This is a genomic window from Caulobacter sp. FG7 (genome assembly GCF_057808875.1).
The window spans coordinates 55,717-109,669 of sequence record NZ_JBMDIW010000015.1 but is presented as its reverse complement, the minus strand read 5'-3'; the positions used below and the strand labels follow the sequence as shown (position 1 = coordinate 109,669).

56 protein-coding genes and 1 pseudogene (2 of these 57 running past the window's edge) are annotated in these 53,953 nt (G+C 69.6%); 29 read left to right on the top strand and 28 right to left on the bottom strand.

All coding sequences use genetic code 11. The features are described from left to right. Window positions 1-762, bottom strand: the 5' portion of a protein-coding gene (ftsY, locus tag ACODR1_RS14180) for a signal recognition particle-docking protein FtsY (protein WP_334348233.1). The gene continues 180 nt to the left of window position 1, outside the view; 762 of the gene's 942 nt are visible here — the first part of the coding sequence; the start codon lies at window positions 760-762; its stop codon lies off the left edge, out of view. A gap of 115 nt (window positions 763-877) precedes the next feature. Between ftsY and ACODR1_RS14175 the strand changes: the two genes are divergently transcribed. Further along, window positions 878-1,507, top strand: coding sequence for a trimeric intracellular cation channel family protein (locus ACODR1_RS14175; protein WP_488881017.1), 630 nt, complete (start codon window positions 878-880; stop codon window positions 1,505-1,507). A 34-nt stretch (window positions 1,508-1,541) separates the two neighbouring features. On the opposite strand, the gene ACODR1_RS14170 is transcribed toward ACODR1_RS14175, so the two are convergent. Continuing rightward, window positions 1,542-1,976, bottom strand: a complete 435-nt coding sequence (locus tag ACODR1_RS14170) for a GFA family protein (protein WP_488881016.1) — start codon at window positions 1,974-1,976, stop codon at window positions 1,542-1,544. A 167-nt stretch (window positions 1,977-2,143) separates the two neighbouring features. On the opposite strand from ACODR1_RS14170, the gene ACODR1_RS14165 reads away from it, so the two are divergent. Further along, window positions 2,144-2,554, top strand: coding sequence for a thermonuclease family protein (locus ACODR1_RS14165; protein ID WP_488881015.1), 411 nt, complete (start codon window positions 2,144-2,146; stop codon window positions 2,552-2,554). Between the two features lie 3 nt (window positions 2,555-2,557). Here ACODR1_RS14165 and ACODR1_RS14160 read toward each other — a convergent pair whose 3' ends face one another. The 4 genes from ACODR1_RS14160 to dapF are packed head-to-tail and all read right to left on the bottom strand — an operon-like array spanning window position 2,558 to window position 6,547. Next, a complete protein-coding gene (locus tag ACODR1_RS14160) occupies window positions 2,558-3,544 on the bottom strand; it encodes an endonuclease/exonuclease/phosphatase family protein (RefSeq protein ID WP_488881014.1) in 987 nt (328 codons plus the stop codon). Then, window positions 3,541-4,872: a tRNA (N(6)-L-threonylcarbamoyladenosine(37)-C(2))-methylthiotransferase MtaB gene (mtaB, locus tag ACODR1_RS14155; protein ID WP_488881013.1), complete on the bottom strand. Its 1,332-nt coding sequence runs from the start codon at window positions 4,870-4,872 to the stop codon at window positions 3,541-3,543. Before mtaB ends, ACODR1_RS14160 begins: the two co-directional genes overlap by 4 nt. Continuing rightward, window positions 4,869-5,780 (bottom strand): SDR family NAD(P)-dependent oxidoreductase, encoded by a 912-nt coding sequence (locus tag ACODR1_RS14150; protein ID WP_488881012.1) that lies wholly within the window; start codon window positions 5,778-5,780, stop codon window positions 4,869-4,871. Before ACODR1_RS14150 ends, mtaB begins: the two co-directional genes overlap by 4 nt. Then, a complete protein-coding gene (gene dapF, locus ACODR1_RS14145) occupies window positions 5,693-6,547 on the bottom strand; it encodes a diaminopimelate epimerase (RefSeq protein ID WP_488881011.1) in 855 nt (284 codons plus the stop codon). The genes ACODR1_RS14150 and dapF overlap by 88 nt, the downstream gene beginning before the upstream one ends. A 67-nt stretch (window positions 6,548-6,614) precedes the next feature. Here dapF and ACODR1_RS14140 point away from each other — a divergent pair, with 67 nt between their 5' ends. From ACODR1_RS14140 to ACODR1_RS14115, 6 genes are all read left to right on the top strand, one after another. Next, entirely contained in the window at window positions 6,615-7,067 is a 453-nt protein-coding gene (locus ACODR1_RS14140) for a hypothetical protein (RefSeq protein ID WP_488881010.1), read from the top strand. Continuing rightward, window positions 7,064-7,840, top strand: coding sequence for a potassium channel family protein (locus ACODR1_RS14135; protein WP_488881009.1), 777 nt, complete (start codon window positions 7,064-7,066; stop codon window positions 7,838-7,840). Before ACODR1_RS14140 ends, ACODR1_RS14135 begins: the two co-directional genes overlap by 4 nt. A gap of 61 nt (window positions 7,841-7,901) precedes the next feature. Then, window positions 7,902-10,052: a prolyl oligopeptidase family serine peptidase gene (locus ACODR1_RS14130; protein WP_488881008.1), complete on the top strand. Its 2,151-nt coding sequence runs from the start codon at window positions 7,902-7,904 to the stop codon at window positions 10,050-10,052. Beyond that, window positions 10,053-12,197 carry a prolyl oligopeptidase family serine peptidase gene (locus ACODR1_RS14125; protein WP_488881007.1) on the top strand — a complete coding sequence of 715 codons (2,145 nt, stop codon included), beginning with the start codon at window positions 10,053-10,055 and terminating at the stop codon, window positions 12,195-12,197. A gap of 92 nt (window positions 12,198-12,289) precedes the next feature. Continuing rightward, complete coding sequence (locus ACODR1_RS14120; protein WP_488881006.1) at window positions 12,290-13,375, top strand: GNAT family N-acetyltransferase; 1,086 nt, start codon at window positions 12,290-12,292, stop codon at window positions 13,373-13,375. 55 nt (window positions 13,376-13,430) lie between these two features. Beyond that, window positions 13,431-13,799, top strand: a complete 369-nt coding sequence (locus tag ACODR1_RS14115; RefSeq protein ID WP_488881005.1) for a hypothetical protein — start codon at window positions 13,431-13,433, stop codon at window positions 13,797-13,799. Window positions 13,800-13,803: 4 nt separating this feature from the next. Here ACODR1_RS14115 and ACODR1_RS14110 read toward each other — a convergent pair whose 3' ends face one another. Beyond that, window positions 13,804-14,337: an SRPBCC family protein gene (locus ACODR1_RS14110; RefSeq protein ID WP_488881004.1), complete on the bottom strand. Its 534-nt coding sequence runs from the start codon at window positions 14,335-14,337 to the stop codon at window positions 13,804-13,806. A 183-nt stretch (window positions 14,338-14,520) separates the two neighbouring features. Further along, window positions 14,521-15,372: a glutamate racemase gene (locus ACODR1_RS14105; RefSeq protein WP_488881003.1), complete on the bottom strand. Its 852-nt coding sequence runs from the start codon at window positions 15,370-15,372 to the stop codon at window positions 14,521-14,523. A gap of 133 nt (window positions 15,373-15,505) precedes the next feature. Here ACODR1_RS14105 and ACODR1_RS14100 point away from each other — a divergent pair, with 133 nt between their 5' ends. Further along, complete coding sequence (locus ACODR1_RS14100; RefSeq protein ID WP_488881002.1) at window positions 15,506-17,632, top strand: M3 family metallopeptidase; 2,127 nt, start codon at window positions 15,506-15,508, stop codon at window positions 17,630-17,632. Between the two features lie 211 nt (window positions 17,633-17,843). Here the strand turns inward: ACODR1_RS14100 and ACODR1_RS14095 are convergent, their stop codons facing one another. Further along, window positions 17,844-19,640 (bottom strand): methyl-accepting chemotaxis protein, encoded by a 1,797-nt coding sequence (locus tag ACODR1_RS14095; RefSeq protein WP_488881001.1) that lies wholly within the window; start codon window positions 19,638-19,640, stop codon window positions 17,844-17,846. Window positions 19,641-20,020: 380 nt separating this feature from the next. Between ACODR1_RS14095 and ACODR1_RS14090 the strand changes: the two genes are divergently transcribed. Then, window positions 20,021-20,131: a hypothetical protein gene (locus ACODR1_RS14090; RefSeq protein ID WP_240621626.1), complete on the top strand. Its 111-nt coding sequence runs from the start codon at window positions 20,021-20,023 to the stop codon at window positions 20,129-20,131. Between the two features lie 22 nt (window positions 20,132-20,153). On the opposite strand, the gene dut is transcribed toward ACODR1_RS14090, so the two are convergent. Both dut and coaBC read right to left on the bottom strand, forming a co-directional pair. After that, the gene (dut, locus tag ACODR1_RS14085) at window positions 20,154-20,615 is read right to left on the bottom strand and encodes a dUTP diphosphatase (RefSeq protein WP_488881000.1); all 462 of its coding nucleotides are present in this window, start codon (window positions 20,613-20,615) and stop codon (window positions 20,154-20,156) included. Next, window positions 20,612-21,808: a bifunctional phosphopantothenoylcysteine decarboxylase/phosphopantothenate--cysteine ligase CoaBC gene (coaBC, locus tag ACODR1_RS14080; protein WP_488881044.1), complete on the bottom strand. Its 1,197-nt coding sequence runs from the start codon at window positions 21,806-21,808 to the stop codon at window positions 20,612-20,614. Before coaBC ends, dut begins: the two co-directional genes overlap by 4 nt. A 175-nt stretch (window positions 21,809-21,983) precedes the next feature. Between coaBC and ACODR1_RS14075 the strand changes: the two genes are divergently transcribed. The 4 genes from ACODR1_RS14075 to ACODR1_RS14060 all read left to right on the top strand — a co-directional run bounded on the left by ACODR1_RS14075 (window position 21,984) and on the right by ACODR1_RS14060 (window position 24,521). Next, window positions 21,984-22,562, top strand: coding sequence for a hypothetical protein (locus ACODR1_RS14075; protein ID WP_488880999.1), 579 nt, complete (start codon window positions 21,984-21,986; stop codon window positions 22,560-22,562). A 26-nt stretch (window positions 22,563-22,588) separates the two neighbouring features. Continuing rightward, window positions 22,589-22,933 carry a DUF5076 domain-containing protein gene (locus tag ACODR1_RS14070; RefSeq protein ID WP_488880998.1) on the top strand — a complete coding sequence of 115 codons (345 nt, stop codon included), beginning with the start codon at window positions 22,589-22,591 and terminating at the stop codon, window positions 22,931-22,933. 193 nt (window positions 22,934-23,126) lie between these two features. Beyond that, window positions 23,127-24,170 (top strand): proline iminopeptidase-family hydrolase, encoded by a 1,044-nt coding sequence (locus tag ACODR1_RS14065; RefSeq protein ID WP_488880997.1) that lies wholly within the window; start codon window positions 23,127-23,129, stop codon window positions 24,168-24,170. A gap of 9 nt (window positions 24,171-24,179) precedes the next feature. After that, on the top strand, window positions 24,180-24,521 hold the full coding sequence (locus tag ACODR1_RS14060; RefSeq protein ID WP_488880996.1) for a hypothetical protein: 342 nt from the start codon (window positions 24,180-24,182) through the stop codon (window positions 24,519-24,521). Between the two features lie 76 nt (window positions 24,522-24,597). Here ACODR1_RS14060 and ACODR1_RS14055 read toward each other — a convergent pair whose 3' ends face one another. Next, window positions 24,598-25,629, bottom strand: a complete 1,032-nt coding sequence (locus tag ACODR1_RS14055; protein WP_488880995.1) for a hypothetical protein — start codon at window positions 25,627-25,629, stop codon at window positions 24,598-24,600. An 11-nt stretch (window positions 25,630-25,640) separates the two neighbouring features. Further along, complete coding sequence (locus ACODR1_RS14050) at window positions 25,641-26,519, bottom strand: HpcH/HpaI aldolase/citrate lyase family protein (protein WP_488880994.1); 879 nt, start codon at window positions 26,517-26,519, stop codon at window positions 25,641-25,643. A 121-nt stretch (window positions 26,520-26,640) separates the two neighbouring features. Here ACODR1_RS14050 and ACODR1_RS14045 point away from each other — a divergent pair, with 121 nt between their 5' ends. Beyond that, window positions 26,641-27,036 carry a DUF2237 family protein gene (locus tag ACODR1_RS14045; protein ID WP_488880993.1) on the top strand — a complete coding sequence of 132 codons (396 nt, stop codon included), beginning with the start codon at window positions 26,641-26,643 and terminating at the stop codon, window positions 27,034-27,036. 26 nt (window positions 27,037-27,062) lie between these two features. Further along, complete coding sequence (locus ACODR1_RS14040; RefSeq protein WP_488880992.1) at window positions 27,063-28,424, top strand: sensor histidine kinase; 1,362 nt, start codon at window positions 27,063-27,065, stop codon at window positions 28,422-28,424. Between the two features lie 2 nt (window positions 28,425-28,426). On the opposite strand, the gene ACODR1_RS14035 is transcribed toward ACODR1_RS14040, so the two are convergent. Next, on the bottom strand, window positions 28,427-28,927 hold the full coding sequence (locus ACODR1_RS14035; protein ID WP_488880991.1) for a hypothetical protein: 501 nt from the start codon (window positions 28,925-28,927) through the stop codon (window positions 28,427-28,429). Window positions 28,928-28,976: 49 nt separating this feature from the next. Further along, complete coding sequence (locus ACODR1_RS14030; RefSeq protein ID WP_488880990.1) at window positions 28,977-29,843, bottom strand: LysR family transcriptional regulator; 867 nt, start codon at window positions 29,841-29,843, stop codon at window positions 28,977-28,979. A 102-nt stretch (window positions 29,844-29,945) separates the two neighbouring features. On the opposite strand from ACODR1_RS14030, the gene bla reads away from it, so the two are divergent. Together bla and ACODR1_RS14020 are read left to right on the top strand one after the other, a co-directional pair. After that, a complete protein-coding gene (bla, locus tag ACODR1_RS14025; protein ID WP_488880989.1) occupies window positions 29,946-30,854 on the top strand; it encodes a subclass B3 metallo-beta-lactamase in 909 nt (302 codons plus the stop codon). A 67-nt stretch (window positions 30,855-30,921) separates the two neighbouring features. Further along, window positions 30,922-31,026: pseudogene (locus tag ACODR1_RS14020) on the top strand (hypothetical protein); the annotation flags it as partial. A 33-nt stretch (window positions 31,027-31,059) separates the two neighbouring features. Here ACODR1_RS14020 and ACODR1_RS14015 read toward each other — a convergent pair. The 3 genes from ACODR1_RS14015 to thpR form a co-directional block, all read right to left on the bottom strand. After that, window positions 31,060-32,448 (bottom strand): FAD-containing oxidoreductase, encoded by a 1,389-nt coding sequence (locus ACODR1_RS14015; protein ID WP_488880988.1) that lies wholly within the window; start codon window positions 32,446-32,448, stop codon window positions 31,060-31,062. A 2-nt stretch (window positions 32,449-32,450) separates the two neighbouring features. After that, window positions 32,451-32,915, bottom strand: a complete 465-nt coding sequence (locus tag ACODR1_RS14010) for a DUF4126 family protein (RefSeq protein ID WP_488880987.1) — start codon at window positions 32,913-32,915, stop codon at window positions 32,451-32,453. Between the two features lie 97 nt (window positions 32,916-33,012). Next, complete coding sequence (gene thpR, locus ACODR1_RS14005; protein ID WP_488880986.1) at window positions 33,013-33,552, bottom strand: RNA 2',3'-cyclic phosphodiesterase; 540 nt, start codon at window positions 33,550-33,552, stop codon at window positions 33,013-33,015. 134 nt (window positions 33,553-33,686) lie between these two features. Here thpR and ACODR1_RS14000 point away from each other — a divergent pair, with 134 nt between their 5' ends. Further along, window positions 33,687-35,042: a glycoside hydrolase family 27 protein gene (locus ACODR1_RS14000; protein WP_488880985.1), complete on the top strand. Its 1,356-nt coding sequence runs from the start codon at window positions 33,687-33,689 to the stop codon at window positions 35,040-35,042. Between the two features lie 142 nt (window positions 35,043-35,184). Here the strand turns inward: ACODR1_RS14000 and rimM are convergent, their stop codons facing one another. From rimM to ffh, 3 genes are all read right to left on the bottom strand, one after another. After that, window positions 35,185-35,736, bottom strand: a complete 552-nt coding sequence (rimM, locus tag ACODR1_RS13995) for a ribosome maturation factor RimM (protein ID WP_488880984.1) — start codon at window positions 35,734-35,736, stop codon at window positions 35,185-35,187. Window positions 35,737-35,930: 194 nt separating this feature from the next. Then, a complete protein-coding gene (gene rpsP, locus ACODR1_RS13990) occupies window positions 35,931-36,419 on the bottom strand; it encodes a 30S ribosomal protein S16 (RefSeq protein ID WP_488880983.1) in 489 nt (162 codons plus the stop codon). A gap of 24 nt (window positions 36,420-36,443) precedes the next feature. Continuing rightward, window positions 36,444-37,967, bottom strand: coding sequence for a signal recognition particle protein (gene ffh / locus ACODR1_RS13985; RefSeq protein ID WP_488880982.1), 1,524 nt, complete (start codon window positions 37,965-37,967; stop codon window positions 36,444-36,446). Window positions 37,968-38,553: 586 nt separating this feature from the next. On the opposite strand from ffh, the gene ACODR1_RS13980 reads away from it, so the two are divergent. Beyond that, a complete protein-coding gene (locus ACODR1_RS13980; RefSeq protein WP_488880981.1) occupies window positions 38,554-39,351 on the top strand; it encodes a MipA/OmpV family protein in 798 nt (265 codons plus the stop codon). A gap of 134 nt (window positions 39,352-39,485) precedes the next feature. Here ACODR1_RS13980 and ACODR1_RS13975 read toward each other — a convergent pair whose 3' ends face one another. Further along, window positions 39,486-40,466 carry a TraB/GumN family protein gene (locus tag ACODR1_RS13975; RefSeq protein ID WP_488880980.1) on the bottom strand — a complete coding sequence of 327 codons (981 nt, stop codon included), beginning with the start codon at window positions 40,464-40,466 and terminating at the stop codon, window positions 39,486-39,488. Window positions 40,467-40,594: 128 nt separating this feature from the next. Here ACODR1_RS13975 and ACODR1_RS13970 point away from each other — a divergent pair, with 128 nt between their 5' ends. Beyond that, on the top strand, window positions 40,595-42,394 hold the full coding sequence (locus ACODR1_RS13970) for a DUF885 domain-containing protein (protein WP_488880979.1): 1,800 nt from the start codon (window positions 40,595-40,597) through the stop codon (window positions 42,392-42,394). A 149-nt stretch (window positions 42,395-42,543) separates the two neighbouring features. On the opposite strand, the gene ACODR1_RS13965 is transcribed toward ACODR1_RS13970, so the two are convergent. Next, window positions 42,544-43,059, bottom strand: a complete 516-nt coding sequence (locus tag ACODR1_RS13965) for a surface-adhesin E family protein (RefSeq protein ID WP_488880978.1) — start codon at window positions 43,057-43,059, stop codon at window positions 42,544-42,546. A gap of 96 nt (window positions 43,060-43,155) precedes the next feature. On the opposite strand from ACODR1_RS13965, the gene ACODR1_RS13960 reads away from it, so the two are divergent. Both ACODR1_RS13960 and ACODR1_RS13955 read left to right on the top strand, forming a co-directional pair. Further along, complete coding sequence (locus tag ACODR1_RS13960) at window positions 43,156-43,611, top strand: hypothetical protein (protein ID WP_488880977.1); 456 nt, start codon at window positions 43,156-43,158, stop codon at window positions 43,609-43,611. A 12-nt stretch (window positions 43,612-43,623) separates the two neighbouring features. Then, the gene (locus ACODR1_RS13955; RefSeq protein ID WP_488880976.1) at window positions 43,624-44,052 is read left to right on the top strand and encodes a putative signal transducing protein; all 429 of its coding nucleotides are present in this window, start codon (window positions 43,624-43,626) and stop codon (window positions 44,050-44,052) included. Between the two features lie 150 nt (window positions 44,053-44,202). Here ACODR1_RS13955 and ACODR1_RS13950 read toward each other — a convergent pair whose 3' ends face one another. After that, window positions 44,203-45,108, bottom strand: coding sequence for a DMT family transporter (locus ACODR1_RS13950; RefSeq protein ID WP_488880975.1), 906 nt, complete (start codon window positions 45,106-45,108; stop codon window positions 44,203-44,205). A 295-nt stretch (window positions 45,109-45,403) separates the two neighbouring features. Between ACODR1_RS13950 and ACODR1_RS13945 the strand changes: the two genes are divergently transcribed. From ACODR1_RS13945 to ACODR1_RS13925, 5 genes are all read left to right on the top strand, one after another. After that, the gene (locus tag ACODR1_RS13945) at window positions 45,404-46,003 is read left to right on the top strand and encodes a Spy/CpxP family protein refolding chaperone (RefSeq protein ID WP_488880974.1); all 600 of its coding nucleotides are present in this window, start codon (window positions 45,404-45,406) and stop codon (window positions 46,001-46,003) included. 49 nt (window positions 46,004-46,052) lie between these two features. Next, a complete protein-coding gene (gene ccmC, locus ACODR1_RS13940; RefSeq protein ID WP_488880973.1) occupies window positions 46,053-46,802 on the top strand; it encodes a heme ABC transporter permease CcmC in 750 nt (249 codons plus the stop codon). A 7-nt stretch (window positions 46,803-46,809) separates the two neighbouring features. Next, window positions 46,810-46,971 (top strand): heme exporter protein CcmD, encoded by a 162-nt coding sequence (ccmD, locus tag ACODR1_RS13935; RefSeq protein ID WP_488880972.1) that lies wholly within the window; start codon window positions 46,810-46,812, stop codon window positions 46,969-46,971. Next, window positions 46,968-47,480, top strand: coding sequence for a DsbE family thiol:disulfide interchange protein (locus ACODR1_RS13930; RefSeq protein ID WP_488880971.1), 513 nt, complete (start codon window positions 46,968-46,970; stop codon window positions 47,478-47,480). Before ccmD ends, ACODR1_RS13930 begins: the two co-directional genes overlap by 4 nt. A 78-nt stretch (window positions 47,481-47,558) precedes the next feature. Beyond that, the gene (locus ACODR1_RS13925; RefSeq protein WP_488880970.1) at window positions 47,559-47,837 is read left to right on the top strand and encodes a hypothetical protein; all 279 of its coding nucleotides are present in this window, start codon (window positions 47,559-47,561) and stop codon (window positions 47,835-47,837) included. Window positions 47,838-48,016: 179 nt separating this feature from the next. On the opposite strand, the gene ACODR1_RS13920 is transcribed toward ACODR1_RS13925, so the two are convergent. The 4 genes from ACODR1_RS13920 to hslV form a co-directional block, all read right to left on the bottom strand. Further along, window positions 48,017-50,527, bottom strand: coding sequence for an FtsK/SpoIIIE family DNA translocase (locus ACODR1_RS13920; RefSeq protein WP_488880969.1), 2,511 nt, complete (start codon window positions 50,525-50,527; stop codon window positions 48,017-48,019). A gap of 358 nt (window positions 50,528-50,885) precedes the next feature. Next, window positions 50,886-52,181, bottom strand: coding sequence for an ATP-dependent protease ATPase subunit HslU (hslU, locus tag ACODR1_RS13915; RefSeq protein WP_488880968.1), 1,296 nt, complete (start codon window positions 52,179-52,181; stop codon window positions 50,886-50,888). Then, entirely contained in the window at window positions 52,178-53,017 is an 840-nt protein-coding gene (locus tag ACODR1_RS13910) for a DUF4440 domain-containing protein (protein WP_488880967.1), read from the bottom strand. Before ACODR1_RS13910 ends, hslU begins: the two co-directional genes overlap by 4 nt. 126 nt (window positions 53,018-53,143) lie before the next feature. Then, window positions 53,144-53,743: an ATP-dependent protease subunit HslV gene (hslV, locus tag ACODR1_RS13905; protein ID WP_161934963.1), complete on the bottom strand. Its 600-nt coding sequence runs from the start codon at window positions 53,741-53,743 to the stop codon at window positions 53,144-53,146. 5 nt (window positions 53,744-53,748) lie between these two features. On the opposite strand from hslV, the gene ACODR1_RS13900 reads away from it, so the two are divergent. Further along, on the top strand, window positions 53,749-53,953 hold the start of the coding sequence (locus ACODR1_RS13900) for a HesA/MoeB/ThiF family protein (protein WP_488880966.1). It continues 533 nt past the right edge of the window; only the first 205 of its 738 coding nucleotides appear in the window; its start codon is at window positions 53,749-53,751; the stop codon falls past the right edge of the window.

Here is a 53,953-nt window from a genome sequence, read left to right as displayed (position 1 = left end):
GACGCTGTTGCCGAACACCTTTTCCTGGGCCAGGGCGTTGCGGCCGACGGTGGCGTCGAGCACCAGCAGGGTCTCGTGCGGGTAGTCGGGATCGACCTTCTTGACCACGCGGATGACCTTCAGGAGCTCGTCCATCAGGCCCTGCTTGTTCTGCAGGCGGCCGGCGGTGTCGATCAGCACCACGTCATAGGCCTCGGCCTTGGCGCGTTCGACGGCCTCGAAGGCCAGGGCGGCGGCGTCGCTGCCTGTGGGCTTGGACATGAAGTCGGCGCCGGCCCGGTCGGCCCACACCTTCAGCTGCTCGACGGCGGCGGCGCGGAAGGTGTCGCCGGCGGCGATCAGGACGCGGGCGCCCTTTTCGGTCAGGTCGGCGGCGATCTTGCCCAGCGTCGTGGTCTTGCCCGAGCCGTTGACGCCGATGAACAGCACGACATAGGGGCGCGGACCATCCAGCGGGTCGAAGCGGCCTTCGCGGTCGGCCAGCTCGGCGGTAATCAGTTCGGCCAGGGCTTCCTTGACCTCGCGGTCGCTCGAGGCCTTGCCGAAGCGGGCCTTGCCGAAGGCGTCGGTGATGCGGGCGGCGATCTGCGGACCAAGGTCCGCCTCGATCAGCATCTCCTCCAGCGCGTCCAGCTGTTCCTGGTCCAGCGGCTTCTTGGTGAAGGCGCCGGTCACCTGCTCGGTCATCGCCTGGGACGACCGGGTGAGGCCGGCCGTGAGACGCTGGAACCAGCCTTGTTTCTGCGAGGGCTTTTCGCTCATCCGCGCTCCTGTAGCGAGGTGGTGAGAAAAGTGAAGAAGAGATTCACGATTCAGGGTTAGCGCCACGGAAGCGTGAACGGTTGCGCTTGGCCCCGGAGCATGGCGTCTAGAGACGATGGAACCCTTGGCCGCCGCCCTGTTCTGGCTCGACTACGCCGCCGCCGCCGTGTTCGGCGCGACCGGCGCGCTGGCGGCCGCGCGGCGCAAGCACGACATCATCACCTTCGGCTTCTTCGCGGCGATCACCGGTGTGGGCGGCGGCACGCTGCGCGACCTCCTGATCGGCGCGCCGGTGTTCTGGATCCAGCGGCCGGGCTACATCCTGGCCTGCCTGGCCGCCGCCCTGGTGATCTGGCTGCTGGGCCAGCGCGGCTGGCGGTTCCGGGCCCTGCTGTGGCTCGACGCCCTGGGCATGGCGGCCTACGCCGTGGTCGGCACGGCCAAGGCCCTGAGCCTGGGCGTGCATCCCTTCACCTCGGTCATCATGGGGGTGTTGACGACGGCCTTCGGCGGGGTGGTGCGCGACGTGCTGGCCGAGGAGCCGAACCTCCTGCTGCGCCGCGAGATCTACATCACCGCCGCCTTGCTGGGCGCGGCCGTGTTCGCGATCCTGCAATGGTGGCGCGTGCCGTTCTGGCCGGCCGGGATCGCGGGCTTCACGGCGGCCTTCTGCCTGCGGGCGGGGGCCATCAAGTTCGGCTGGAGCCTGCCAGGGTTCATGGGCGGGGAAGAGAAGAGCCAGTAGCTCCTCCCTCGCGAAGCGGGGGAGGAGAAGGAAATCACGTATCGAAGTCTGGATGCTGCCGGCTGACGACCGGGCTCACCGATCCGCCCATCGGCGGCCGTACCGGCATGTCGGCCAGGTGTTCCATCCATACCGGTCGGCTGTCGATCGCCAGCTGCACGACGGGCTCCACGGCCGACGGATCGTCGAAGGCGAAGAAGGCCAAGTCTATCTTGTCGGCGCTCCATTCGAAGGTCAGCGGCGTGCCGCAGGCGGCGCAGAAGCCGCGGCGGATCGCGTCCGAGCTCTGGAAGGTCGCGCGTTCGCCCCGGGTCCAGGCCAGGTCGGCCTGGTTCACGGTCACCAGGGCCCCGAACGGACCGCCGAACGCCTTCTGGCACATGCGGCAATGGCAGATCGAGGCGCGGCCGGGCTCGCCCTCCACCCGGAACCGTACCGCGCCGCATTGGCAGCCGCCGCTCAAGCCCATGATCCCCTCCACAGCCAAGGCGGCAACTGAGGTCAGATCCTGCGTGACAGCAAGCCACGACGCGGTGTTGAACAGACGCGGTAATGCGTTCGAGTTAGTAAATCGTGAGAAAATACAACTGCTTCGATAGGGCGTACCGATTCCTCTCGCGCAAGGCGGAGGGATCGATGAAGGGCTGGGGACTGGTTCTGGCGGCGGCGCTCCTGGCGGCGCCGGCCGTGGCGTCGGCCGATCCGTGCGAAGGCGCCCTGCCCGCGCCCGGCGCGCGCTTCGACGGCCCGGTCCGCTACGTCGGTGACGGCGACAGCCTGTGCGTCGGCAGGAGCAGCGATCCGTCGACCTGGATCGAGGTGCGGATCTCCGACTTCTATGCGCCCGAACTGCATTCGGCCGGCGGCCGGGCGGCCAAGACCATGCTCGAGGACGTGGTCTGGCGGCAGTACCTGCAATGCCGGGCGATCAAGCATTCCTACGACCGGGTGGTGGCCCGCTGCACCATCGACGGGGCTTCGGTGGGCGACCTGCTGAGGGCGCGCGGCGGGGTCGAGGGCGGCAACGGCCGGGGCGGCCGTCGCTAGCCGCTACGTCTTCGGCGTCAGCTGGAAGGTCACGCGATAGCCGTCGTGGTCCGACAGCACCGGCTCATTGGCGCCATCGAAGGTGGCCTCGACGCGGGTGGGCGTGACGTCGACCTTCTCGCCGTCGAGGAAGCCGATCAGGTCCTGGGTGTCGAGCCAGGGCGCGTCGCCGTCGTAGGAGATCTGGGTGTCGCAAGCGCCGGGCAGGTTGTGGCACCAGCGGCTGACCACCTCGAACGGATAGTCGGCCATCACGTAGTCGAAACGGTCGGGCGCATGCATGACGTTGAAGTCGCCGCCGACGATCAGCGGCGCGCCGGGCGTGCGGTCGGCGGCCATGAAGCGCTTGAACTCGTCGGCCTGCAGGTGGTGGGCCATCCGGTTGCGTGAACGGGGCACCCGCGAGGCGCCCTTGGAATTGAGGTGGGTGTCGGCCACCTCGACCGGTGTCGGCAGGCCCGGCACGTTCAGGCTGACCAGCATCACGCCCTTGTTGGCCAGGCAGTCCAGGCCAGCGCAGTAGTGATAGGCGTGGGACTTCACGTCCTCGATCGGATGGTTGCTCAGCACCCACAGGCCGCTGGAACCCCACTTGCCCAGGCCCTCGCCCCGCCAGCGATAGGCCACGCGACGATAATCCGGCTTCTCGCCCTTGGCCCACAGGCTTGTGTCGCGCTGCTTCCGCTTGGGGCCGCGCGCCACGTAGGGATAGCCGGAGCGGTCGATCAGCTCGCCGATCTCCTTGCGGAACCCCTCCTGGATCAGGACCACGTCGGGCTCGGTCCCGGCGGCGCGCATCTTGGCCAGTTCGTCGCCGATCTTCTTCAGCGCCTCGCCGCGACCCTTCTTCACCGGCCAGGGCAGGCCGGCGACGTTGTAGGTCATGACGCTGAAGCTGACCGAAGCCCCATCCGCCTGCGTCTCGTCGGCCCACGCCGCCACGGGGGCGGCGAGCAGGCAAGCGATGGCGGCTGCGAGCAGGCGCCTCAAGCGGCTCGCTCGGCGATCACGCGCGTTCCGTCATGGCCGGTGACGCGGAAAGCCACGATCTCGCCGGCCGGCGCCTCGCCGGTGAAGGCAATCTCGGTGAAATCCTCGGCCCGGGCCAGGCCGTCGCGCTCGACCAGGCCCGGCAGCACGCGGCCGATCTGCGATTGTAGGTGGCGTTCAAGGCCACGCTGGCCGGCTTCGCGCAGGCGCCGGGCGCGGTCCTTGATGACAGGGCCCTTCACCGGCGGCATTCGCGCGGCCGGCGTGCCGGGGCGGGCGCTGTAGGGGAAGACGTGCAGGAAGGCCAGGCCCGCCTCCTCGACGAGGCGGACGGTGTTTTCGAACGCCTCCTCACTCTCGGTCGGGAAGCCGGCGATCAGGTCGGCGCCGAAGGCCACATCCGGCCGCACGGCGCGCACGCTGGCCACCAGGTTCAGGGCGTCGGTGCGATTGTGCCGGCGCTTCATGCGCTTGAGGATCAGGTCGTCGCCGGCCTGCAGGGACAGGTGCAGGTACGGCATCAGCCGGGGCTCTTCGGCGAACAGCTTCAGGAGGTCCGGATCGATCTCGGCCGCGTCGATGGACGACAGCCGCAGGCGCGGCAGGTCGGGGACCATGCGCAGGATGCGGCCCACCAGCTGCCCCAGGGTCGGCTCGCCCGGCAGGTCGGCGCCCCAGGAGGTGACGTCGACGCCGGTCAGCACGACCTCGCGATAGCCCTCGGCGGCCAGCTTGCGCACCTGCTCCACGACCTCGCCGGCCGGGGCCGAGCGCGAGTTTCCGCGGCCATAGGGGATGATGCAGAAGGTGCAGCGGTGATCGCAGCCGTTCTGCACCTCGACATAGGCGCGGGCGCGGTCCTTCAGGCCGTCGATCAGGTGACCGGCGGTCTCCTTGACCGACATGATGTCGTTGACCCGGACGCGGGTCGTGGTCTCGACCAGGGCCCCGGGGGCGGCCTTCTCGGCGTTGCCGAGCACCAGGTCGACTTCCGGCATGGCGGCGAAGGCCGCCGGGTCGATCTGGGCGGCGCAGCCGGTGACGATGATCCGCGCGTCCGGACGCTCGCGGCGGGCCTTGCGGATCGCCTGGCGCGCCTGACGCACGGCCTCGTTGGTCACCGCGCAGGTGTTGAACACCACGGCGTCCGAAAGGCCGTCGGCGGCGGCGCGGGCGCGCATGGCCTCGCTCTCGTAGGCGTTCAGGCGGCAGCCGAAGGTGACGACGTCGACGCCGTTGGCGCCGGGCATGGTCACGGCCGGACCGCCCTCCTCGCCGACTTCCGGCTTGGGCGTCGGGGTCGCCTTGATGACGGTATAGACGGTCATGACCCGACGAACGCCGCGAAGGCGTCCTTCCAGTCGTCGTGCCAGCGCGACAGAGCCGGGCGGTTCTCGATGACGTCGCCCATCGCCCAGGCCATGCGCTTTTCGTCCAGCGCGCGCGGCACGTCGTTGTCCGGGCACAGGATGTAGAAGTCGCCGGCGGCGATGCGGGCCAGCATGAAGTGGACGACCTGCTCGCTCGTCCAGGCCGCGTCGGGCTTGCCGCCCGGGCCGCGCTTGGTCATGCCGGTGAAGGTATAGCCGGGGATCAGCAGGTGGGCGCTGACCTGGCAGTCGACGATCTCGCGCAGGGTGTGGGCGAGGCCCTCGGTGAGCGCCTTCACCGCCGACTTGGAGACGTTATAGGCCGTGTCGCCCGGCGGCTGGGTGATGCCCTGCTTGGAGCCGGTGTTGATGATCAGGCCCGGACGGCCGCTCTCGGCCATCTCCTCGCCGAACACCTGGACGCCGTTGATCACGCCCCACAGGTTGACGTCGAGGATGCGCTTCCAGGCGTCGTCGCCCGAGAAGGCGTCGCCGCCCCCGCCCACGCCGGCGTTGTTCATCAGCACATCGACGGCGCCGAAGCGTTCGACGGCGACATTGCGCAGGGCCTCGACGGCGGCGCGGTCGGCCACGTCGGTCGGCACGGCCAGGGCGCCGATGGCTTCGGCTTCTGCCTTGAGCTTGCGGCCGGTGACGTCGGCCATGACGACGTTGAGGCCCAGTTCGACGAAGGCCTTGGCGGCGGCCAGGCCGATGCCGTCGGCCGCGCCGGTGACGACGGCGGTCCTGCCGGGCACGAGGGCGGGGTGCAACTCGCTCATGCGCTGACGGTCTCGGGCAGCTTGCCGGTGAACTCCAGGGCCACCGGGCCGGTCATGATCACGTGGCCGTCGGCTTCGCGCCATTCGATGACCAGCGGGCCGCTCTCGAACTCGACGGTGGCGACCCGATCGGTCAGGCCGCGACGCACGGCGGCGACCTGGGCGGCGCAGGCGCCGGTGCCGCAGGCGGCGGTCAGGCCCGCGCCGCGTTCCCAGACCTTCAGCTTGATGTGGTCGCGCGAGACGACGTGGGCGAAGCCGACATTGACGCCTTCGGGGAACAACGGATGGTGCTCGACCAGGCTGCCGGTCTTTTCGGCGAACTCGTCGCTGACCGGGGCGTCGACGAAGAACACCACATGCGGATTGCCCATCGAGACGCAGACCGGGGTGTGCACCCACGGGGCGTCGATCGGGCCGACCTGCAGCTCGACCCGGGCGGTGTCCATTTCCTCGGCCAGCGGGATCTGCTCCCACGACAGGCGCGGCTCGCCCATGTCGACGGTGACGCGCTTGTCGCCGGCCATCACGCCCGACAGGCGCCCGGCGCTGGTGTCGAAGGCCACGGCGTCCTTGCCGCCCGACTGCATCAGCAGCCAGGCCACGCAACGGGTGGCGTTGCCGCAGGCGCCGGCCGGCTCGCCGTCGGCGTTCCAGAAGCGCACATAGGCCGAGGCGCCCTCGGCCTTGGGCGGATCGATGGCCACCACCTGGTCGCAGCCGATCCCGCCCTGGCCGCGTTTGGCGATCGCGCGGATCTCCTCGGAGGAGGGTTCGAACGGCTGGGTGAGGGTCTCGATGACGACGAAGTCGTTGCCGAGCCCGTTCATCTTCAGGAAGGTGCGGCTCATGGGCGGCTATATAGTCGAAAACTCCGTCCAGCGGCAGGGGATGCGGCGATCGGCCGGAGGGACGGGCTTGAGGTGTAATTTCGAGATCACGCAAGGGGTGGAGTTCAGCGGCGCGTTCGGCTGGCTGGACGTCCACAACAACTATGCCCTGGCGGCGGCCGAGGCGATGGCCGGACAGGTGATCCTGCGGTTCGCGGCCAACCCCTATCGTCCCGCCGGCCGGCCGATGGCCTTCGAGGTCGTCTTCGAGGAAGCAAGCCTGTTCGAGACCGACCTGCCGGCCGACCTTTCGAACCTCTGCATCGAGGAGGTCGGTTTTCTGGCCCCGGATGATCGGGATTACGGCCCGATCCTGGATCGCGGCCGGGCGAGTGACGGCGATCACCTGGCTTTCAAGTGGCAGATCGAGGCGCTGGAAGGCGTGGTGCGGATCGCGGCGGAAGCGGCCGAAGTTCGCGTGACGATCGGTCCTCCGGCGGAAGACGTTCGCCCCGTCCATCCCAAGAGGTGGTTTGCTTGACCGAAGACCTTCGCCTGCGGGCCCGGCTGCGAGCGCTCTATCACGGCGCCTCGCCGACGGCGGTGCGGTTCCGCTATGCCGTGATCCTGATCGACCTGTTGATCATCGGCTTCTTCGTCGCCGCGCCGCTGATGCAGCACCACGGGGTGACCTTCTACCTGCTCGACTATGGGGTCGCGACGTTCCTGGCCGTCGACCTCGTGGCCCGGGCCATCGCCCATGGCGACATGAAGAGCTGGCTGAAGAAGCCGATCACCTGGATCGACCTCTTCGTGCTGGCCACCATGCTGTTCCCGGCCTGGCTCTACAACTTCGGCTTCCTGCGGGTGCTGCGGCTGTGGACCCTGGTGCGCAGCGAGTTCTTCTGGCGCACCGTGGCGCGGCGCTACGACGACACCCGCATCGAGGACATCACCAAGGCCGCCTCGTCGCTGCTGACCTTCGTCTTCGTGGTGACGGGCTTCGTCTATTCGACCTTCGCCGGCCGGCACGACGGCATCGCCGGCTATGTGGACGCCCTCTATTTCACCGTCACCAGCCTGACGACCACGGGCTATGGCGACGTCACCCTGCCGGGCGTGTGGGGCAAGCTGCTGTCGATGGCGGTGATGATCGGCGGGGTGTCGCTGTTCATCGGCCTGATCCAGTCGATCCTGCGACCGCACAAGGTGACCTTCCCCTGCCCCGACTGCGGCTTGCGCAAGCACGATCCCGACGCCGTGCACTGCAAGGCCTGCGGCAAGATGCTGTGCATTCCGGACGACGGGGCCTAACGCGCGGCCGAGGTCAAAAATGGCCTAGCCAGCGACGGGAATGGCATTAACGTCCCCCGCCATGCTGACGCTCCGCTCCGTTTCGCCCGCCGCCCTGGCCCTCGCCCTCCTCGCCGCAGGCCCCGCCCGCGCCCAGGAGGATCCCCACCTGGCGCTGGAAGGCGTCGAGACGCCGTCGTCGCTGGACTGGGTCAAGGCCGAGAACGCCAAGACCCTGCCCGTCCTGACGGGCGACAAGCGCTACCAGGGCCTGCACGACGCGGCCCTGAAGGTGCTGGCCGCCAAGGACCGCATCGCCGCCCCGACCTTCGTCGGCGCCAGCGTGTTCAACTTCTGGCAGGACGCCGACCACGTGCGCGGCGTCTGGCGGCGCACCAGCCTGGAGAGCTACCGCTCGGCCGATCCCAAGTGGGAGACGGTGATCGACCTGGACGCCCTGGCCAAGGCGGAGGGCAAGAACTGGATCTGGAAGGGCGCCGACTGCCGTCCCAAGACCCACGACCGGTGCCTGGTGAGCCTGTCGAACGGCGGCAAGGACGCCGTCGAGGTGCGCGAGTTCGATCTTGCGACCAAGAGCTTCGTGAAGGGCGGCTTCTTCCTGCCCGAGAGCAAGCAGACCATCGACTGGCTGGACGCCGACACCCTGATCCTGACCCGCGACTGGGGCGCGGGCACCACCACCGACAGCGGCTACGGCATGGTGGTCAAGACCCTCAAGCGCGGCCAGTCGCTGGACCAGGCCGTCGAGGTGTTCCGCGGCGAGAAGGCCGACGTCAGCGCCCGTCCGCACGTGCTGCGCGACGCCAAGGGCAATCGGGTGGTGCTGATCGAGCGCGCCACCGACTTCTTCCACACCAAGACCTTCCTGCTCGACGACGCCGGCAAGGCGACGCTGCTGCCGATCCCCGAGCGCTCGTCGATCCGCGGCATGGTCGGCGGCGATCTGATCCTGACGGTCGAGGAGCCCTGGAACTATGAGCCGATGCCGTCGCTGGGCCGCAACTTCCCGGCCGGCTCGCTGGTCTCGGTCAGTCCCAAGGCCCTGCTGCCCAAGCCGCCGAGCCCGACCGGCGACATCGTCATCAGCAACGACTGCGACCCCTGCACGATCTTCGCGCCCGGCGCGCGCCAGTCGATCGACCATGTGGCGGTGACCGACAACCGCGTGGTCGCGGTGATTTACGACAACGTCAAAGGCGGTATCCGCAGCTTCAGCGACCACGGCGAGTTCGGCTGGCGCAGCCAGGGCCTGCCGGGCCTGGACAACGCCGCCGTCTCGATCGTCGCCACGGCCGACAGCGGCGACCAGGTGTTCTACACGGTCGAGGGTTTCGTCACCCCGACCCAGCTGAAGCTGGCCGACGCCACCAAGCCCGGTGCGGTGACGGTCAAGACCCTGCCGGCCCGCTTCGACGCCTCCAGGCTGCAGGTCAAGCAGAAGGAAGCGACCTCCAAGGACGGGACCAAGGTCCCCTATTTCCTGGTCAGCCAGAAGGGCGCCAAGCTCGACGGCTCGGCCCCGACCTTGCTGCACGCCTACGGCGGCTTCCAGCTGTCGAAGCTGCCGGTCTACGACCCGCTGATCGGCAAGCTGTGGCTCGAGCGCGGCGGTTCCTACGCCGTGGCCAACATCCGGGGTGGCGGCGAGTTCGGTCCGGCCTGGCACGAGGCGGCGCTGAAGGCCAACCGCCAGCGGGCCTATGACGACTACTTCGCCGTCGCCGAGAACCTGATCTCGACCAAGGTCACCAGCCCGCGTCACCTGGGCGCGTATGGCCGGTCGAACGGCGGCCTGCTGATGGGCGTTGCTTTGACCCAGCGGCCCGACCTGTGGAACGCCGTGGTGGTGGAAAGCCCGCTGCTGGACATGATCCGCTACACCAAGCTGCCGGCCGGCGCCTCGTGGATCGGCGAGTATGGCGACCCGGACAAGCCGGAAGAGCGGGCCTGGATTTCGACGTACAGCCCGTACCAGAACCTGAAGGCCGGGGTGAAATACCCGCTGGCCTACATCACCACCTCGACCAAGGACGACCGGGTCCACCCCGGTCACGCCCGCAAGTTCTCGGCCCGCCTGGCCGACCTGGGGCAGCCCTACATGTATTACGAGAACACCGACGGCGGTCACGCCAACGGGGCGGACCCGGCGGCCAACGCCAAGCGCTGGGCTCTGCACTACACCTACCTGTCGCGCCAGCTGATGGATCACTAGATGCGTAACCTGACCCTGGCCCTACTCGCCGCCACGAGCCTCATGACAGTTTCCGCCCACGCCGCTCCCGACACCGCGCCCGCCGCCGCCCGCACCCCGCTGGCCGAGCTGGGCAAGGACGATCCCTACATCTGGATGGAGGAGATCGAGGGCCAGCGCGCGCTCGACTGGGCCAAGGCCCAGAACGACCGCACCCTGCCGGTCCTGCAGGGCGACGCGCGCTATGCCGGCCTGCACGACGCGGCCCTGACCATCGTCAACGCCAAGGACCGCATCCCCGGTGTGTCGTTCGTCGCCGAGGACGACCTCAGGAACTACTGGCAGGACGCCGACCACGTGCGCGGCGTCTGGCGCACCACGACCCTTGAGAGCTACCGCACGGCCCAACCGGCCTGGTCGACGATCCTCGACCTCGACGCCCTGGCCAAGGCAGAGGGCAAGAACTGGGTCTGGAAGGGCGGCGACTGCCTGGCCCCGGAAAGCCGGTATTGCCTGGTCTCGCTGTCGAACGGCGGCAAGGACGCCGTGGTCGTGCGCGAGTACGACACCAAGACCAAGACCTTCGTCGCCGGCGGCTTCGAGCTGCCCGAGGGCAAGCACCGTTTCGACTGGATCGACAAGGACACCCTGATCGTCGCCACCGACTGGACCCCGGGCGAGGTGACGACCTCGGGCTATCCCTACGTGGTCAAGCTAGTCAAACGCGGTCAGCCCCTGTCGGCGGCCAAGGAAGTCTATCGCGGCGCCAAGGACGACGGCGGCTATGGCGTCAGCCCCTATGCCCTGCGCGACCATGACGGCGTGGTGCGGGCGGTGTTCGTGCTGCGCCCGCTCGACACCTTCAACGCCGAGACCCACCTGGTGGTCGGCGAGACGACGGTGAAGCTGCCCTTCCCGCTGAAGTCGTCGATCCAGGCCCTGGTCAAGGGCCAGTTGGTGTTCAGCGTCGAGCAGGACTGGGCGCAGCAGGGCCTGAAGACCGGCGATCTGGCCGCCTTCGACCTCGCTGCGCTGAAGGCCGATCCGGCCAAGGCGAAAGCCAAGTTGATCCTGCGCCCCACGGCCCGGGAGTCCGTCCAGGGCGTCAACGCCACCCGCGACCGTCTGGTCGTGGCGCTGTTCGAGAACGTCAAGGGCGCGGCCTATGCCTATGACGTCAAGGACGGCGCCTGGAGCCGCACCAAGCTCGACCTGCCGGCCAATTCGACGGTCAGCCTGGGGTCGGCGTCCGACAAGGACGACCGCATCTTCGTCAGCGTGACCGGCTACCTGACCCCCACGACCTACTGGCTGGCCGACGCGGCCACCGGCAAGCTCGACCAGGTCAAGGCCGCTCCGGCCAAGTTCGACGCCTCGACCCACGTGGTCGAGCAGTTCGAGGCCACCTCGAAGGACGGGACCAAGATCCCGTACTTCCTGGTCCGCCCGAAGAACACCAAGTACGACGGCTCGACGCCGACCCTGCTCTACGCCTACGGCGGCTTCCAGGCGTCGATGACGCCGGGCTATTCGCCGACCATGGGCAAGCTGTGGCTGGAGCGGGGCGGCGCCTATGTGGTGGCCAACATCCGTGGCGGCGGCGAGTTCGGCCCCAGCTGGCACGAGCAGGGCCTGAAGGCCAACCGCCAGCGGGTCTATGACGACTTCTTCGCGGTGTCCGAGGACCTGATCGCCCGCAAGATCACCTCGCCGCGCCGGCTGGGGATCATGGGCGGGTCGAACGGCGGCCTCTTGATGGGCGTCGCCCTGACCCAGCGTCCGGAGCTCTACAACGCCATCGTCATCCAGGTGCCGCTGTTCGACATGGTCCGCTACAGCCAGATCGGCGCGGGCTCGTCGTGGATGGGCGAATATGGCGATCCGCAGATCCCGTCCGACCTGGCGGTGATCGAGAAGTATTCGCCCTACCAGAACCTCAAGGCCGGCCAGAAATATCCCGAGGTGTTCATCGAGACCTCGACCAAGGACGACCGCGTCCACCCGGCCCACGCCCGCAAGGCGGCGGCCCGGCTCGAGGCCTTGGGCTACCCGGTGCTCTATTACGAGAACGTCGACGGCGGTCATGCCGCCAGCGCCAACCTCGCCGAGACCGCCCGCCGGGTGTCGCTCGAATATACGTATCTGACCCGCAAACTGATGGATTGATCGCGCAAGGTCCGTAAACCGGACTGCAATCTCTGAGGGTCATGATCCGAGCTGGCCTTCTGGAGGCTCGGATCAGCGCTCGGGGGGCGCCCGTGAAGATCGACGTTGTCGAGGCCCTGCGGCTCACGCCGGAGGACGGCGCCCGCTGGACCGCCCTTCAGGCGCTGCAGCCACGCCTGGATTCTCCTTTCCTGTCGCCCGAATGGGCCAAGGCGGTCGCCGTCGCCCAGCGCGAAAAGGGCGACCGCGTGAAGGTGGCCGTCATCCGCGACGAGGACGGCCAGGCCCTGGCCTTCCTGCCCGCGCGCATCAAGGCCGGCGTGGCCATGCCGGCGGGCGCGCCGATGTGCGACTATCAGGCCCTGGTGTCGGCGCCCGACGTCGCCGTCGACCCGCGGCATCTGCTGGCGGCCCTCAAGGCCCAGCGCTTGGATTTCTGCCACATGCTGGCCGACGACGAGACCCTGGCCCGCCATGGCCGCGGCCAGGCGGACTCGTGGATCGTCGACGTCTCGGCCGGCTATGACGCCTATGCCGCCGATCGCAAGACCGCCGGGGTGGGCGTGCTCAAGGACATCGACAAGAAGCGCCGCAAGGCCGAGCGCGAGGTCGGGCCCTGCCGTTACACGCCGATGTCGGACAGCCGCGCCGATTTCGACCAGTTGATCGAGTGGAAGCGCGAGCAGCTCCTGGCCACCGGCCAGACCGATCTCTTCAAGACCGACTGGGTGACCCGGCTGGTCACCGACCTGTTCGAGCGCCGCGACGGCGATTTCGGCGGCGGGCTCTACACCCTGCACCTGGGCGACGAGCTGGCGGCGGTGCACCTGCACCTGCGCGGCAAGCACACGATCCACGGCTGGCTGATAGCCCACAACGCCAAGTTCGAGCGCTATTCCCCCGGCCTGCTGCTGTTCCAGGACATATTGAAGGGCATGAACGCCGGGTCCTACCACCGGCTGGACCTGGGCACCGGGGACTATCGTTTCAAGCGCGAGCTCTCCAACGCCCGTCAGACCGTGGTGTTCGGCTTCTACGGCGCACCCTCGCCCGCCACCTTCGTGCGCTCGGCCGCCTGGGGCGTGCGCCAGGTCGCCGAGGCCCTGCCGCTGGGCCGGATGTCGGCGCTGCCGGGCAAGGCCATGCGCCGCATCGACCTGCTGCGCGGGCTGCACTGAGGCTGACCAGGCCTTCCGCGCCGGCTAAGCTGCCGGCGGGAACGGGAGGACGACCATGCGGCGGCTGCTTCTGCTGACGGTGTTGTGCGCGGTCGGCTGCGCCTCCGGCGTCTTTCCGGCAGGCGCCTCGCCCAGCGCCAGGGCGGTCGCCCGCATCGAGACCGGCATCGCAGCGATCGAGGACATTCAGGCCGTCGGGGTCGGCGACAGCGCCGGCATGGCCCGGGCGGCCCGCACCCGTGTTCGCGGCCTTCGCTGCGCTCCCGCCGAGGCGGGCCGGTTCCGCTGCACTTACCAGACGGCCCTGAGGATCGCGCCAGGCGAATGGACGCCGAGGACGCGGATCTTCGAGCGGGCGGCGCATCCTTCGCCCAGCCAGCCCCAGGCCGAAGGCTGGGTCGTGGTCGAACCGCCGGCGCGCTGAGGCCCTACCCGGCCTTGCCGGTTTCCAGATAGGCTTTCAGGCGGTCCTGCTGCTGGCCCAGCACCTGGTCGACGATCGGCGCGATCTTGTCGAGGCCGCCGCGCATGTAGCCGCCGGCGTCGTAGCTCCAGGTCACCGTGGTCTTGCCGTCCTTCTCGGCCAGGGCCCAGATCATGTGGCCGGTCGCGCCCGACAGCTGCAGGGGCCCCAGGCCCCCGAACAGGGTCAGCTGCTTGCCGGGCTGGGCGTTGACCGTGGTCATGTGCAGCACCGAGCCGCCGTTCGGCATCTTCTCGCAGAAACACGCCCCCGAGGCCGCGCCCAGCGACAGGTTGGCGGCCGAGCCCGACCAGGTGTGCTCGCTGCTCCACCACTTGGCGGGCTGCACCAGCGCGGCCCAGACCTCGGCGGCGGGCTTGGCGACGACGACCGAGCGACTGGTGGCGAAACCGTTCGGCTGGGCGTCCAGCACCTCGGCGCGGGCGGCGCCGGCGGCCAGCAGGGTCAGGGCGGCGAGAACGGGGGCGGCGAGCTTCATGGCGCGTCTCCGGGATCGATGTCCCGCGATGAAGCGCCGCCGTTGGATCGTAGACAAGCGCAAACGCCGCGCGACCGAACCTCGCCCTTCGACAGGCTCAGGGTGAGGTTCGAATACAGGCCCGACCTTGGTCCTCATCCTGAGCTTGTCGAAGGACGAGGACCCCGCACCGATCGAAAGCCGTCAGGCCTTCTCGAACACCAGCGGACCGCCCCAGAAGCTCTGGACGAGGCCGTTCTGCGGGCCGGGATGGCCGGTGGTCAGGAACGCGCGACCGCCGCCGGTTCCCGGGTCGTACTCGGGATGGCGCTCGAGGTAGCGCTCCAGGGAGTCGGCGGTCGAGGCCGGCTGGTGGATCACCGGGGTGCCGGCCGGCAGGGCGGCGCGGAAGATGTCGGCGATGATCTCGTAGTGGGTGCAGCCCAGCACGGCGCGGTCGGGATAGCGGCCGATGCGGGTCTTCAGCGCCTGGACATAGCCCTCGACGGCCTTGGCCAGCTCGACGACGCCGGCGTCGGCCTCGATCATCGGCACCAGGTCCGGGCAGGGTTGCGAGAACACCGCCAGGTCCTGCTTTCGCTTGTCGATTTCGATCTCGTAGACGCGGGAATTGGTCGTGCCCTGGGTGGAGAACACCCCCAGCACGTCCAGCTGTTCGACCTTGTCGCCGCGGCGCTCGGCCTCGTGCTCCCACGGCAGGCCGGTGGCCGCCTCGATGGTCGGCACGATGATGCCCAGGATGTTGATGGGGCGCCCCAGCTGCTTGCGGTAGCCCGGCAGCCAGGTCTGCTGCAGGCGGCGAAGGGCGATGGCCGAGGCGGTGTTGCAGGCCAGGACGACCAGGCTGGCGCCGGCCTCGAACAGCCGCTCGCAGCCGGCCCGCGTCAGGTCGACGATCTCCTCGCCGGGACGGCCGCCATAGGGGGCGTTGGCCTGGTCGGCCAGATAGACGAAGTCCGCCTGGGGCAGACGCTGCACGAGGGCGCGGTGGACGGTCAGGCCCCCCACGCCGGAGTCGAAGACGCCGATGGTCATGCAGCGAGCATTAGACCCGGTCGCGCGCGTCGTCCATGCGCCGGGGCGGCTTCGGCAAAAGGTTACGGTCCTGTCATGTGACGAGGCCGCGACCTTGGCCTAGGGTCCGGCCACACTCAACGGAGAGCCTTCCGTGCAACGTCGCACCTTCCTTCTCACGACCGCCGCGGCCGCTGCCGCGAGCGCCGCCGCGCCCGGCCTTTCCTTCGCCGCGGAGACCAACCCCTTGCTCGCTACGTGGACCGGTCCGTACGGCGGCGTCCCCGCCTTCGACAAGATGAAGATCGCCGACCTGAAGCCGGCCGTCGAAGCCGCCATGGCCAAGAACCAGGCCGAGATCGACGCGATCACCGCCAACAAGGCCGCGCCGACCTTCGCCAACACCATCGCCGCCCTGGAAGACAGCGGCCGCACGCTGAACGACGTGGTCTGCTACTACGGCATCTGGGGTTCGAACTTGAGCTCGCCGGAGTTCCAGGCCATCGAGCCTGAACTGGACGCCAAGTTCGCCGAGTTCGGCGACAAGATCACCCAGAACGCCGCGCTCTTCGCTCGCATCGAGGCCGTCTACAACAGCCCCGAGAAGGCTAAGCTGACGCCCGAGCAGCAGCGCGTCACCTGGATCTACTACACCAACTTCGTGCGCGCCGGCGCCAAGCTGGACCCCAAGGCCAAGGCCCGGGTCGCGGCCATCAACACCGAGCTCGCCGGCTACTTCACCAAGTTCAGCCAGAACCTGCTGGCCGACGAAGAGACCTATATCGAGCTGACCGACGCCGATCTGGTCGGCCTGCCGGACTCGATCAAGGGCGCGGCCGCTTCCAGCGCCGAGCAGCGCAAGCTTCCGGGCAAGCACATCATCGTCAACACGCGCTCGAGCGTGGACCCATACCTCACCAACTCGCCGGTGCGCGCCACCCGCGAGAAGGTCTGGAAGGCCTTCGTCAACCGCGGCGACAACGGCGGCGCGACCGACAACAACGCCCTGATCGCCAAGATCCTGAAGCTGCGCGTCGAGCGCGCCAAGCTGCTGGGCTACCAGACCCACGCCCACTGGCGCCTCGAGAACGCCATGGCCAAGACGCCCGACAAGGCCATGGCCCTGATGGAAGCCGTCTGGACCCCGGCCATCGAGCAGGTCGCCAAGGACGTGGCCGAGATGCAGGCCATCGTCGACAAGGAAGGCGGCGGCTTCAAGATCGAGCCGTGGGACTACCGCTTCTACGCCGAGAAGGTCCGCAAGGCGAAGTACGACCTCGATATGAACGAGGTGAAGCCGTACATGCAGCTGGAGAAGCTGCGCGAGGGCATGTTCTGGGCCGCCGGCCAGGTCTACGGCTTCGAGTTCAAGAAGGTCGAAGGCGTTCCGGTCTACCACCCGACCATGACCGTCTACGAGGTGCTGCGCGACGGCAAGCACGTGGGCCTGTGGTACTTCGACCCCTATGCCCGCCAGGGTAAGCGCTCGGGCGCCTGGATGAACGCCTACCGCAACCAGGAGCGCTTCAAGAAACCGATCGCCACGATCGTCTCCAACAACTCCAACTTCATCCAGGGCAAGCCCGGCGAGCCGGTGCTGATCTCGTGGGATGACGCCAACACCCTGTTCCACGAGTTCGGCCACGCCATCCACGGCCTGAACGCCGACACCACCTATCCGACCGTCTCGGGCACCAACGTCGCCCGCGACTATGTCGAGTTCCCCAGCCAGCTGAACGAGCACTGGCTGTCGACGCCGGAGGTGCTGAACAAGTTCTGCGTCCACTACCAGACCGGCAAGCCGATCCCGCAGGCCCTGGTCGACAAGATCAAGAAGGCCTCGACCTTCAACCAGGGCTTCGACACCACCGAGTACCTGGCCAGCGCCCTGATCGACATGAAGCTGCACCTGGCCGGCGACGTGGACATCGATCCGGATGCGTTCGAGCGCGACGAACTGGCCAAGCTGAAGATGCCCAAGGAGATCGTCATGCGGCACCGCACGCCGCAGTTCGGTCACGTGTTCTCGGGCGACGGCTATTCGGCCGGCTACTACAGCTACCTGTGGGCCGACACCCTGACCGCCGACGTCGCCGAGGCCTTCCAGGAGGCGCCGGGCGGTTTCTACGACAAGCCCACCGGCCAGCGCCTGATCAAGACCATCATGTCGCGCGGCAACTCGGTTGATCCGGCCGAGCAGTTCCGCGCCTTCCGCGGCCGCGACGTGAAGATCGGCGCCCTGATGCGCGACCGCGGCTTCCCGGTGCCCCCGGGCGCCTGATCGCCGTCTCTGATCTGAGCTGAAACGACAGCGCCCCGCCCGGTGAAGCCAGGCGGGGCGCTTTTGTCTTCGAGATCCTCCCCCTCTGGGGGAGGTGGCGCGAAGCGCCGGAGGGGGGGCGTTTTCAGCTGCCGCAATCGTCGGCCGATCTCGCAGCTACTCCCCTCTCCGTCGGCTTCGCCGACACCTCTCCCCTAGGGAGAGGATCTCGCTAGGCCGCCCGCCTCGCCGCGCTTGCGCCCGTCCCGATCTTGAACCGGCTGACCAGTCGCGCCAGCTCGGCCGCCTCGTTCGACAGCGAGTGGCTAGCGGCGGTCGATTGTTCGACCATGGCGGCGTTCTGCTGGGTGGCCTGGTCCATCTGGTTCACCGCGACGTTGACCTGGGCCAGGCCGGTGGCCTGTTCCTGGGCGCCGGCGGCGATCTCGGCGACGGTGCGGTTGATGTCCTGCACGCCGGCGGTGATGCGGCTCAGGGCCTCGCCCGTCTGGCCGACCAGGGCCACGCCCGCGTCGACCTGCTGGCCCGAGGCCCCGATCAGGCTCTTGATCTCCTTGGCGGCCTCGGCCGAACGCTGGGCCAGCGCCCGAACCTCGGAAGCCACGACGGCGAAGCCCTTGCCGGCGTCGCCGGCGCGGGCGGCCTCGACGCCGGCGTTGAGGGCCAGGAGGTTGGTCTGGAAGGCGATCTCGTCGATCACCCCGATGATGTTGCCGATCTCGCGCGAGGAAGCTTCGATCTGCGTCATCGCCGCGACGGCGCGCTCGACCACCTCGCCGCCGGCCTCGGCGTCCTTGCGGGCGGCGTCGACCGACTTGCGGGCATGGCCCGCGCCCTCGGCCGCGCGGCGGACCGTGGCGGTGATCTCGTCGAGGGCGGCGGCGGTCTCCTCCAGGCTGGCGGCCTGCTGTTCGGTGCGGCGCGACAGATCGTCGGCCGCGTGGCTGATCTCGCCCGAGCCGGCGCGGATGCCGCCGACCGCGCCGCTGATCGTCGACATGGTCTCCTGCAGCTGGCCCATGGCGGCGTTGAAGTCGCTCTGCAGCTTGCGATAGGCGGGCGGGAAGGCCTGGTCGAGGCGGGCGGTCAGGTCGCCGGCCGCCAGCTGTTCGAGGGCCTCGCCGACCTGGGCGACGACGGCCGCCTGCTCGCGGGCGCCGGCGGCGCGCTCGGCCTCGTTGGCGCCGCGTTCGGCCTCGGCCTGGCGACGATGCTCGGCGGCCTCGCCCTCGACGCGCAGCTTCTCGATGGCCGCGTCCTTGAAGCTCGACACGGCCTGGGCCATCGCCCCGATCTCGTCGCGGCGGCCCAGGGCCGGCACGGCCACGGCGTTGTCGCCGCCGGCCAGGCGGCGCATGGCGGTGGTCATGGCGTCGACCGGCGTGGCGATGCTGCGCGCCAGCAGCCAGCCCATCAGCACGGCGATGGCCACGGCGGCCGCGCCGCCGAGCGCGAGCGCCAGGGTCGCAGCAGTGAAGGCCTTGTCCTGGGCTCGGATCCGGGCGGCCAGTTCGGCGCTCTCGGCCTCGTCGATCGTCTTCAGCGCCTTGCGCACATTGGTCAGGCGGCCGCTCTTGCCGATGTCGAGGCGGGCGGCGTCCAACTGGGCCGGGTCCTGGGCGGCGGCGATCTGGGCGCGGGTCTCGGTGCGGAACACGCCCACGGCCTGGTCGAGCAGGGCCAGGCGCGCCTTCTGGTCTTCCTGCTCGGCGCCGGCGCCGAGGGTCTGGTGCGCCTCGTCGTACCTGGCCTGGAAGTCCTCGTACTTCTTCACAAAGGAGGGATCGAGGCTGGCCACGAAGCCGCGGGCGGCGTTCTGCTGCTCGACCAGTTCGGCCGAGGCCTTCTCGACCGTGGCCCGGTAGGCGTAGCTCTCGGCGTTCAGGGCGGTGACGCGCTGGATCGACGACAGGCCGTTCCAGGCCAGGAGGCCGGCGCCGGCCACGGCCGCCACCAGGACGGCGAAAGCGACCACCAGCTTGTGCGCCACCTTGAGGTTGCTGAGCATATCGAGAACTTCCCAGGATAGAATTGGGAATAGTTTCGCTCGATAGAATTAATGGATGTTATTCATGACTGAGAATGACGGGAGTTCGGCGTCATTCTCGATTGTTGTAGCCTGCGAAAACGCTGCTCTGGAAAGAAACGACGTGAGCATGCGTCATCTCGCCGCAGAGATCGACTCGCTAGGCAAACATAACGGTATTGATCCGCATACGGATTACTTGCGGATGCATTTGGATCGAAATCGCCATTTCGGGGAGGTTTCGATCTATACCCGTATGGCGGGAATCGTGAGATAAACAACGGCGCACGGTCGCAACCGGGGGACGGGGCCGCGCGTATTGCTAGCATGGTCGAGTTCTCGGCCGAGCCAGGACGCCCCCGATGGAAGCTCCCCGTCCCCTGCCCCTGATCGGTCCCATGCTGTGGCTGGCGGCGGCCGCCTTCACGGCCGGCTTCGGCGGCTACCTGCTGGTGGGTCTGGGGGCGCGGTAGAGAACCGACGCCCCCGTTTATCTCAGCGCCCGCCGGTCGAGCCGAAGCCGCCGGCGCCGCGGTCGGTGTCGTCCAGGGCGGCCACCAGGTTCCAGGCGGCCTGCACCACTGGCGCGATCACCAGCTGGGCGATGCGGTCGCCCCGGCGGATGACGAAGTCCTCGGCGCCCAGATTGGCCAGGATCACCTTCACCTCGCCGCGATAGTCGCTGTCGATGGTGCCGGGCGAGTTCAGGCAGGTGATCCCCGCCTTGGCCGCCAGGCCCGAGCGCGGCCGCACCTGGGCCTCGAAGCCCTGCGGCACGGCGAACGCGAGACCAGTGGGCACCATGAACCGGGCGCCCGGCTTCAGGGTCAGGGGCGCGTCCTCCTCGACGGCGGCGCGCAGGTCCATGCCGGCGGCGCCGACCGTCTCGTAGGCGGGCAGCGGCAGGCCATAGGCGTGGGCGAGCTGGACGACGGGAATGTGGGGCGTGGTGGTCATAGGGCTTCCGCGATGCGTTGGGCGATGGCCTGGGCGACGGCGTCCTTGGACGCGCGCTCCCAGCGTTCAGTGTGGTCCTTGGCGATCAGCAGGACCGCGTTCTCGGTTCCGCCCATGACGCCCGGCTCGGTGACGTCGTTGGCGATGATCCAGTCGCAGCCCTTGCGCGCCAGCTTGGCGCGGGCATGGGCCTCGACGTCGTCGGTCTCGGCCGCGAAGCCGACCACCAGCTTCGGGCGATCGGGGCCGGTGGCGGCCAGGGTCGCCAGGATGTCGGGGTTCTCGACGAAGGTCAGGGCCGGCGGGCCGCCCTTGTCCTTCTTCAGCTTGGAGCCGAACACCTCGTCCACGCGCCAGTCGGCGACGGCGGCGACGAACACGCCGACATCGGCCGGCAGGGCGGCCTCGCAGGCGGCCAGCATCTGGCGGGCGCTCTCGACGTCGACGCGGGTCACGCCCGGCGGGGTGGCCAGGGCCACGGGGCCGCTGACCAGGGTGACGCGCGCGCCCAGGCGGGCCAGGGCCTCGGCTATGGCGTAGCCCTGGCGGCCGCTGGAGCGGTTGGTGATCCCGCGCACCGGATCGATCGCCTCGAACGTCGGACCGGCCGTGACCAGGGCGTGCTTGCCGGCCAGCGGGCGGGCGGCGGGGCCGCGCAGCATGGCGACGATCGCCTCGAAGATCTCCGGCGGCTCGGCCAGGCGCCCGGGCCCGAACTCGCCGCAGGCCATGGCCCCTTCGTCCGGCCCGACGAACGCGACGCCGTCGGCCTTCAGGGTCGCCACGTTGCGCTGCACGGCCGGGTGCAGCCACATCCGTACGTTCATGGCCGGGGCCATCAGCACCGGCTTGTCGGTGGCCAGAAGCGTGGTCGAGGCCAGATCGCCGGCCAGGCCATTGGCGGCCTTGGCGATCAGGTCCGCGGTGGCGGGGGCGACCACCACCAGGTCGGCCGAGCGCGACAGCTGGATGTGGCCCATCTCGGCCTCGTCGGTCAGCGAGAACAGGTCGTCATAGACCTTGTCCTCGCTGAGGGCCGCCAGCGACAGCGGGGTGACGAATTCGGCGCCGGCCTTGGTCAGGATCGGCCGCACGCCGATCCCGGCCTTGCGCAGCAGGCGGGTCAGCTCCAGGGCCTTGTAGGCCGCCACGCCGCCGCCGACGATCAGGAGCACGCGCTTGCCGCCCGGGATGTCGCTCACCTTGAAGGCCTCTCGTCCGCCGGTTCCCCTCCGCGCATAGAGCGCCTCGCGCCCGCAGGCAATCGCGAGGCGCATCGGAGCGCGGAAAGCTTAACGGTGGGACTCGACTCGCGTTCTTTTTTCGTTCACTAATCGTTAAGGTGGTAAATGACGGGATGTAGCGATCATGACGGGAGCGTGGCGTTTCGGACTTCTGGCCCTGCCGGCCTTGCTGCTGGCGGCCTGCGACGGCGGGGCCTCGGCGGTGAAGGCGCCCAAGGGCGGCCAGGTCGCGTCGAGCGAGGGAACCAGCAGCAGCGGCGGCGGCGCGCCGGTTCGGGCGGAGGTCGCCGACGCCTCGGCGAGCGCGCGACAGGCGGCGGATCCCCGCGATGCGCCGGTACGTCTGATCGCCGGCCGGCCGATGTGGGCCGCCAACCGTACCCGCAGCGCCGAGGAGAACGCCCAGCGCGGCTTCGAGCGGTTCGGCGAGGCCTTCGGGGCCCGCGACGTTGACGACTATGTGCGCAAGACCCACGCCTTCGTGGCCAGGCCGCCGGCCGGGGTCCAGACCCTGAAGCGGTCGAACGGCGACACCCTGATCTACGACCCGGCTGGCAACGTCTTCGCCGTGGTCACCCGGGCAGGGGCGCCGCGCACCATGTTCAAGCCTGACGACGGTGCCGACTACTGGCGTCGCCAGAAGGAAGGGGCGGCCCGCCGCACGGCTGCGTCCGAACGGCGCGGCCAGGACGGCGCCGGCTGACCAGGACCAGGATGGGGGGCGAAGGCATGAAGGAACAGCCGATCCCGGATGCGGCGATCCGCGATCCGGCGGCCACCGAACTGGCGCGGATCTGGGTGGCCGAGCACGGCCTGCACTGCGCCTTGCGCATCGGGGTCTATGACGACACGCCGATCGACGAGGCGCGGGCCTGGGGGATGATGCTGGCCGACCTGCTACGCCATCTCGGGCGGGGCCTGTCGGACTATTATCACCGGGATCCGGTCGAGGTGGTCGACGTCCTGCTGGAGGCGATGCGCGACGAGCTGGCCAGCCCCAGCTCGCCGATCAGCGGCGGCCTGAAGCGGTCGCGCGACGACGAGTCCGAGGTCGGCCAGGCCAAGGCGCACTGAACGAAAACAGCAGCTGGCGTCGCGGGTCACCGTGCGCCGTGTCACAGTCGCGCGAGAGACGCGCGGCTAGGGCGAAGGTTCGACCGTGCCGGCGGTCGGATGGCCGGATGCGACCTGGAGCAAGGCTCCGGCGCGTCCGGACGCCTGGCGCGGCGCCGGCCCGGACGGCCGGAGACGTGAGGGGGGAAAGAGCGTGATCGAGCGACGGAAGCTGCTGGGCCTGCTGGGCGCCGCGGGAACGACCACTCTGGCGGCCGCCGTTGCACGCGGGGCCTGGGCGGACGCCGCACGAACCGCACCTGCGACCTTTCCGAAGCCGGATCGCGAGGTGCGCCTGCCGGTTCCCGGCGGGCGGGTCTATGTGCGGATCAACGGCGATATCGACGCGGCCCTGGCGGGCGCTGCGCCGCCGCCGATCGTCATGGTCCACGGCGGGCCGGGGGGGACGCATTCCGGGTTCCTCGACGCCCTGGCGCTGGCGGACGAACGGGCGGTGATCCTCTACGACCAGCTCGACAGCGGTCTCTCCGATCATCCGATGGATCCGGCCAACTGGACCGTGGGCCGCTTCGTCGACGAACTGGAGGCCGTGCGCGAGGGCTTGAAGATCCCGCGCTGGCACGTGCTGGGCCACAGCTGGGGCGGCACGGTGGCCCTGGAATACGGCGCGCGCCGCCCGCCGGCCCTGGCCAGCCTGGTGCTGGCCAGCCCGCTGGTGTCGACCCGCAGCTGGATCGCCGACGCCAACCTGCTGCGCGGCGACCTGCCCGCCGCCGTGCAGGCGCAACTGACCCGCTGCGAAGGATCTCCGCCCTCGCCGTCGGACAAGGCCTTCTCGGCGGCCTGCGATGCGGCGACCGACGCCTTCTACGGCGCCTTCCTGACCCGGGAGCCGCCCTCGCCGGCGCACCGCGCCTACCGGCCGCCAGGCGACCGGGGCTTCAATCCAGTGCTCTACAAGACCATGTGGGGCGCAACCGAGTTCTCGGCCACCGGCACGCTGAAGGCCTATGACGGCGAGCCCCTGCTCGACCGCCTGGACGGGTCGCGCACCCTGTTCATGGTCGGCCAGTACGACGAGGCCCGTCCGGCGACGACCATCGCCTTCTCGCGACGGGCCAGGGGATCTGAACTGGCCGTCGTGCCCGGCGCCGGCCACGCCACCTTCACCGACCGGCCCGAAGAGACCGTGGCCGTGCTGCGCCAGTGGCTGCGGCGCATGGGCGGGCGGGGCTGACGCGGCGCGATGATTTCCAAGGTGAGGGCTGTGGCCGAGAACGAGACGATCTGGGTGCGGGCCCGCATCCGGCTGCTGACGGAACAGGAGGGCGGCCGAAGCCGATCCGTGCTCGGCGGCCATAGCTACCGCCCCAACCATGATTTCTTCCTGCGGACCGAGGAGATGTGCATGGGCTTCATCGAACTGCCGGCCGGACAGGACCTAGCGCCCGGCAAGAGCATAGAGATCGTGCTGGACCTGTTGGTCTGGCCCAAGCTGCGGCCGCTCATTCATCCCGGCCGGGTCTGGCGGATCCGGGAAGGCGCCAAGGTGGTCGGTTGGGGCGACATCCTTGAGGTCCTGGCCTGACGACCGGTCGCGGCGTGCGGCCCTCGACGGGGTCCGCGCGTCGCCGCGGGACGGGTGCGAAGCCGGCTAGGCGACCCTACCGCCGCTTCTTGCGCGCCCCGGTCGCGGCGGCCTTCTTGCGGGCGCCCGGCTTGACCGCCTTGCCCTTGCCGGCCTTGCCCGAGCGGGCGGTCGCCTTGCCTTTGCCGCCGCCCTTCTTGGCGGCGGCGGCGCACTTGGCCTTGGCGGCCTTCAGGGCCTTGCCTTTCTTGCCCTTGGTCGCGCAGGGCGCGGCGCGGGCCGGAGCGGCCGAGGCCGTGCGCGTGGCGGTCGGGGCGGCGCGGGGCGGCCAGATCACCGGTCCGCGCGCGGCGACGGCGTAGCCGGCCGGCAGGACCGGTGCGCCGGTGCGCTCGATGGCGACCGTGGTCGGGGCCGCGCCGTCCTGGGTCAGGCGACCGCTCCAGGATCCGTCGGGGCCGACGTTCAGCGCCAGGGTCGAGCCGACGCCCGCCCGGGGCATGAACCGCACGGCCGCGCCGCCGTCATAGGTGCGCTCGATGCTGTCGATCAGGCCGGTGGAGCCGACGGCGCCGGGGCGGCGCAGGTCGCGCCAGGCGCCCTCGACCGGGCCGTAGCCGCCGGCCGGGTCGGCGATCTGCAGCGAATAGAGGGCCACGCCGTCGGCGCTGCGCAGGATCCAGCCGCCGTCCAGCGGGCCCTGCAGGCCCTGGGCCGCGGCGATCGAGCCCTTCACCCGCAGCTCATAGGCTTGCTCGACGCTCATCGCGCCGCCGGCCGCGGCCGGGGCGGCGGGTTCGGGCGTGGGGATCGGCAGGATGGTCGGCTTGTGACGCGGGGCCGGCGCGGCCGGCGCCTCGTCTTCTTCGTCGGTGGTCTGCGGGCCGCTGGCGGCGATCAGGTCGGCCAGGGGATCGGCGGCGGCGGGCGCGGGGCTTGGCGCGGTCGCCGCCTGTCCGCTCGCCGGCGGGGCGTCCACCAGCGGGACCGCCGCCTGCGCCGGGGTCGGCGGGTTGGTCGTCACCACCTCGGAAGCGGGCGCCTGGGCCAGGGCGGCGGCCGGAAACGACAGCAAGGCGGACAGGGAAACGGCGAGAAGGCGACGCATGGGGGTCCTTATCAGCCCGCCGACTTCGCGGCGATGGCCTCGGAAACGGCGACCAGCCGCTGGGCCTGAACCAGATGCAGCCGCTCGGCCATCCTGCCCTCGACGCGCAGCGCGCCCTTGCCGGCGTTTTCGGGCGCGGCGAAGGCGGCGATCACCGCCTGGCTCCAGGCGATCTCGTCGTCTGACGGCGAGAACACCCGGTTGCAGATGTCCAGGTGCTTGGGGTGGATCAGGGTCTTGCCGTCGAAGCCGAAGTCGACGGCCTGGCCGCAGACGGCCTCCAGGGCGGCCAGATCCTCGATGTCGTTGTGCACGCCGTCGAGGATCGACAGGCCGTGTCCGCGCGCGGCGGCGACCGCCAGCGACAGGATCGGCAGGAAGGCTTCGCGGCCGGCGGTCTGCCGGGCCCGCATCTCCTTGGCCAGGTCGTTGACCCCCATCACCCAGGCCGAGAGGCGGGTGGTCTTCGCCGCCTCGCCGATCTCCCACAGGTGGAAGGCGGCCTTGGCGGTCTCGATCATGGTCCACAGCCGGGTGTGGATCGGGGCGGCGTGCAGGGCCGCGTCATAGGCATGGACGTCGGCGGCGTCATTGACCTTGGGCACAAGCACCGCGTCGGGGCCGGCCTCGGCGGCGGCCTTCAGGTCGTCTGCCCCCCAGGGCGTGTCGAGCCCATTGGTGCGGATGACGATCTCGCGCGGGCCGAAGCCGCCGGCCTTCACGGCTGCGATGGCGGCCTCGCGAGCGGCCAGCTTCATCTCCGGCGCCACGGCGTCCTCAAGGTCGAGGATGACCACGTCGGCGTCGAGCGTGCGGGCCTTCTCCACGGCCTTGGCGTTGGAGGCGGGCATATAGAGGGCGCTGCGGCGCGGCCGGGCGAGGTCGGTCATGGCGGGGATCATCCTGACGGGACGGCTACTGTAAAGCATTCGCCGCGTTGGACGGAAAGCGTCGATCTCGCAACGGGCGAAGCCATGGCGGGAAAGGGGGAAACGGGGTTAAGCTCGCGCCATGACCACGCAACCGGCTCCCACGCGCTACGACGAAACGGCCCGCAACGTGCTGGGCGGGGAACTGATCCCCTGCTCGCTCGACCCGGTGACCGGCTTCTACCGCAACGGCTGCTGCGAAACGGGGCCGCACGATCTTGGCCTGCACACGGTCTGCGCCGTGATGACCGAGGAGTTCCTGGCCTTCTCCAAGACCACCGGCAACGACCTGTCGACGCCGCGCCCGGAGTTCGCCTTCCGGGGGCTCAAGCCGGGCGACCGATGGTGCCTGTGCGCGGGCCGCTGGCGCGAGGCGCTGGACGCCGGCATGGCCCCGCAGGTCATCCTCGAGGCCACCCACGAGGAGACCCTGGCCATCGTGTCGCTGGGCGTGCTGAAGGACCACGCGGCGGTCTGATCCGCGCAAGGCCGGAAGGATCCCGGATGGTCGGTTACGAACGCAGGCTGCTGGTGCTGGTGGGGGCGATCGCCCTGGCCTTCCTGCCGCTGCTGGCCGCCTCGCTGTTCTTCCTGGCCCGCTTCTCGAGCGCCCAGGATCGGCTGGACGCGGTCTATACCCGCACCGTGATCCTCGCCCACGACCTGCGCGGCGAGAAGATGCGCCAGAATTCGCTGGTGCCGGTCATCGTCATCAATGGCGACAAGGCGCTGCTGGTCGAGCTGGAGCGCTCCAACCGGCGTTTCGACGCCATCGTCGGCGACCTGAAGGCGCTGGCCCGCGACGACGAGACGCGCGCGGCGCTGGAACAGGTTTCCACCCTGCAGCGCCAACTGCTGGCTTTGCAGAGGGCGGGCGTCGCCCAGCGCCTCGACGGGGGCACGATGAGCGGCGCAAACGCCTTCTTCCAGAACAACGCCGGCCCGCTGACCAGCAGCATCGACGCGGCGATCGACCGTTTCACCGAGCGCTCGGCGGCGCGCTATCAGGCCGAGCGGACCCATAACCAGGCCGTGGTGCGCGGCGTGTTCGGGGTGCTGGTGCTGGCCTCGCTCTGCGCCTTCGTGTTCTGCGCGTTCCTTGGCCGACTGCTGCTGCGGCTGGTCGAGCAGAAGCGCGGCTACGACCAGGTCGCCGCGCGACTGGCCGAGCGGGAGAAGGCGATCTCTCTGGCCCGCAAGGAGGCGGTCGAGGTGGTGGCCCACGACCTCAACAACCCCATCACCACCATACTGTTCGCCAGCGAGAACCTCCTGGCCCAGCCTGGCGTCGAGCAGCAGCCCAAGGTGCGCTCGGGCGTCGAGGCTATCCTGCTGGCCACCGAGACCATGCGGCGGCTGATCCGCAACATCCTCGACCATTCCAAGATCGAGGCCGGCGGCCTGGTGCTGGCCAAGGAGAGCGTCGACCTGCGCCGTCTGCTGGCCGACATCGCCGACCAGTTCGCCCTGTCGGCGGCCCGCAAGGGTCTGGACTTCGCCTACACGCCCGACGCAGGCGAGCCGCTGCTCGATGCCGACGAGGGGCGCATCGGCCAGGTGGTGGCCAACCTTCTGTCCAACGCCATCAAGTTCACCGAGCCGGGCGGGACCGTGTCGCTGTCCAGCCGCGTCGCAGACGGGGCCGTTGTGGTCGAGGTGCGCGACACCGGCTGGGGCATGAGCCCCGAGCAGGCGGCCCGGGTGTTCGAGCGCCACTGGCAGGGCGAGGTCGCCGCCGCCCACGGCAACGGCCTTGGCCTGGCGATCAGCAAGGCCATCGTCGAGGCCCATGGCGGGCGTCTGGGCGTCGACAGCCGTCCGGGCGAAGGCTCGGCCTTCAGCGTGGTGCTGCCGCTGGCGGCGTGAGGTCAGCGCGCGGTTTTCAGCGTCAGGGCATGGTCTGAGGGGCCGCCGATCCGGACCTCGCCGGCCATGCCGGCGGCCGGTCCGCCCTCGCTCTTCACGTGCGAGCCGACGTAGCGGGCCACAAGCCCGTCCGCCTCGCAGGCGAGGCTGGTGAATTCGAGATGCAGCACCTCGCGGTCCGGCCAGCGGCGGGCGACCTCGTCGTCGACCAGCCGGGCGACGTCGAGAACGCGGTCGGCGCGCGTGAACAGGACCTGGGCCTGATCCTGCACCACGCCCCTCGCCTGGAACCAGATCCGGTCGCCGCAGGTCTCGGACCGCCAGCCGTGGCAGACGCCGTCCATGAGCATGGCGGGATGATCGAGCGACCGTCCGGCGCGGATTTCCGCGCAGCTTCCGTCGATCTCCTGCTCGATGCGGACGTTGGTCCAGGCGTCGAGCGGCTCCGAAGCCTGGGCGGAGGCGACGGCCAGGGCCAGAAGCAGGGCGGCGGAGGCGGGCATGATCGAAGGGTGCGCCGCGATCGCCCGGTCGGCAACGCGGCTCGCGCTCCTATCCGATTTCGTCGTGCAGCCAGGTGCGGAAGGCGGCCATGGCCGCGCCGTCAGGGCGCGAATGCAGCCGTGTCAGCCAGTAGCGGCCGGTGACCACCTCGGCGGCGAAGGGGCGGACCAGGCGCTCGGCCGCCAGCTCGGGCGCGAACAGGGCGGCGGGGGCCAGGGCTACGCCCTGGCCGGCGACCGCGGCGGCGACCATCAGCACCGAGTTGTCGAACATCGGCCCGCGCAGCGGCGGGGTTTCGGCCCCGGCGGCGGCGAACCAGCGCGGCCACTCGTCGGCGCGATAGGACCGTAGCAGGGTCTCGCGCGCCAGGTCGCCGGCGCCCGACAGCCGTTGCGCGATGGCGGGGGCGCACAGGGCCGTCAGCGGCGCGGTCAGGATCGGTTCGGCATGGACGCCGTGCCAGGCCCCGTCTCCAAAGCGGATGGCCAGGTCCAGTCCCTCTCCGGCCAGGTCGACGCGGTTGTTGTTGGTCATCACCCGCAGGTCGACCTGAGGGCAGGCGCGGCGGAAGGCGTCGAGGCGCGGCAGCAGCCAGCCTGTGGCGAACGAGCCCACTACGCCCAGGGTCAGCACCTCGCGCAGGCGTCCGTCGCTGTAGCGGTCCAGCGTCGCGCCGATGCGGTCGAAGGCGTCGACCAGCACCGGGACCAGGGCCTGGCCTTCGTCGGTCAGGGCCAGGCCGCGCGGCAGGCGACGAAAGAGGGAGACGCCCAGGCGGGCTTCCAGCTGCGCCACCTGGTGGCTGACGGCGCCCTGGCTGACACATAGCTCGACGGCGGCGCGGGTGAAGTTCAGGTGCCGGGCGGCGGCCTCGAAGGCGCGCAGGGCGTTGAGGGGAAGTTGGGCGCGATCCATGCCCAGGCATGAACCAGCCTAATGGCTCCGTCCAGATATGATGCTTTGTCGTCGACGCTTCCGATCGGCAGGTTCGCCGCGCCAAACGAAGGGGAGAGCGGCATGAAAGCCAAGTGGATCGCGGGTATGGGCATCGCCGGAGCGCTCATGGCGGCGAGCGGGCCGGCGGCGGCGCATGATCCCCTGCTGGCCCCGATCGAGCCGGCCTACGCGGCTCGCTGGCTGGGGAGCGAGGCGCCGATCAAGGTCTACGGCAATAGCTACGTTGTGGGCTTCTCGGGGCTCAGTATCGGCTTGATCAGGACCAGCCAGGGCCTGATCCTGGTCGACGCCGCCCTGCCCCAGGCCGTGCCGGCCATCGAGGCCAACATCAGGGCGCTGGGCTTCAAGGTCACCGACATCAAGCTGATCCTCAGCACCGAGCCGCACTACGATCACGCCGGCGGCCTCGCCGCCCTGGCCCGCGCCAGCGGCGCGACTGTGGTGGCCAGCGCCTCGGCGGCGCAGGCCCTGCGGCGGGGCCGGCCGGGCCTTGAGGATCCCCAACTGGCCGACCTTGTCCCTTTTCCGGCGGTGACGAAGCTGCGGGTGGTCAAGGACGGCGAGGTCATCCGGCTGGGCGACGTGGCCGTCACCGCCCGCGCCACGCCGGGCCACACGGCCGGCAGCATGAGCTGGACCTGGACGTCGTGCGAGCGGCGCGACTGCAAGGCGGTGGTGTTCGGCTCCAGCCTCAATCCGGTGTCGTCCGACGGCTACCGGTTCTCCGACCCCAAGAACGCGGGCGTCGTGGCGAGTTTTCGTCGCAGCTTCGACGCGATGCGCGGCCTGAAGTGCGACGTGCTGATCAGCGCGCACCCCGACCAGTCGGGCGGTGACGAGCGGCTGGCGCGCGCGCGCCGCGCCGAAAAGCCCAACCCCTTCGTCGATCCCGGCGCCTGTCGCGCCTATGCCGACCGCTACGCCGCCCGTCTGGACGCGCGCCTGGCCAAGGAGCGGGCGGGCAAGTAGCGGACCAGGGGCGCTCTGTTCCACTGTGCTGTGAGCACGGCTTCAGTTTAGAGATCTCAAAGATCGTCATCCCGGCCGTAGCGAAGCGGAGAGCCGGGACCCAGGGGCGACCACACTGCTCCGGCCCCTGGGTCCCGGGTCTGCGGCGCTTGCGCGCCTTCGCCCGGGATGACGACTTTGGTGGCAGCGCATCGAAAGTGCGCCCCTATTCCAACGGTTTCAGCTCGCCCAGCACCGTGGGGATCAGTTCCGACACCGTCGGATGGATCGGCACGGTGCGCTGCAGCACCGTGTAGGGCGCCTTGGCGTACATGACGTCGAGGATGCCGTGGATCGCCTCGTCGCCGGAGGTCCCCAGGATCGCGGCGCCAAGGATCTGCTTGGTCTGCGCGTCGACCAGCACCTTCATGAAGCCTTTCGTCTCGCCCTTCTCGATGGCGCGGCCGACGCGGGTCATCGGGCGGGTTCCGACCAGGGCCGGGCGGCCCGAACTGCGAACCTCGGCCTCGCTCATCCCCACCCGGCCCAGCGGCGGGTCGGTATAGAGGGCGTAGGCGGTCAGGCGGTCGGTGACCTTCCTGGGATCGTCGTCCAGTAGGTTGGCGGCGATGATCTCGAAGTCGTTGTAGGCGGTGTGGGTGAAGGCCCCGCGCCCGTTGCAGTCGCCCATGGCCCAGATCGACGGGACGTTGGTGCGCAGGGCCTCGTCGACCGTGACATAGCCGCGCTTGTCGACAGCGACGCCGGCCGCCTCCAGGCCCAGGTCGTCGGTGTTGGGCTTGCGGCCGACGGCCAGCAGGGTGTGCGAGCCCTTCACGGCCGGCTCGCCCTCGGTGCAGGAGACGTGGACGCAGACGCCCTCTTCGCCCCCTTCCGTCTTGCAGGGCGAGAAGCTGATGCACTCGGCGTTCAGCCGCACCGCGATCCCCTCGGCCTCGAGGATCTCGCGCACGGCGTCGGAAACCTCGGGATCCTCGCGGCCGATCAGGCGCGGGCCCATCTCGACCACGGTCACCTGGGCGCCGAAGCGCCGGTACATCTGGGCGAACTCCAGCCCGATATAGCTGCCGCCGACGATCACCAGGTGCTCGGGCAGCACGTCCAGCTGCATCATGCCGACATTGGTCAGGTACGAGATGTCATCGACGCCCGGCATGTCCGGGACGTTGGCGCGGCCGCCGACATTGAGGAAGATCTTCGGCGCCTCCAGCACCTGGCCGTCGACCTCGACGGTGGTGGGCGAGGTCAGGCGGGCGTGGCCTTCGAAGACCGTCAGGCCGTCCATGCCCTTCAGCCATTTTTCCACGTTGCCGCGCGCGTTTCGGACGACGGTCTGCTGGCGTTCCTTGACCGCCTTCATGTCGACGCCGACGGGGCCCTGCAGCACGACGCCGTAGTCGGCCGCCCGGCGGGCCAGGTGCGCGGCATAGGCGCTGGCCACCAGGGTCTTGGTCGGCATGCAGCCGGTGTTGACGCAGGTGCCGCCGAACAGCTTGCGCTCGACCAGGGCCACCTTCCAGCCGGCGGCGGTCAGGCGGCCGGCGAGGGAAGGCCCGGCCTGGCCGGCCCCGATGATGATGGCGTCGAAGGTCATGCTCACGAAACCGCCGAGACGATCAGATAGGCGCCGCCCAGAGCGATCACGTCTTCGACAAGAGCCGCCGGCGTGTCGCGCTTGAAGGCCTTGGCCAGGCGGCCGCGCAGCTCGGCGCCGCCCAAGGTGCCGATCACCGCGCCGATGACGCCCAAAATCGCCCCGACGATCCAGGCGCCGCCGGCGAAGCCGATCGCGGCGCCCGAGAAGCCGCCGGCGACGATGCGCGCCCCGAACTGCGGCGGGACCTTGCGGCTGGGGGTCATGGGCAGCTGGTCGGTGACCAGTTCGACCGCCGCCAGGGCGGTGAAGATCCAGGTGGCGATATTGCCGCCCAGCCAGGCCAGCGGCGTGCCGGCCAGCGGGATCCAGCCGAGATGCGCGGCCCAGGCGACGGCGGCGGGGGCGGTCATGGCCCGCAGGCCGGCGATCACGCCGATGAGCAGGGCGAGGACGTAGAGGGTCATGCGAGAACTCCCGAGCGTCGCCGCGATCAGGCGCGCTCCGGGAGCAAAGCGCAAGCGTCGGGCGTCGGCTTGGATGTTCCGGCTGCGGTTCGCCCGATCAGCCCTTCAGCGGGTACTCCCGCTCCAGCCGGTAGACCGAGCCTTCCTTGGTCTGCCAGCTGGAATAGAGGCCGAAGCGATCGACGTGGAACGGCGGCGAGTGCAGCAGGTTGTTGCGCTGGATCCAGGCGCCGACCTCGGGCGCGGTCGCGCGCTTCAGATAGGCCAGGGTGACGTGCGGCAGGTAGGTGCGGGTCTCGGGCTTCAGCTCGGCCTTGCGGGCGGCGCTTTCGTTGGCCTTCTGCAGGCGGCGCAGCAGAGGCTCGTCCTCGACCCCGGCCCAGACGGCGTGCATGTCGGCGCCCTCGCCGAAGTGGCCGGCGCCCTTGAGCTCCAGGTCGAAGGCGGGCGCCTCGATCTCCGCCAGCGCTTCGTCGAGGTCGGTGGCCACCGTTTCCTGCACGTCGCCGATGAAGCGCAGGGTGACGTGGAAGGCCTCAAGCGGGCGCCAGCGGGCGCCTTCGATGCCGGATTGTCGGGACTGGAGCGGCGCGCCGATCTCGGAGGGGATGGCGATCGCGGTGAACAGACGGATCATGCCGCCAGCCTAGACGCCTTCCCGGCCAGGCTCAAAGCCCCTGCCGTCGGCGCCTTGCCGATCACCTAAATTGTCTGACAAATAGCCTCGCTCAGGAGGACCGGCGCCAAGGCCGGGCGGGCGGGAGGCAGGCGATGACGGGACCCTCGATGGATCGGCGCGGGGTGTTGCTGGCGGGGATGGGCGCGAGCCTGGCGGCCGGCCCGGGCGTCGCCGCGACGCCGGCGGGCAAGCCGACGCTGCTGGCCCAGCGCCCGCCGATGGGCTGGAACAGCTGGAACAGCTTCGCCACCACCATCACCGAGGCCCAGGCGCTGGAGACCGCCCGGATCATGGCCGCGAAACTTCTGCCGTTCGGCTACGACGTCTTCACGGTCGACATCCAGTGGTACGAGCCGGAGGCGGCCAGCTACGACTACAACCGCAATCCCCAGCCGGCGATGGACGGCCATGGTCGTCTTGTCCCCGCCCCTAACCGCTTTCCCTCCAGCGCCGGCGGCCAGGGCTTCAAGCCGCTGGCCGACCAGGCGCATGCGCTGGGCCTGAAGTTCGGCGTGCACCTGATGCGGGGCATCCCGCGCGCAGCGGTGAAGGCCAACCTGCCGGTGCTGGGGACCAGCGTCCGCGCCGCCGACGTCGCCGATACGTCGAGCGTCTGTTCGTGGAATCCCGACATGTACGGGGTCGACATGCGCAAGCCCGGCGCCCAGGCCTATTACGACAGCGTCTTCCGGCTGTTCGCCCAATGGGGCGTCGGCTTCGTGAAGATGGACGACATGAGCCGTCCCTACGACGCCCACGCCGCCGAGATCGAGGCGGCGCACAAGGCGATCAAGGCGTCGGGCCGACCGATGATCCTCAGCCTGTCGCCGGGCGAGACGCCCGTGCCGCGCGCCGAGCACGTGCGCCGGTACGCCCAGATGTGGCGCATCTCCGACGACTTCTGGGACGAGTGGTCGATGCTGGAGGCGCAGTTCACGAGGCTGGAGAACTGGAACGCCTTCCGGGCCCCGGGCGCCTGGCCCGACGCCGACATGCTGCCGCTGGGCCGGCTGGCCCTGGGCAAGCGCGACAGCAAGTTCACCCCCGACGAGCAGCAGACCCTGATGACCCTATGGTCGATCGCCCGTTCGCCGCTGATCATGGGCGGCGACCTGCGCCATCTGGACGAGGCCACCCTGGCCCTGCTGACCAATCGAGAGGTGCTGGCGGTCAACCAGGCCAGCACCGGCAACCAGCCGCACTTTGTGGAAGACGGGACGCGGGTCTGGTCGGCGCGGCCGGAGGGGCGTCCGGCCGAGCGCTACCTGGCGCTGTTCAACACGACGGGAAAGCCGAAGACGGTGGGGGTGGCCTTGCGGGAGCTTGGCTTGGTCGACGGCGTGTCGGCAAGGGACCTGTGGAGCGGACAGGACCTCGGGCCGGTGTCCGGGCGCGTGGAGCGGACATTGCCGCCGCATGGCTCGGCGCTGCTGCGGTTGGGCGCATGAGATCCTCCCCCTGAAGGGGGAGGTGTCGGCGAAGCCGACGGAGGGGGAAGAGCCAATTCTTACTGGCGAGCGCCGCGGAAGCTGAAAACGGCCCCCCTCAGTCGCTCCGCGACAGCTCCCCCAGAGGGGGAGCATCCTGGTGTCAGTCCTCGTCGGACTGCGGCCCTTCGGGCTCGCCCACCATGTTCGGCGGGTCGGCAAGCACCAAGCGTTCGGCCAGCTTCACTTCCGGCGCGGCGGCGCGGGTGAAGGGCAGGTACCAGGTCTGGCCGCCGAGCGGCGGGGTGATCTCGAGCAGGTCGCCGGCGCCGAAGTCCTGGACGCTCTTGATCTTGCCCAGATCCTCGCCGGTGGCGATGTGGCGCACGGCCATGCCGACCAGGTCGGCGAGATAGAATTCGTCCTCGTCGGGCTCGGGCAGGGTCGAGCGGGGGACGAAGAGCTTGAGGCCGCGCAGGGCGTCGGCGGCTTCCTTGGTGGTGATCTCGGCGCAGCGGCAGATCAAACCGTCTTTGACCGCTCTTGCCTGGGAGATCGACAGGGCGGGCGAGCCGTCCTGGCGCAGGAGCCGCTTGAAGCCCTTCAGGGCCATCGGCTCTTCGGTATAGGTCGAGATCCGCACCTCGCCGCGCACGCCGAAGCCGCCGGCCACGCGGCCGACCAGGATCAACGGATCATCGGGGGAGATGGACATCGACTTGAGTCTTTCCGGACCAAGCCGGGGTCGTTGGTGAAGCGAGACCCCCGCCCTTCGACAGGCTCAGGGTGAGGGTTTCTACTGCTTCGGCCTGTGACATGGTCCTCGTCCTGAGCTTGTTCCCCGGGTCCGACCAAAGGTCGGCCCGAGGATGAACTCTGGACGAGGACCACGCACAGTTCCGGAAGGGATTAGCCTTCCGAAGCTTCTTCGGCGGCGGCCGGAGCTTCTTCAGCCGGAGCTTCTTCGGCAGCCGGAGCAGCAGCGGCTTCGGCGGCGGCCGCGGCGGCGGCTTCAGCGGCGGCCTTGGCGTCTTCCTTGGCCTGGGCTTCGGCGGCGGCGCGCTCTTCTTCGCGCTGGGCGCGCTCGGCGGTGCGTTCCTTGGCCTTCTTGCCCGGCTCGGCCTTCTGCGGGTTGTTGCCGGCGGTCCAGGCGCCGACGCCTTGGGCGGCCAGGAAGCGGGCGACGCGGTCGGTCGGCTGGGCGCCCTTCTTGAGCCACTCTTGGATCGACTCGAGCTTCAGGGTGACGCGCGCGGGGTCATCCTTCTTCAGGAGCGGGTTGTAGGTGCCGACCTTCTCGATGAAACGGCCATCGCGCGGCGAGTGGCTGTCAGCGACGACGATCGAGTAGTACGGGCGCTTCTTGGCGCCGCCACGGGCGAGACGGATCTTCAGCATTGTCGTTAGTCCTTGGATCTAAAGCTATTTTTTCTTGAACGGATTGAAGCCGGGCGGCAGGCCGCCCAGGCCGGAGAGCGGGTTGGCCCCGCCCCCGAGGCCCGGCAGACCGGGCAGCCCCGAAAGGCCTTGGCCTTCCGTCGCGTTGGGATCGACGGCGGGCATCTTGCCGCCGCCGAGGGATTTCAAACGAGCCATGTCGCCGCCGCCGAGCATGCCGGCCATGCGGGCCAAGCCCTTGCCGCCGTCCTTGCTCATCGACTTGAACATGTCGGCCATCTGGCGGTGCTGCTTGAGCAGGCGATTGACCTCGGCCACGTCGACGCCCGAACCGGCGGCGATGCGGCGCTTGCGCGAGGCCGCCAGGATGTCGGGCTTTTTGCGCTCTTCCTTGGTCATCGAGCTGATGATCGCCTGCTGGCGGCGGAAGATGCTGTCGTCGATGCCGCTTTCGGCGATCTGCTTCTTGACCTTCTGGACGCCCGGCAGGAGGCCCATGATGCCTTCCATGCCGCCCATCTTCTGCATCTGCGACAGCTGGGACGACAGGTCGTCGAGGTCGAACTTGCCCTTGGCCAGCTTGCGGGCCATGCGCTCGGCTTCGGCCGCGTCGAGGTCGGCGGCGGCCTTCTCGACCAGGGCCACCACGTCGCCCTGGCCCAGGATCCGGCCGGCGACGCGGCGGGCGTCGAAGACGTCGAGCTGGTCGATCTTCTCGCCGGCGCCGAGGAACTTGATCGGCAGGCCGGTGACGTGGCGCATCGACAGCGCCGCGCCGCCTCGGCCGTCGCCGTCGGCGCGGGTCAGGATCAGACCGGTGAGCGGCAGGCGCTCGTGGAAGGCCTTCGCCGTGCGCACGGCGTCCTGGCCGGTGAGGCTGTCGGCGACCAGGATGGTCTCGGAGGGATTGGCGATGCGGGCGATTTCCGCCGCTTCGCTCATCATCGCCTCGTCCAGCGTGGTGCGGCCGGCGGTGTCGAGGATCAGGACGTCGTAGCCGCTGAGTTTGGCGGCGGTGAGGGCGCGCTTGGCGATGTCCGGCGCGCTCTGGCCGGCCACGATCGGCAGGCTCTCGACGCCGACCTGCTTGGCCAGGGTCGCCAGCTGCTCCATGGCGGCGGGGCGACGGGTGTCGAGCGAGGCGACCAGCACCTTCTTGCGCTCGGTCTTGGAGAGGCGCAGGGCCAGCTTGCCGGTGGTGGTGGTCTTGCCCGAGCCTTGCAGGCCGGCCATCAGGATGATGGTCGGCGGGTTCAAGGCCAGGTTCAGGCCGGTGGGGACGTCGCCGCCCAGCATCTCGACCAGGCCGTCATAGACGATCTTGACCACCTGGTCGGCCGGCTTGACCGAGCGGATGACGGACTCGCCCGAGGCCTGTTCCTTGGCCTTGGAGATGAAGTCCTTGACGACCGGCAGGGCGACGTCGGCTTCCAGCAGGGCGACGCGGACTTCGCGCAGCGCCTCGTCGATGTCCTTTTCGGACAGCACGCCGCGACCGCCGAGGCGGTCGAATACGCCGGAGAGCCGCTCTGTAAGGCCGTCGAACATGCGAAACCCTGGGTAAGAACCAAAGCTCCAAACGCGATCAGCCCCCGTGGACGATCACGTCGACGGGGGTCCTCGCCGTCCTCGTCCGGATGGATCCTGCGCTAGCAGGCCGGGGTCGTGACGGTGGAGGCGCTGCTGATAAAGCGCCGGAAGTGGGCGCTTATGCGGGAGCGCTGTGGAAAATGCAAGGATTTCGAGTCGCTTGGGCTACTCGGCCCACGCCAGGCCTGGCGCGCCGCCATCGCAGGACGGGCAGCGGCGCAGCCAGATGTCGGAGCCGTTCGCACCGTACATGTGGAAGCAGGCCTCGCAGCGCAGAACCTAAACCAGTTGATTGTGGTCGTTGCCCGCCGTGTCGGTCCGGCGTTGGACGACCTGGCCATTGCGGTTTCTGTAGCCAGGTTGGGTCGTGCCTCGTTTGGACATGGACCGTTCCTTTTGCATGGCGCATGCTTATACGAGAGCGGCGCCAGCGTCTTCCTTTGCCTTTCCGTCCGCGGAGGATTAAGGGCTTCATCGAACGCGTTCGACGGGATGCGGTCAGGGATTGGGGTCCCGTTTCGTCTGGTCTGCTCGCAAGGACTCCATGTCGACCAAGCTCCTGTCCGCCGCCGTGGCGGCTCTCGCCCTGCTGCCCGCCGCCGCCCTGGCCCAAGCTCTGCCCTACAAGGACATCGAAGCCCCCGCGACCTGGGAGGTCGATGTCGGCGGCGGTCCCGTCTACGGCTTCTCGCCGGGCGGCAAGGACCCGCACAAGACCAACTTCACCTTCTGGGGCAGCGCCCACTGGAAGGGGAAGATCTACGCCAACGGCCTGGACGGCCTGGGGTACAACGTCATCAACGACGAGACCCTGCACGTCGGCGCCCAGTTGCGCCCGCGCTGGGGCGGCCCCGACGACACCGACAGCGGCATCCAGAGCCCCGACACCGGCGCGGACCTGGCCGTCTACGCCTACAAGCGCACCTGGAAGGACTTCGTGGTCGGCGGCCGCATCGGTCGCGACGTGACCGGCGTCTCCGACGGCTGGGACTTCTGGGGCTCGGTGTCGCGCCAGGACGTGACGCCGGTGGGCCTGTTGCAGTCGATGGTCTATGCCCGCGGCGGCGACAAGAACACCAATCGCACCTTCTATGGCGTGTCGGCCAAGGACGTGGCGGCCGTGCCGAGCCTGACGCAGTACGATCCCAAGGGCGGGCTGAACCAGGTGGGCGTGGCCTTCCTGATGATGACCCCGATCGGCGACAAGTACGCGGTGGGAACCTTCGCCAACTACGAGCGCATCCTGGGCGAGGCCGCCGACAGCCCGCTGATCGAGCGCTACGGCCAGCAGGACGAATACCGCGGCGGCCTGATCGTCGTTCGGCGGTTCATCGGGCGGTAGTTGGGAACTCCCTTCCGTAAAATCCCCGCGAAAGCGGGGACCCAGGCTTCTTCTGCAACCCACGGCGCTCGACGATAAAACACCTGGGCCCCCGCTTTCGCGGGGGTTTTACGGGGTTTGAGAGCGTTCTTTCCTCAGCTCGGCGAGGTCACCGTCGCGCCCTGGGCTTTCAGCCGATCGAGCACGCCGTTGCCGGGCAGCAGGAAGGCCAGGTCGACGACGGCGACGGTGACGCCAGGCCGCTCCAGCGCTTCGGACAGGGCCTTGGCCGACTGGCCGATCTGCTCGTTGAGCAAGCCCGCACCGCCGGGCGCGCGCAGCAGGCAGCGCTGGGCGGCGCTGGACGAGTAGCGGGCGCGCACCGAGGCGATGTCGCCGTTGGCCCAGTCGGTTCCCAGCGTGTTCCAGCGCGGGGCCTCGTAGTCGATCTCGTTGAGGGCGTCGCGCAGGCAGGCCAGGTTGGCCTCGTCCGACAGCTTGCCGGCCGCACTGAGCACCGGGCCCAGGCGGTACTGGCTCATGGCCTTGACCTTGACGCCCTTGGCTTTCGCCATGCGCTCGATGGTGCTGACCGGCTTGGCTTCCGACAGACCGGCGGCCTGGCGGAAGTCGGACAGCACGATGAAGCCCGCCACGGCCGGCTTCCAGTCCTTGTAGGGGATCGCGGTGCGGCGCGCCTGGGTGCGAGCCTTGACGAAGCGATCCTTCAGGTCGGGCGGCAGCTGGTCTTCCAGCTTCTTGCCGAAGCCCTGGCGCACGCCGCCGCCGCCGGTCAGGAAGAACTTGGTGACCTGCATCGGCCCGACCGAGGCTTCGGGCGGCACCAGCACCAGGCTGGCCTGGTCGAGAGCCCGGTTCAGGCGCGGGCTTTCCCACTTCAGCTGGTGCGGCAGCGGTTGGGCCGAACCCAGCACGTAGAGCTTTGCCCCGTTCTTCTCGACCAGCCACAGGGCGGGACCCGGCGGACGGGCGACCACCAGCAGTTCCTCGACTACGGCGCTGCCCGGATCGGCCGGTTGCAGCTCGACGGTCGGCGTCTGGGCTACGGCGGGAACGGCGAAGGCCAGCGCCAGGGCGGTGAGCGCCGCGATGCGGGCGGGTCTCGAAACGGCCATGGGTGCTCCTCCTGCTTGCGGCCAGACATAGTGCGCGTCGGCGGATGGCGAAACGGGGGCGTGGCTTGCGCAGGTTCCCCGACGCATGGCTGTCTGCGGCGGCTGTCGGCGATCCAAGGAGGGGAAACATGCTCAAGCGGTGGATGGGAGCGGCCTGCGTGGCCGCCGTGCTGGCCGGAACCTTGGCGTCATCTGCATCAGCCCAGGCGCCGACGGCGACCGCTTCGGCCGGTGTAGCCTCGCCGGCGCTGAAGGCCCTGGTCGACGAGCACTGGGCCTGGTGGCTGAAGGGCGCGCCGGTGCAGGCCACGCTGCTGGGCGTGCGGACCTATGACGACCAGCTGGACGATCCGTCCCTGGCCTTCGCCGATCGCCGCGCCGTCGAGGCTGAAGGCTTCCTCAAGCGGCTGGACGCCATTCCCGACACTGGCCTCTCCCAGCCCGACCGGGTCAACAAGGCCATACTGCACCGCATGCTGAGCGAGCAGGTCGAGGGCAATCGCTTCGGCCAGCGCACCATGCTGTTTTCCAGCATCGGCAGCTGGCACCAGTATTTTGCCGCCCTGCCCGACATGCTGCCGTTCTTCACCAAGGCCGACTACGACAGCTACCTGAAGCGGCTCGACCTCTATCCTGCCTACAACACAGCTTCGATCGCCACGGTGCGCGAGGGCCTCTCCAAGGGCTATGTCCAGCCGTGCGCGCCGATGAAGGCGTTCGGGGCGACGATCACCGCCACCATCGCCAAGGATCCGCAGGCCTCGGCCTTCTACAAGCCGTTCAAGGGCAAGAAGCCGGCGACGATCGCCGACGCCGACTGGACCGCCATGCAGGCCCGCGCCAAGGCGATCATCACCGGCAAGATCAATCCCGCCTACCAGGCGCTGTCGGACTTCTACGAGAAGGACTACGCGCCCAAGTGCCGCAAGGACGTCGCCGCCAGCGCCCTGCCCCAGGGGTCGGCCTGGTACGCCTACCAGGTGCGGGTGATGACCACGACGACCAGGACCCCCGAGGAGATCCACCAGCTGGGCCTGTCGGAAGTGGCCCGCATCCGCGCCGAGATGGACGAGGTCGCCCGCAAGAGCGGCATCGCACCGGACCGCAAGGCCTTCATCGACAAGCTGCGCACGGATCCGAAATACTACGCCAAGACGCCGGCCGAACTGATGCGCGAGGCGACGTTCCTGGCCAAGACCATCGACGGCTGGATGCCCAAGCTGTTCGGAACCCTGCCCCGCCTGCCCTACACCGTGCGCGAGATCCCGGCCGAGATCGCCGAGGGCAACACCACGGCCTACTACAACGCCGGCTTTGCGAGCACTGGTTCTCCCGGGGTCTATTTCGTCAACACCACGCACCTCGACCAGCGGCCGCTCTACGAGATGCCCGCCCTGACGGTGCATGAGGCCGTGCCCGGCCATCACCACCAGATCGCGCTGCAGCAGGAGCTGGACCTGCCGGAGTTCCGCAAGAACGCGGCCTTCTTCACCGGCTTCGTCGAGGGCTGGGGGCTCTATTCCGAGCGCCTGGGCATCGAGATGGGTCTCTACGACACGCCCGAGAAGGACATGGGGCGGCTGTCCTACGAGATGTGGCGGGCTTGCCGCCTGGTGGTCGACACCGGCATCCATTCCAAGGGCTGGACCCGCGACCAGGCCATCGCCTTCATGCTCGACAACACCGCCCTGTCGCGGACCAACATCGAGGCCGAGGTCGACCGCTACATCACCTGGCCCGGCCAGGCCCTGGCCTACAAGCTGGGCGAGCTGAAGATCCGCGAGCTGCGCACGCGGGCCGAGACGGCGCTGGGGCCCAAGTTCGACCTGCGCGGCTTCCACGACGCGGTGCTGAAGAACGGCTCGGTCCCGCTCGACGTGCTGGAGACCCAGGTCGACGCCTGGATCGCCAGCCAGAAGGCCGGCTAGGGGGCGTCTCGACTTCAAGGTTTGGGCTTGGTCCTCGTCCTTCGACAAGCTCGGGATGAGGACCATTGATAGGCCAGGATCGCAGAAAACCTCATCCTGAGCCTGTCGAGGGACGAGGTTTCGTCTCAGATCCTGAATGTCGATCCGATCTAGGGCGTCAGACAGGCGGCCTCGACCACCGTGGCGTCCAGCGTCCCGGTGGCCGGGGCCTGCCAGTCCTGCTCGAAGCGATAGGCGTCCTCGGTCCCTTCGAGATTGTTGGCCGGATAGCGGAAGGCCGCGGCGTTGCGGAAGCGATTGGCCGAGCAGTCGACCTCGACCAGCAGCTTCTCGGACAGGAAGGGCGGCGCGTCCGGCGCCTCGGCTTCGGTGCGCGGCTGGCGAAACTCGTGGCGGACCCAGACCTGGCCCCGGGGCCTTAGGCCGTCGTTGCCCTTGGCGGTCTTGGCGAACATCAGCACCGCCCCGTCTTCGCCGGCGGCGAAGAACGGCCAGCCGTCGCCCCGCACCTTCTGGGCCCAGCGCGGCATGGGCTTGGCCTTTTCGCCGGGGGTGACGACGACGCCGTCGACGGCGGCTGAGGAAGGGGTCTGGGCGGGCGGCGGCGCGGCGGCCTGGACGGCCAGCGACAGCCCCGTGGCGAGCATCAGGTCGGCGAGGGTCACCGGCGGCCTCCCATGTCGGACGCGGGGCGCCCTTTCCTTCGTTGCTGGTCACGGTAACATGGGTATCCGAGCGATCAACCGGCCGAGGGCTTGCCGATGACGATCAAGGCCGCCGCGCTGTCGATGCTGCTGCTCGCCGCCCTGGCCGGCGCGGCGCAGGCCGCCCCGACCCGCAAGGACAGCTGGGGCAAGCCGGGGATCAGCTACCTGAAGTACCGCACCGACGCGGCCGAGTGCCTGCACTATGTCGAGACCGCCGCGCCGGTGAAGCTGCCCCTGGTCGACGTGGTGTTCGAGATGGACATGGCCGTGGATCCGGCGGGCGGGCTCGACGCCATGTACGCCTATGCCGACCAGCAGAAGCTGCACATGAACCGCAACTGGCGCGAGGTGCGGCGGCAGGCGACCGGGGCGGTCGAGACCTGCCTGGCGCAACGCGGCTACAGCCGTTTCAAGCTGACCAAGGCCGAGCGCGAGGAACTGGAGGGCTTGCGTGTCGGCACGCCGGCGCGGCAGCTTTACCTGTGGCGGCTGGGATCCGAGCCGCGCTGAGGAGGTCGGTCGATGAGCCTGACCGAGATCGCCCGCTTCGCCGACCTCGTCGAGGCCCAGGTCGCCGCCTCGCGGCTGCGGGCCGAGGGCGTGCCGGTGCTGGTCCAGAACGAGCACTGGGGCGCCAGCGACTACCTGATGACCATCGCCATGGGCGGCTTCCGGCTGTGGACGCCCGATGTCGACGCCGACGAGGCCCGGCGCCTGATCGCCGATCTGCGCGGCGGCGACCCGCCCGATCCCGCTCCGACGCCCGGCCGGGCGAGCTCGACGGCCAAGGCCGGGGTGGCGCTGGCCCTGGCGGCGACCTTCGGACCGGCGGTCGCCCTGCTGCTGGGCGGCAAGGGTCGCGGCAGCTGGATGCGGCCCGTCGCGCTCGGGGTGGCGGGGCTGTGCCTGGCGGTCGGGCTGGCGGCCTGGGCCGCCGCCCTGCTCGGCTAGGGCGTATCGACATTCAAGGTTCGAGCGTGGTTTTCGTCCTTCGACAAGCTCAGGATGAGGACCATTTACAGGCCCAGATCGTAGAAAAACCTCATCCTGAGCTTGTCGAAGGACGAGGTTTTCGTCTCAGATTTCGAATGTCGATCCAACCTAGGGGGCCGGGGCCGGGGCCGGGGCCGGCTGGGCCTGCAGGCTTTCCGGCTCGGCCTGTTTCTCGCCCAGCACCACGACGAAGCTGCCAGCGATAATCATCAGGCCGCCGATCGCCAAGGCCAGGGTGAGGTGGTCGCCGAACAACAGCACGCCGATCGAGGCGCCCATCAACGGCTCGATGTTGATGAACACCCCGGCGCTGGCGCTGCCCACCCGGGACGAGCCGTACTGCCAGGCGGCGGTGGCCAGCAGGGTCGACAGCACGCCCAGGCCCAGAACGCTCGTCCAGGCGATCGGCGACAGGTCCAGCGTCGGCGGGCCGTGCATGACGAAGGCGATCGGCAGCACGGTGAAGGCGGCGACGATCACGGTCACTGCCGGGATGGCCATCGGGGTCGGGGCCTTGGGCGCGCGTTTCAGCACCACCAGCCAGGCCAGGAAGATCAGCAGCGAGCCCAGCGACAGCGCCACGCCCAGCAGCGAGCCGGCCCCGTCGGGCTTGCCGGCGATCAGGGCCGCCCCGAGGGTGGCCGCGCCGACGCCCATCCACGAGGCGCGGCTGACCTTCTCGCCCATCACCTTGGCGCAGACGGCGATCAGGGCCGGCATGGCCCCGACCAGCAGCGCCGCCAGGGTGACGCTGACATGGGCCAGGCCCTCGAACTGCACCATGAAGGCCACGCCGTAGAGCGCGCCCGAGGCCAGCATCACCGGCGACTTGAAAAGGGCGCGGGCTTCCCTGGTCCTCAAGGCGAAGGGGGCGGCGACCACGGCGGCGACGATGAAGCGCAGCAGCACCATGTGGGCCGCGTCGGTCTCGCGCAGGATCAGCTTGCCCAGCGGGAAACCCAGGCCCCAGAGCGTGCCGGCGAAGATCAGGGCGAGGAAGGCGACGCGTTTCATGGGGGCCTCATGGCGTATCCGCGGCCGCCTGGCGAGAGGCGGCGCGGCCTCGATATCGCCCAGCTGCGTGTCAGGGGCTGTCAGCAGGGCCCACCGGAAGATGAAATTTTTGAAAGACGGCGCGTCGCGGCCTTGGAGCAACGGGATCAAGTGATTGATTTGCATGCACTTCGTATCAGCTCTCCTGGCAACGCTTCATTCGTGTAACATTGTTCACATCTTCAGACATTTTCGCGCCACAACCGCCCTCAACCTAGGCCGCAGTTCGTTTCCACCCCTTGCGATGGAGATCGCCATGCGTCTCGTCCTGAAGTCTCTCACCCTCGCCGCCGGCGCGGCCCTGGCGGCCGGCGTCGTCGCCGCCTCGGCCCAGCCCGCCGCTCCGCCGCCGCCGCCCGCGCCGCCGGAAGCGCCCGAGCCTCCGCCGCCTCCGCCGAGCTTCGACCACATGGTGTTCCGCGACCGCATCGGGCCGGTCCGCATGCACCAGAATCCGGAAGCCCGCGCCCAGCGCCTGCGCGACGTGCTGCAACTGACCGACCGCCAGGACGGCGCGCTGAAGGCCTACATCGCCGCGACTGGTCCTAGGGAGCGCCCTGAGCCGAGGCCGGCCCGCGACGAAAGCGCCAAGGACAAGGCGCCGCCGACCGCGCTGGAACGCCTCGACGAGCAGGCCGATCGCATGGCCAAGGTCGCCGCCGACCTCAGGGGCCGCGCCGACGCCACGCGCAGCTTCTACAACGCCCTGACGCCCAGCCAGAAGAAGGCCTTCGACGCTCTCGGCCCGGAAGTGACCGGCGCCCCGAACGTCACTGTCCGCCGCTTCGAGACCCGGGGTCCAAAGGCCGGTTTCGGCGAACGCCGGGTGATCATCCAGCGCAAGTCGGGCTCGTAAGCGCGCGAGACGATTGCGGGCGTCCTCAGGCCGATCTAAGTCAAGGTCGATGGGCGCCCGCAACCACAACAAGAACCCGTTCGATTTCCTGGCCAACCCCGAGCGGTTCATGGCCTTCTCGCGCTGGGCCGCGCCCATGTTCGGCGTGATCGCCGGCGTGCTGGCGGTGGTCGGCCTGATCCTGACCTTCACGGTTCCCGAGGACTACCAGCAGGGCGACACGGTGCGGATGATGTTCATCCACGTGCCGGCGGCCGTGCTGGCGATGTTCGTCTATCTGTGCCTGGGGATCGCCAGCTTTCTGGCCCTGGTGTTCCGCCATGCCCTGGCCGATGCGGCCGCCCAGGCCTGCGCCCCGCTGGGCGCGGCCTTTACGGTGCTGGCCCTGGCCACCGGCTCGCTGTGGGGCAAGCCGATGTGGGGAACCTGGTGGGTGTGGGACGCCCGCCTGACCTCGGTGCTGGTGCTGCTGCTGTTCTATCTCGGCTATCTGGCCCTGCGCGGGGCCATCGACGACGAGCAGAAGGCCGCCCGCGCCGCGGCCATCCTGGCGCTGGTCGGCGTCATCAACCTGCCGATCGTCAAGTTCTCGGTCGACTGGTGGAACAGCCTGCACCAGGGCTCCTCGACCCTGTTGGCCAAGCCCGAGAACCGGCTGCCGGCGGTCTATGCCTGGCCGATGCTTGTGATGCAGCTGGCCTATCTGTCGGCGTTCGGGTCGCTGTGGCTGGTGCGGATCCGGGCGCTGGTCTGGCGGCGCAAGGCGCGCAGCCTGGCGCTGAAGGCGGCGGAGGCCTGATCCCCTGATGAGCTTCGATTTCGACGCCGGCAAGTACGCCGTCTATGTCTGGCCCGCCTTCGCCCTGACGGCGGTGGTGTTCGGCTGGATGATCGTCGACAGCCTGGCCGCCGCCCGTCGCTGGCGCGCCGAGGCCGAGCGCCGGCAGGCCGAGGATCCCCGCCCGTGAAGCGCTGGCTGGCCTTCTCGCCGCTGATCGTGCTGGCGGCCCTGGCGGTGCTGTTCGCCGGCTACGCCCTCAAGCGCAATCCGCAGGTCAGCCCCGACGCCCTGGTCGGCAAGCCGGTTCCGGCTCTTTCCCTGCCAGACCTCGACAGCGGAACGCCGTCGCCGGTGCGCAGCGAAGGTGACGGGCCGATGCTGGTCAACTTCTTCGCCTCCTGGTGCGCCCCCTGCGAGGTCGAGCATCCGCAGCTGATGGCGCTGAAGGCGCGTGGCGTGCGGATCGTCGGCGTCGCCTACAAGGACGCGCCGGCCAATACCGAGGCGTTCCTCGGGCGGCTGGGCGATCCGTTCGCCGCCCGGCTGGTCGATCGCGACGGCCGTGCCGGCGTGGAGTTCGGCGTCACCGGCGTGCCCGAGACCTTCGTGGTCGACGCCCAGGGGCAGGTGGTGGCCAAGCATACCGGGCCGATCACGCCGCAGGATCTGGACGCGCTCGTTTCCAAGCTGCGTTGAAGCGTCGCGCACTTTCCGGCTTAGAAGCTCGTTAACCACGCTCGCGCACTCTGCATTAACCATGCTATCAACCGCGTCATGAGCACCGTTCGTCCCACCGGCCTGCCCGCCGTCACCGCCAGACCCTCGTCGGGCGCCGTGACTCCGGCTGGCCAGTCGCGCGCGGCGGCGTTCTTCCAGGCGGCGGTCAGCGACGCGACCAGCGCACGCCCCACGGCCTCGCCGATGACCGTGCAGCTCCAGGCCCAGACCGAGCCCCAGGCGCGCCGTACCGTGCCGCCCAAGGCCTTCACCGCGCCGACCGAGCAGCCGCAGAAGATCCTGCGCCCGGGCTCGCTGCTGAACATCCTAGTCTGAGGCTTCCTTCTCCCCTTGCGGGAGAAGGTGTCGGCGCTAGCCGACGGATGAGGGGTTTCTCAAACGCAAGACGCCGCGAAAGCTGATCGGCTTTCGCGGCGTCTTGCGTTCGTGCGAGCCCTCACCCGACCCCACTCCGTGGGCCACCCCCTCCCGCAAGGGGAGAGGGATCGTGAGCCCTACAGCGGCGGCGGGGGCGGGGCGAGGATCTCGCGCTTGCCGGCGTGGTTGGCGGCGCCGACGACGCCTTCCTTTTCCATCCGCTCCATCAGAGAAGCTGCACGGTTGTAGCCGATCTGCAGGCGGCGCTGGATGTAGCTGGTCGAGGCCTTGCGGTCGCGGGTGACCACGGCCACCGCGTGGTCGTAGAGGTCGTTGGCCCCGCCCTCGCCGGCGAAGGCGCCCTCGATGGCCTCTTCCTGCTCCTCGTCGCCGCCGGCGGTGACTTCCTCCAGGTACTGGGGGATGCCCTGGTCGCGCAGGAACTTGGCCACGGCCTCGACCTCGCCGTCGGAGACGAAGGGACCATGCAGGCGGGTGATGCGGCCGCCGCCGGCCATGTAGAGCATGTCGCCCTGGCCCAGCAGCTGCTCGGCGCCCTGCTCGCCCAGGATGGTGCGGGCGTCGATCTTCGACGTGACCTGGAAGCTGATCCGGGTCGGGAAGTTGGCCTTGATCGTGCCGGTGATGACGTCGACCGACGGACGCTGGGTGGCCATGATCAGGTGGATGCCGGCGGCGCGGGCCATCTGGGCCAGGCGCTGGACGGCGCCTTCGATGTCCTTGCCGGCCACCATCATCAGGTCGGCGACCTCGTCGATGACCACGACCAGGTAGGGCATGGCCTCGGGACGGATCTGCTCGGTCTCGTAGATCGGGCGGCCGGCGTCGTCGAAGCCGGTCTGCACGGTCCGTTCGAAGTGCTCGCCCTTCTCGAGGGCCTCGTTGGCCTTCTCGTTGTAGCCGCCGATGTTGCGCACGCCGATCTTGGACATGCGGCGATAGCGGTCCTCCATCTCGCGGACGGTCCACTTCAGCGCCACGACGGCCTTCTTCGGATCGGTCACGACGGGGGCCAAGAGGTGCGGGATGCCGTCATAGACCGACAGTTCCAGCATCTTGGGGTCGATCATGATGAAGCGGCACTTCTCAGGAGGCAGCTTGTAGAGGATCGACAGGATCATGGCGTTGACGCCGACCGACTTGCCCGAGCCGGTGGTGCCGGCGATCAGCAGGTGGGGCATCTTGGCCAGGTCGGCGATATAGGGCTCGCCGCCGATGGTTTCGCCCAGGGCCATGGGCAGGATCGAGCTGGCCTTGTCGTAGTCGGCGCTGGACAGCAGGTCGCGCAGGTAGACGGTCTCGCGCTTGGAGTTCGGCATTTCGATGCCGATGGCGTTGCGGCCCTGGGCCACGGCCACGCGGCACGAGATCACGCTCATCGAGCGGGCGATGTCGTCGGCCAGGGCCACGACGCGGGCGGTCTTCACGCCCGGGGCCGGCACCAGTTCGTACATGGTGACGACCGGGCCGGGACGGATCTGGTCGATCTGGCCCTTGACGCCGAACTCGGCCAGCACGCTTTCCAGCAGGCGGGCGTTCTGGCGCAGGGCGCCCTCGTCGAACTCCGACGAGCGCGGCTTGGCCTTGGCCAGCATGGCCAGTTCCGGCAGCTGGAAGCCGTCCTCGTCCTCCTCGAAGTCGAAGGTCTTCTGCTGCTCGCGCTGTTCGCGGTTGCTGGACGGGGCCGGAGCCTTGGGCTGGCGGATCGACAGCGGGCGGGCCTCGAAGCTGGGCGCGAAGTCGTCGTCGTCCTCGACCTGCGGCGGGGCCGGACGGGCGGCCTTGGCGGCGCGCGGCGCGGGCTGGGGGGCGACGACCATGCCGTCTTCGTCGTCGGCAGGGGCAGGCGCGCGGGCGGCGCGGCGGGGCGCGGAAGCCTGGGACTCGTCGTTGTCGATGGCGTCCATGGCCTCGCGCACCGGACGGCGCGGAGCGGCCTTGGGACGCGGGGCGCGAACCGGCTCAGGCTCGCGTTCCTGGCGGGGCGCGCGTTCGCGCGGCGCGGTCAGGCGGGCGACCAGCGACAGGACGCTCTCGGGATCGACGCGGCGCACGCCCAGGGCGTAGCCGACGCCGATCACCGCGCCGACCAGCAGCAGCAGGGCGGCGATGACCCGGGCGCCGGGGATGTGGGCGAAGCTGAAGATCCCGGCCAGCAGGTTCAGAAGGCCATCGCCCCAGAAACCGCCCAGGCCCTTGGCCAGCGGCCATACGGCGGGCTTGGCCAGCACGGTCAGGAAGCCGGCCAGGGCCATGAGGCCGGCCACGCCGACGCCGGCGCGCACGCGCAGCTCGCGGCGGTGGGCGTCGGGGTCGGGCTGGGCGGTGCGGGCCAGGCCGAACACCAGCATCATGATCGCCGCCACCCAGCCGGCCAGGCCGAGGGATTGGACGACCACGTCGGCGATCACCGCGCCGGCGCCGCCCAGGGCGTTGCTGGCCGGCGCGCCGCTGACGGCGTTGAAGCTGGGATCGGCGGCGTCATAGGTGGCCAGGGACAGCAGCAGGCCCGCGCCCAGAACGGCCAGGACGCCGCCCCGGAACCGGGCCGTCCACGGCTGGTCCCAGCCGTAGCGCACGGCCTCCCAGACCAGCTCCACATTCGATCGCCGCGCAACTCGCGCCATGAACCACTCCGAAGCACTTCGAATGCTACCTTGTGGCCCCAGATGGTTAAGGGGCGTTTACCGAGATCGGGATCGAGGGCCCTCTGGAAACAAAGACTTAGTGTCGCAGGTCGTCACGAGAGCTTCATGGAACCGGAGTCGCTGGACGTGCATTCAGTCATCGTATCCCCCTAGTAACATCCCCTCTGACTTCGCGGCCCGGACGGCGACGCCCGGGTCGTTTTTCGGCTTCGAGATGCTCCCCCTGAAGGGGGAGCTGTCGCGGAGCGACTGAGGGGGAAGTTGGTGCGGAGGTTCGGAAGCAACTTCCCCCTCCGGCCCTTCGGGCCACCTCCCCCTTCAGGGGGAGGATCTTGGGCTACAGAATATACCGGCTCAGATCCGCGTTCGCCGCCAGGGCCCCGACCCGCTTGTTGACGTAGTCGGCGTCGATGGTGACGGTTTCGCCGCCGTGGTCGGTGGCGGTGAAGCTGATCTCTTCGACGACCTTTTCCATGATCGTCTGCAGGCGACGGGCGCCGATGTTCTCGACCGAGGCGTTGACCGCCACGGCCGCGTCGGCCAGGGCGTCGATGGCCTCGTCGGTGAACACCAGGGTCAGGTTCTCGGTGGCCATCAGGGCCTGGTGCTGGCGCAGCAGGTTGGCTTCCGGCTCGGTGAGGATGCGGCGCATGTCGTCGCGCGACAGGCCCTTCAGCTCGACGCGGATCGGCAGGCGGCCCTGCAGTTCGGGCAGCAGGTCCGACGGCTTGGCCACGTGGAAGGCGCCCGAGGCGATGAACAGGATGTGGTCGGTCTTCACCGGTCCGTACTTGGTCGACACCGTCGTGCCCTCGATCAGCGGCAGCAGGTCGCGCTGCACGCCTTCCCGGCTCACATCCGCGCCGCCGCGCTGCGAGCTGCTGGCGACCTTGTCGATCTCGTCGAGGAAGACGATGCCGTGGTTCTCGGCCAGGGCCAGGGCTTCCTGGGTGAGCGCTTCCTGGTCGAGCAGCTTGTCGCTCTCTTCGGCGATCAGCGGGGCCCAGGCGCCCGAGACCGTGGTCTTGTGGGTCTTGGTGCGACCGCCGCCGAACGACTTCATCATCTCGCCGAGGTTCAGCACCGAGGCGCCGGGCTGGCCGGGGATCTCGAACATGCCGCCGCCGCCGTTGTCGGCCAGGGTCAGCTCGATCTCCTTGTCGTCGAGTTCGCCGGCGCGGAGCTTCTTGCGGAAGCTGTCGCGGGCGGCCGTAGCGCCGGGACCGGTCAGGGCGTCGAGGATGCGGTCCTCGGCGGCGGCTTCGGCTTTCGCCTTCACGCCCGAGCGGCGCTTGTCGCGGACCATGGCCAGGGCGCTTTCGACCAGGTCACGGACGATCTGGTCGACGTCGCGGCCGACATAGCCGACCTCGGTGAACTTGGTGGCCTCGACCTTGAGGAACGGGGCCTGGGCCAGCTTGGCCAGGCGCCGGGCGATCTCGGTCTTGCCAACGCCCGTGGGGCCGATCAGCAGGATGTTCTTGGGGGTGATCTCGTCCTGCAGGTCGGCCGGCGTGCGGCGGCGACGCCAGCGGTTGCGCAGGGCCACGGCCACGGCGCGCTTGGCCTCGGCGTGGCCGACGATGAAGCGATCCAGTTCGGAGACGATTTCGCGGGGGGAGAACTCGGTCATGTGTCGTTGATCAGGGTCTCGAAGATCAGGCGCCAGCCTTCGGCGCGTTTCTGCCACACGTGCATATAGTGCGCGGCGACGGGTTTGTTATCGGGTCCGCTCCAAGTCGCCTCGCCGTGGGTCCAGACGAGGTCGCCGGCGCCGGACGCGCCGCCGCCCTGCGGACGCAGGGCGATCGAGGCCGGGTGCAGGGCCAGCCGGGCCGAAAGGTCGTTTCCGGCCAGGGCCTTGGCGCTCCTGGGGCCCAGCAGCCAGGCGTCGGCGGTCAGCACGGCCTTGTAGGCGGCCGGGGCGTTCGTGGAGGCGGCCGAGGCCAGGGCGGCCTCTGCGTCGCGGGCCTCCTCGAAGCCCTGGGCCTGGGACGCCGCGCCCCCGGGAGACAACGGCCCGACCTGGGCGGCGGCGTCGGGACCGGGGGCCTTGCCGGGATCGGCATCGGCGCCGCCGTCATAGACCCACTTCCATTCGCCATCCGCGCCCTTGCGCCAGATGGTGGCGTAGTAGCCGCCGCGCCTGTCGTCGATGCTCCAGGGGCCAAAGGACAGGCCAAGGTCGCCCGAGCGGGCGATCACCACCTTCTGCGGCCACCAGAACAGCTTGGGCTCGTTCGTCCCGGGGCGCTTCTCGTAGAGCTCGCGGGCGTTGACCGGCCCCGGCGCGAAGACGATGGCGTCGTCGGCCATGTGCTTGAGGAACGAGCCCTTGATCCCCAGCGCCAGGCCGTCGGCCGCGAAGGCCCGCTCGGCGGCCTCGATGGGGGCGGCCGAGATGTCCTGGGCGATGGCCGGTCCGGCGATGGCGGCGGCGATCAGGGCGGGGGGAAGGATCTTGAGCATGGTCGGTCTTCCCGCTGAGCCGAAATCCCCGCCCTTCGACAGGCTCAGGGTGAGGATTTCTACTGCGAGGCTGGAATTAGCCCTCACCCTGAGCTTGTCGAAGGGCGAGGGCGGCGTCCACCCGCCCTACAGCCCTTCGACTGTCAGGTTGCCGTTGGTGTAGACGCAGATCTCGGCGGCGATGGCCATGGCGCGGCGGGCGATCTCTTCGGCGGTCAGGTCCTGGTCGATCAGGGCCTTGGCGGCGGCGAGGGCATAGTTGCCGCCCGAGCCGATGGCCGCGACCGCGCCGCCGCCGGGGCTTTCGCCCGGCTCCAGCACGTCGCCGACGCCGGTGACGGTGTAGATGGCGTCCTTGTCGGCGACCAGCAGCATGGCTTCCAGGCGGCGCAGGTAGCGGTCGGTGCGCCAGTCCTTGGCGAGATCCACGCAGGCGCGGGCCAACTGGTTGGGATACTGCTCGAGCTTGGCCTCCAGCCGCTCGATCAGGGTGAAGGCGTCGGCCGTGGCCCCGGCGAAGCCGGCGACGACCGCGCCTCCGGCCAGGCGGCGGACCTTGCGGGCGTTGCCCTTGACGACGGTTGGGCCCATGGAGACCTGTCCGTCGCCGGCGATCACGGTCTGGCCGTTCTTGCGCACCGCGAGAATGGTGGTGCCGTGCCAGTCGGGGAACGAGTTCGAGCTTTGCATGGCTTCGCATGTGGCGAGGCCGGCCTGGAGGGTCAAGCGCCATGAGCTTTTCCGAACGCGAAGTCGAGCGCTACGCCCGCCACCTGGTGCTGCGCGAGATCGGCGGACCGGGGCAGCAGAAGCTGAAGGCGGCCAGGGTTCTGCTGGTCGGCGCCGGGGGTCTTGGCGCGCCCGCGGCCCTCTATCTGGCGGCCGCCGGCGTGGGGACGATCGGTATCGCCGACGCCGATACGGTGTCGCTGTCGA

Excerpts from the sequence above, each read along its gene's own strand:
- ACODR1_RS14130 (WP_488881008.1), top strand. The coding sequence starts at position 7,902 with ATGCTGACGCTCCGCTCCGTTTCGCCCGCCGCCCTGGCCCTCGCCCTC.
- ACODR1_RS14165 (WP_488881015.1), top strand. The coding sequence starts at position 2,144 with ATGAAGGGCTGGGGACTGGTTCTGGCGGCGGCGCTCCTGGCGGCGCCG.
- ACODR1_RS14055 (WP_488880995.1), bottom strand. The coding sequence starts at position 25,629 with ATGCGTCGCCTTCTCGCCGTTTCCCTGTCCGCCTTGCTGTCGTTTCCG.
- ACODR1_RS14015 (WP_488880988.1), bottom strand. The coding sequence starts at position 32,448 with ATGACCTTCGACGCCATCATCATCGGGGCCGGCCAGGCCGGGCCTTCC.
- ACODR1_RS14030 (WP_488880990.1), bottom strand. The coding sequence starts at position 29,843 with ATGGATCGCGCCCAACTTCCCCTCAACGCCCTGCGCGCCTTCGAGGCC.
- ACODR1_RS14110 (WP_488881004.1), bottom strand. The coding sequence starts at position 14,337 with ATGAAGCTCGCCGCCCCCGTTCTCGCCGCCCTGACCCTGCTGGCCGCC.
- ACODR1_RS14000 (WP_488880985.1), top strand. The coding sequence starts at position 33,687 with ATGACGGGACCCTCGATGGATCGGCGCGGGGTGTTGCTGGCGGGGATG.
- ACODR1_RS13980 (WP_488880981.1), top strand. The coding sequence starts at position 38,554 with ATGTCGACCAAGCTCCTGTCCGCCGCCGTGGCGGCTCTCGCCCTGCTG.
- ACODR1_RS14090 (WP_240621626.1), top strand. The coding sequence starts at position 20,021 with ATGGAAGCTCCCCGTCCCCTGCCCCTGATCGGTCCCATGCTGTGGCTG.
- ACODR1_RS14060 (WP_488880996.1), top strand. The coding sequence starts at position 24,180 with ATGATTTCCAAGGTGAGGGCTGTGGCCGAGAACGAGACGATCTGGGTG.
- mtaB (WP_488881013.1), bottom strand. The coding sequence starts at position 4,872 with ATGACCGTCTATACCGTCATCAAGGCGACCCCGACGCCCAAGCCGGAA.
- ACODR1_RS13975 (WP_488880980.1), bottom strand. The coding sequence starts at position 40,466 with ATGGCCGTTTCGAGACCCGCCCGCATCGCGGCGCTCACCGCCCTGGCG.
- ACODR1_RS13945 (WP_488880974.1), top strand. The coding sequence starts at position 45,404 with ATGCGTCTCGTCCTGAAGTCTCTCACCCTCGCCGCCGGCGCGGCCCTG.
- dapF (WP_488881011.1), bottom strand. The coding sequence starts at position 6,547 with ATGAGCCGCACCTTCCTGAAGATGAACGGGCTCGGCAACGACTTCGTC.
- ACODR1_RS13925 (WP_488880970.1), top strand. The coding sequence starts at position 47,559 with ATGAGCACCGTTCGTCCCACCGGCCTGCCCGCCGTCACCGCCAGACCC.
- ACODR1_RS13920 (WP_488880969.1), bottom strand. The coding sequence starts at position 50,527 with ATGGCGCGAGTTGCGCGGCGATCGAATGTGGAGCTGGTCTGGGAGGCC.
- ACODR1_RS13960 (WP_488880977.1), top strand. The coding sequence starts at position 43,156 with ATGACGATCAAGGCCGCCGCGCTGTCGATGCTGCTGCTCGCCGCCCTG.
- ACODR1_RS14040 (WP_488880992.1), top strand. The coding sequence starts at position 27,063 with ATGGTCGGTTACGAACGCAGGCTGCTGGTGCTGGTGGGGGCGATCGCC.
- ACODR1_RS14035 (WP_488880991.1), bottom strand. The coding sequence starts at position 28,927 with ATGCCCGCCTCCGCCGCCCTGCTTCTGGCCCTGGCCGTCGCCTCCGCC.
- ACODR1_RS14050 (WP_488880994.1), bottom strand. The coding sequence starts at position 26,519 with ATGACCGACCTCGCCCGGCCGCGCCGCAGCGCCCTCTATATGCCCGCC.
- ACODR1_RS14175 (WP_488881017.1), top strand. The coding sequence starts at position 878 with ATGGAACCCTTGGCCGCCGCCCTGTTCTGGCTCGACTACGCCGCCGCC.
- ACODR1_RS14010 (WP_488880987.1), bottom strand. The coding sequence starts at position 32,915 with ATGACCCTCTACGTCCTCGCCCTGCTCATCGGCGTGATCGCCGGCCTG.
- ACODR1_RS14150 (WP_488881012.1), bottom strand. The coding sequence starts at position 5,780 with ATGGCGCGAAGCCGACGGCCACGTGATCATGACCGGCCCGGTGGCCCT.
- rpsP (WP_488880983.1), bottom strand. The coding sequence starts at position 36,419 with ATGCTGAAGATCCGTCTCGCCCGTGGCGGCGCCAAGAAGCGCCCGTAC.
- thpR (WP_488880986.1), bottom strand. The coding sequence starts at position 33,552 with ATGATCCGTCTGTTCACCGCGATCGCCATCCCCTCCGAGATCGGCGCG.
- ACODR1_RS13950 (WP_488880975.1), bottom strand. The coding sequence starts at position 45,108 with ATGAAACGCGTCGCCTTCCTCGCCCTGATCTTCGCCGGCACGCTCTGG.
- ACODR1_RS14125 (WP_488881007.1), top strand. The coding sequence starts at position 10,053 with ATGCGTAACCTGACCCTGGCCCTACTCGCCGCCACGAGCCTCATGACA.
- ACODR1_RS14045 (WP_488880993.1), top strand. The coding sequence starts at position 26,641 with ATGACCACGCAACCGGCTCCCACGCGCTACGACGAAACGGCCCGCAAC.
- ccmD (WP_488880972.1), top strand. The coding sequence starts at position 46,810 with ATGAGCTTCGATTTCGACGCCGGCAAGTACGCCGTCTATGTCTGGCCC.
- ccmC (WP_488880973.1), top strand. The coding sequence starts at position 46,053 with ATGGGCGCCCGCAACCACAACAAGAACCCGTTCGATTTCCTGGCCAAC.
- ACODR1_RS14070 (WP_488880998.1), top strand. The coding sequence starts at position 22,589 with ATGAAGGAACAGCCGATCCCGGATGCGGCGATCCGCGATCCGGCGGCC.
- ffh (WP_488880982.1), bottom strand. The coding sequence starts at position 37,967 with ATGTTCGACGGCCTTACAGAGCGGCTCTCCGGCGTATTCGACCGCCTC.
- hslU (WP_488880968.1), bottom strand. The coding sequence starts at position 52,181 with ATGACCGAGTTCTCCCCCCGCGAAATCGTCTCCGAACTGGATCGCTTC.
- ACODR1_RS14115 (WP_488881005.1), top strand. The coding sequence starts at position 13,431 with ATGCGGCGGCTGCTTCTGCTGACGGTGTTGTGCGCGGTCGGCTGCGCC.
- ACODR1_RS14075 (WP_488880999.1), top strand. The coding sequence starts at position 21,984 with ATGACGGGAGCGTGGCGTTTCGGACTTCTGGCCCTGCCGGCCTTGCTG.
- bla (WP_488880989.1), top strand. The coding sequence starts at position 29,946 with ATGAAAGCCAAGTGGATCGCGGGTATGGGCATCGCCGGAGCGCTCATG.
- ACODR1_RS14170 (WP_488881016.1), bottom strand. The coding sequence starts at position 1,976 with ATGGGCTTGAGCGGCGGCTGCCAATGCGGCGCGGTACGGTTCCGGGTG.
- ACODR1_RS13970 (WP_488880979.1), top strand. The coding sequence starts at position 40,595 with ATGCTCAAGCGGTGGATGGGAGCGGCCTGCGTGGCCGCCGTGCTGGCC.
- ACODR1_RS14095 (WP_488881001.1), bottom strand. The coding sequence starts at position 19,640 with ATGCTCAGCAACCTCAAGGTGGCGCACAAGCTGGTGGTCGCTTTCGCC.
- ACODR1_RS14105 (WP_488881003.1), bottom strand. The coding sequence starts at position 15,372 with ATGACCATCGGCGTCTTCGACTCCGGCGTGGGGGGCCTGACCGTCCAC.
- ACODR1_RS13910 (WP_488880967.1), bottom strand. The coding sequence starts at position 53,017 with ATGCTCAAGATCCTTCCCCCCGCCCTGATCGCCGCCGCCATCGCCGGA.
- dut (WP_488881000.1), bottom strand. The coding sequence starts at position 20,615 with ATGACCACCACGCCCCACATTCCCGTCGTCCAGCTCGCCCACGCCTAT.
- rimM (WP_488880984.1), bottom strand. The coding sequence starts at position 35,736 with ATGTCCATCTCCCCCGATGATCCGTTGATCCTGGTCGGCCGCGTGGCC.
- ACODR1_RS13955 (WP_488880976.1), top strand. The coding sequence starts at position 43,624 with ATGAGCCTGACCGAGATCGCCCGCTTCGCCGACCTCGTCGAGGCCCAG.